Source organism: Pararhodobacter sp. (assembly GCF_034676545.1).
Lineage (GTDB): Bacteria > Pseudomonadota > Alphaproteobacteria > Rhodobacterales > Rhodobacteraceae > Pararhodobacter.
Window position 1 is genome coordinate 3812926 of record NZ_JAUCBZ010000015.1, and the last position, 54902, is coordinate 3867827.

57 protein-coding genes and 2 pseudogenes (2 of these 59 only partly in view) are annotated in these 54902 nt (G+C 62.8%); 28 read left to right on the top strand and 31 right to left on the bottom strand.

Annotated elements, in window-relative coordinates; translation table 11 throughout:
* The 3 genes in view from mrdA to VDQ28_RS22195 are tightly spaced (each overlapping or abutting the next) and all read left to right on the top strand, a layout consistent with a single transcriptional unit that may run on beyond the window.
* A protein-coding gene (gene mrdA, locus VDQ28_RS22185; protein ID WP_323038000.1) for a penicillin-binding protein 2 crosses the window boundary here: on the top strand, positions 1-416 show its end. It extends 1534 nt beyond the left edge of the window; the window shows 416 of its 1950 coding nt (coding positions 1535-1950); its start codon lies beyond the left edge, outside the window; it ends in the stop codon at positions 414-416.
* Positions 413-1561, top strand: coding sequence for a rod shape-determining protein RodA (rodA, locus tag VDQ28_RS22190; protein WP_323038001.1), 1149 nt, complete (start codon positions 413-415; stop codon positions 1559-1561). The genes mrdA and rodA overlap by 4 nt, the downstream gene beginning before the upstream one ends.
* The gene (locus tag VDQ28_RS22195) at positions 1558-2490 is read left to right on the top strand and encodes a glyoxylate/hydroxypyruvate reductase A (protein ID WP_323038002.1); all 933 of its coding nucleotides are present in this window, start codon (positions 1558-1560) and stop codon (positions 2488-2490) included. The genes rodA and VDQ28_RS22195 overlap by 4 nt, the downstream gene beginning before the upstream one ends.
* On the opposite strand, the gene VDQ28_RS22200 is transcribed toward VDQ28_RS22195, so the two are convergent.
* From VDQ28_RS22200 to VDQ28_RS22210, 3 genes and pseudogenes are all read right to left on the bottom strand, one after another.
* Positions 2487-3293 carry a metal ABC transporter permease gene (locus tag VDQ28_RS22200; RefSeq protein WP_323038183.1) on the bottom strand — a complete coding sequence of 269 codons (807 nt, stop codon included), beginning with the start codon at positions 3291-3293 and terminating at the stop codon, positions 2487-2489. The genes VDQ28_RS22195 and VDQ28_RS22200 overlap by 4 nt on opposite strands.
* Positions 3283-4047, bottom strand: a complete 765-nt coding sequence (locus VDQ28_RS22205; protein WP_323038003.1) for a metal ABC transporter ATP-binding protein — start codon at positions 4045-4047, stop codon at positions 3283-3285. The genes VDQ28_RS22200 and VDQ28_RS22205 overlap by 11 nt, the downstream gene beginning before the upstream one ends.
* A pseudogene (locus tag VDQ28_RS22210) lies at positions 4044-4560 on the bottom strand (Fur family transcriptional regulator). Before VDQ28_RS22210 ends, VDQ28_RS22205 begins: the two are co-directional and overlap by 4 nt.
* Positions 4561-4654: 94 nt before the next feature.
* On the opposite strand from VDQ28_RS22210, the gene VDQ28_RS22215 reads away from it, so the two are divergent.
* The 3 genes from VDQ28_RS22215 (at position 4655) to VDQ28_RS22225 (ending at position 6888) form a co-directional block, all read left to right on the top strand.
* Entirely contained in the window at positions 4655-5557 is a 903-nt protein-coding gene (locus VDQ28_RS22215) for a zinc ABC transporter substrate-binding protein (protein ID WP_323038004.1), read from the top strand.
* A gap of 31 nt (positions 5558-5588) precedes the next feature.
* Positions 5589-6257, top strand: a complete 669-nt coding sequence (locus VDQ28_RS22220) for an SOS response-associated peptidase (RefSeq protein WP_323038005.1) — start codon at positions 5589-5591, stop codon at positions 6255-6257.
* Positions 6258-6690: 433 nt separating this feature from the next.
* A complete protein-coding gene (locus VDQ28_RS22225) occupies positions 6691-6888 on the top strand; it encodes a hypothetical protein (protein ID WP_323038006.1) in 198 nt (65 codons plus the stop codon).
* Between the two features lie 167 nt (positions 6889-7055).
* Here VDQ28_RS22225 and VDQ28_RS22230 read toward each other — a convergent pair whose 3' ends face one another.
* The 5 genes from VDQ28_RS22230 to puuE form a co-directional block, all read right to left on the bottom strand.
* Positions 7056-8396, bottom strand: a complete 1341-nt coding sequence (locus VDQ28_RS22230; protein WP_323038007.1) for an 8-oxoguanine deaminase — start codon at positions 8394-8396, stop codon at positions 7056-7058.
* Between the two features lie 96 nt (positions 8397-8492).
* A complete protein-coding gene (locus VDQ28_RS22235) occupies positions 8493-9917 on the bottom strand; it encodes a nucleobase:cation symporter-2 family protein (protein ID WP_323038008.1) in 1425 nt (474 codons plus the stop codon).
* A 108-nt stretch (positions 9918-10025) separates the two neighbouring features.
* A complete protein-coding gene (locus tag VDQ28_RS22240) occupies positions 10026-10541 on the bottom strand; it encodes an ureidoglycolate lyase (RefSeq protein ID WP_323038009.1) in 516 nt (171 codons plus the stop codon).
* 97 nt (positions 10542-10638) lie between these two features.
* Positions 10639-11496: a bifunctional allantoicase/(S)-ureidoglycine aminohydrolase gene (locus tag VDQ28_RS22245; protein WP_323038010.1), complete on the bottom strand. Its 858-nt coding sequence runs from the start codon at positions 11494-11496 to the stop codon at positions 10639-10641.
* Positions 11493-12875: an allantoinase PuuE gene (gene puuE, locus VDQ28_RS22250; protein WP_323038184.1), complete on the bottom strand. Its 1383-nt coding sequence runs from the start codon at positions 12873-12875 to the stop codon at positions 11493-11495. Before puuE ends, VDQ28_RS22245 begins: the two co-directional genes overlap by 4 nt.
* Positions 12876-13087: 212 nt before the next feature.
* Between puuE and uraH the strand changes: the two genes are divergently transcribed.
* The gene (gene uraH / locus VDQ28_RS22255; RefSeq protein WP_323038011.1) at positions 13088-13444 is read left to right on the top strand and encodes a hydroxyisourate hydrolase; all 357 of its coding nucleotides are present in this window, start codon (positions 13088-13090) and stop codon (positions 13442-13444) included.
* A gap of 309 nt (positions 13445-13753) precedes the next feature.
* Here uraH and VDQ28_RS22260 read toward each other — a convergent pair whose 3' ends face one another.
* The gene (locus tag VDQ28_RS22260) at positions 13754-15370 is read right to left on the bottom strand and encodes a bifunctional metallophosphatase/5'-nucleotidase (protein WP_323038012.1); all 1617 of its coding nucleotides are present in this window, start codon (positions 15368-15370) and stop codon (positions 13754-13756) included.
* Positions 15371-15531: 161 nt separating this feature from the next.
* On the opposite strand from VDQ28_RS22260, the gene VDQ28_RS22265 reads away from it, so the two are divergent.
* The 3 genes from VDQ28_RS22265 to VDQ28_RS22275 are packed head-to-tail and all read left to right on the top strand — an operon-like array spanning position 15532 to position 17239.
* Entirely contained in the window at positions 15532-15870 is a 339-nt protein-coding gene (locus tag VDQ28_RS22265; RefSeq protein ID WP_323038185.1) for a DUF952 domain-containing protein, read from the top strand.
* Positions 15870-16922: a quinone-dependent dihydroorotate dehydrogenase gene (locus VDQ28_RS22270; protein WP_323038013.1), complete on the top strand. Its 1053-nt coding sequence runs from the start codon at positions 15870-15872 to the stop codon at positions 16920-16922. Before VDQ28_RS22265 ends, VDQ28_RS22270 begins: the two co-directional genes overlap by 1 nt.
* Positions 16913-17239 carry an arsenate reductase family protein gene (locus VDQ28_RS22275; RefSeq protein WP_323038014.1) on the top strand — a complete coding sequence of 109 codons (327 nt, stop codon included), beginning with the start codon at positions 16913-16915 and terminating at the stop codon, positions 17237-17239. The genes VDQ28_RS22270 and VDQ28_RS22275 overlap by 10 nt, the downstream gene beginning before the upstream one ends.
* Here VDQ28_RS22275 and VDQ28_RS22280 read toward each other — a convergent pair.
* The gene (locus VDQ28_RS22280; protein ID WP_416349414.1) at positions 17236-18120 is read right to left on the bottom strand and encodes a lytic transglycosylase domain-containing protein; all 885 of its coding nucleotides are present in this window, start codon (positions 18118-18120) and stop codon (positions 17236-17238) included. The two genes, VDQ28_RS22275 and VDQ28_RS22280, sit on opposite strands and share 4 nt — an antisense overlap.
* Positions 18121-18422: 302 nt before the next feature.
* On the opposite strand from VDQ28_RS22280, the gene VDQ28_RS22285 reads away from it, so the two are divergent.
* The 14 genes and pseudogenes from VDQ28_RS22285 to VDQ28_RS22350 all read left to right on the top strand — a co-directional run bounded on the left by VDQ28_RS22285 (position 18423) and on the right by VDQ28_RS22350 (position 31376).
* Positions 18423-18629, top strand: coding sequence for a hypothetical protein (locus VDQ28_RS22285; RefSeq protein WP_323038015.1), 207 nt, complete (start codon positions 18423-18425; stop codon positions 18627-18629).
* A gap of 416 nt (positions 18630-19045) precedes the next feature.
* Positions 19046-19258: a hypothetical protein gene (locus VDQ28_RS22290; RefSeq protein ID WP_323038016.1), complete on the top strand. Its 213-nt coding sequence runs from the start codon at positions 19046-19048 to the stop codon at positions 19256-19258.
* A 198-nt stretch (positions 19259-19456) separates the two neighbouring features.
* On the top strand, positions 19457-20287 hold the full coding sequence (gene cpaB, locus VDQ28_RS22295; RefSeq protein ID WP_323038017.1) for a Flp pilus assembly protein CpaB: 831 nt from the start codon (positions 19457-19459) through the stop codon (positions 20285-20287).
* Positions 20288-20491: 204 nt separating this feature from the next.
* Positions 20492-21898, top strand: coding sequence for a type II and III secretion system protein family protein (locus tag VDQ28_RS22300; RefSeq protein ID WP_416349415.1), 1407 nt, complete (start codon positions 20492-20494; stop codon positions 21896-21898).
* A 15-nt stretch (positions 21899-21913) separates the two neighbouring features.
* Entirely contained in the window at positions 21914-22531 is a 618-nt protein-coding gene (locus tag VDQ28_RS22305) for an OmpA family protein (protein WP_323038018.1), read from the top strand.
* Positions 22532-22764: 233 nt separating this feature from the next.
* Positions 22765-24006: an AAA family ATPase gene (locus VDQ28_RS22310; protein WP_323038019.1), complete on the top strand. Its 1242-nt coding sequence runs from the start codon at positions 22765-22767 to the stop codon at positions 24004-24006.
* A gap of 11 nt (positions 24007-24017) precedes the next feature.
* Entirely contained in the window at positions 24018-25520 is a 1503-nt protein-coding gene (locus VDQ28_RS22315; protein ID WP_323038020.1) for a CpaF family protein, read from the top strand.
* A gap of 3 nt (positions 25521-25523) precedes the next feature.
* Complete coding sequence (locus VDQ28_RS22320) at positions 25524-26492, top strand: type II secretion system F family protein (RefSeq protein WP_323038021.1); 969 nt, start codon at positions 25524-25526, stop codon at positions 26490-26492.
* A 10-nt stretch (positions 26493-26502) separates the two neighbouring features.
* Positions 26503-27477: a type II secretion system F family protein gene (locus VDQ28_RS22325; protein WP_323038022.1), complete on the top strand. Its 975-nt coding sequence runs from the start codon at positions 26503-26505 to the stop codon at positions 27475-27477.
* Positions 27474-28025, top strand: a complete 552-nt coding sequence (locus tag VDQ28_RS22330; RefSeq protein ID WP_323038023.1) for a tetratricopeptide repeat protein — start codon at positions 27474-27476, stop codon at positions 28023-28025. Before VDQ28_RS22325 ends, VDQ28_RS22330 begins: the two co-directional genes overlap by 4 nt.
* A gap of 24 nt (positions 28026-28049) precedes the next feature.
* Positions 28050-28893, top strand: a pseudogene (locus VDQ28_RS22335) (tetratricopeptide repeat protein).
* Between the two features lie 9 nt (positions 28894-28902).
* The gene (locus tag VDQ28_RS22340) at positions 28903-29400 is read left to right on the top strand and encodes an A24 family peptidase (protein ID WP_323038024.1); all 498 of its coding nucleotides are present in this window, start codon (positions 28903-28905) and stop codon (positions 29398-29400) included.
* 30 nt (positions 29401-29430) lie between these two features.
* Positions 29431-30756 (top strand): ATPase, encoded by a 1326-nt coding sequence (locus VDQ28_RS22345; protein WP_323038025.1) that lies wholly within the window; start codon positions 29431-29433, stop codon positions 30754-30756.
* Between the two features lie 185 nt (positions 30757-30941).
* Complete coding sequence (locus tag VDQ28_RS22350; protein ID WP_323038026.1) at positions 30942-31376, top strand: PaaI family thioesterase; 435 nt, start codon at positions 30942-30944, stop codon at positions 31374-31376.
* A gap of 53 nt (positions 31377-31429) precedes the next feature.
* On the opposite strand, the gene folD is transcribed toward VDQ28_RS22350, so the two are convergent.
* The 14 genes from folD to VDQ28_RS22420 all read right to left on the bottom strand — a co-directional run bounded on the left by folD (position 31430) and on the right by VDQ28_RS22420 (position 44207).
* Positions 31430-32320, bottom strand: a complete 891-nt coding sequence (folD, locus tag VDQ28_RS22355) for a bifunctional methylenetetrahydrofolate dehydrogenase/methenyltetrahydrofolate cyclohydrolase FolD (protein WP_323038027.1) — start codon at positions 32318-32320, stop codon at positions 31430-31432.
* Between the two features lie 91 nt (positions 32321-32411).
* Positions 32412-34088 (bottom strand): formate--tetrahydrofolate ligase, encoded by a 1677-nt coding sequence (locus tag VDQ28_RS22360; RefSeq protein WP_323038028.1) that lies wholly within the window; start codon positions 34086-34088, stop codon positions 32412-32414.
* Between the two features lie 155 nt (positions 34089-34243).
* The gene (locus tag VDQ28_RS22365) at positions 34244-34831 is read right to left on the bottom strand and encodes an MOSC domain-containing protein (protein WP_323038029.1); all 588 of its coding nucleotides are present in this window, start codon (positions 34829-34831) and stop codon (positions 34244-34246) included.
* Positions 34832-34922: 91 nt separating this feature from the next.
* Positions 34923-36836, bottom strand: a complete 1914-nt coding sequence (gene ftsH / locus VDQ28_RS22370; protein ID WP_323038030.1) for an ATP-dependent zinc metalloprotease FtsH — start codon at positions 36834-36836, stop codon at positions 34923-34925.
* A gap of 66 nt (positions 36837-36902) precedes the next feature.
* Positions 36903-38141, bottom strand: coding sequence for a tRNA lysidine(34) synthetase TilS (gene tilS, locus VDQ28_RS22375; RefSeq protein WP_323038031.1), 1239 nt, complete (start codon positions 38139-38141; stop codon positions 36903-36905).
* Positions 38142-38255: 114 nt separating this feature from the next.
* Positions 38256-38759, bottom strand: a complete 504-nt coding sequence (pal, locus tag VDQ28_RS22380; protein ID WP_323038032.1) for a peptidoglycan-associated lipoprotein Pal — start codon at positions 38757-38759, stop codon at positions 38256-38258.
* A 93-nt stretch (positions 38760-38852) separates the two neighbouring features.
* Positions 38853-40175 carry a Tol-Pal system beta propeller repeat protein TolB gene (tolB, locus tag VDQ28_RS22385; protein ID WP_323038033.1) on the bottom strand — a complete coding sequence of 441 codons (1323 nt, stop codon included), beginning with the start codon at positions 40173-40175 and terminating at the stop codon, positions 38853-38855.
* The gene (locus VDQ28_RS22390) at positions 40172-40996 is read right to left on the bottom strand and encodes a hypothetical protein (RefSeq protein WP_323038034.1); all 825 of its coding nucleotides are present in this window, start codon (positions 40994-40996) and stop codon (positions 40172-40174) included. The genes tolB and VDQ28_RS22390 overlap by 4 nt, the downstream gene beginning before the upstream one ends.
* Before the next feature lie 79 nt (positions 40997-41075).
* Positions 41076-41312: a hypothetical protein gene (locus tag VDQ28_RS22395; RefSeq protein ID WP_323038035.1), complete on the bottom strand. Its 237-nt coding sequence runs from the start codon at positions 41310-41312 to the stop codon at positions 41076-41078.
* Between the two features lie 6 nt (positions 41313-41318).
* Positions 41319-41795, bottom strand: a complete 477-nt coding sequence (tolR, locus tag VDQ28_RS22400; RefSeq protein ID WP_323038036.1) for a protein TolR — start codon at positions 41793-41795, stop codon at positions 41319-41321.
* A 3-nt stretch (positions 41796-41798) separates the two neighbouring features.
* The gene (gene tolQ, locus VDQ28_RS22405) at positions 41799-42494 is read right to left on the bottom strand and encodes a protein TolQ (protein WP_323038037.1); all 696 of its coding nucleotides are present in this window, start codon (positions 42492-42494) and stop codon (positions 41799-41801) included.
* Positions 42495-42599: 105 nt separating this feature from the next.
* Complete coding sequence (gene ybgC / locus VDQ28_RS22410) at positions 42600-43004, bottom strand: tol-pal system-associated acyl-CoA thioesterase (protein WP_323038038.1); 405 nt, start codon at positions 43002-43004, stop codon at positions 42600-42602.
* 175 nt (positions 43005-43179) lie between these two features.
* Positions 43180-43773, bottom strand: coding sequence for an NAD(P)H:quinone oxidoreductase (wrbA, locus tag VDQ28_RS22415; RefSeq protein WP_323038039.1), 594 nt, complete (start codon positions 43771-43773; stop codon positions 43180-43182).
* Between the two features lie 104 nt (positions 43774-43877).
* Complete coding sequence (locus VDQ28_RS22420; RefSeq protein ID WP_323038040.1) at positions 43878-44207, bottom strand: hypothetical protein; 330 nt, start codon at positions 44205-44207, stop codon at positions 43878-43880.
* A 391-nt stretch (positions 44208-44598) separates the two neighbouring features.
* Here VDQ28_RS22420 and VDQ28_RS22425 point away from each other — a divergent pair, with 391 nt between their 5' ends.
* Positions 44599-45627, top strand: a complete 1029-nt coding sequence (locus VDQ28_RS22425) for a hypothetical protein (protein WP_323038041.1) — start codon at positions 44599-44601, stop codon at positions 45625-45627.
* 132 nt (positions 45628-45759) lie between these two features.
* Here the strand turns inward: VDQ28_RS22425 and VDQ28_RS22430 are convergent, their stop codons facing one another.
* The 7 genes from VDQ28_RS22430 to VDQ28_RS22460 all read right to left on the bottom strand — a co-directional run bounded on the left by VDQ28_RS22430 (position 45760) and on the right by VDQ28_RS22460 (position 52235).
* A complete protein-coding gene (locus tag VDQ28_RS22430; protein ID WP_323038042.1) occupies positions 45760-48051 on the bottom strand; it encodes an arginine/lysine/ornithine decarboxylase in 2292 nt (763 codons plus the stop codon).
* A gap of 147 nt (positions 48052-48198) precedes the next feature.
* The gene (locus tag VDQ28_RS22435; protein ID WP_323038043.1) at positions 48199-48633 is read right to left on the bottom strand and encodes a VOC family protein; all 435 of its coding nucleotides are present in this window, start codon (positions 48631-48633) and stop codon (positions 48199-48201) included.
* A 144-nt stretch (positions 48634-48777) separates the two neighbouring features.
* Entirely contained in the window at positions 48778-49101 is a 324-nt protein-coding gene (locus VDQ28_RS22440; RefSeq protein WP_323038044.1) for a 5-aminolevulinate synthase, read from the bottom strand.
* Positions 49102-49355: 254 nt separating this feature from the next.
* Positions 49356-49979, bottom strand: coding sequence for a hypothetical protein (locus VDQ28_RS22445; protein WP_323038045.1), 624 nt, complete (start codon positions 49977-49979; stop codon positions 49356-49358).
* Positions 49976-51286 carry an MATE family efflux transporter gene (locus VDQ28_RS22450; protein WP_323038046.1) on the bottom strand — a complete coding sequence of 437 codons (1311 nt, stop codon included), beginning with the start codon at positions 51284-51286 and terminating at the stop codon, positions 49976-49978. Before VDQ28_RS22450 ends, VDQ28_RS22445 begins: the two co-directional genes overlap by 4 nt.
* Complete coding sequence (locus VDQ28_RS22455) at positions 51283-51795, bottom strand: PaaI family thioesterase (protein WP_323038047.1); 513 nt, start codon at positions 51793-51795, stop codon at positions 51283-51285. Before VDQ28_RS22455 ends, VDQ28_RS22450 begins: the two co-directional genes overlap by 4 nt.
* Positions 51792-52235: a PaaI family thioesterase gene (locus VDQ28_RS22460; protein WP_323038048.1), complete on the bottom strand. Its 444-nt coding sequence runs from the start codon at positions 52233-52235 to the stop codon at positions 51792-51794. Before VDQ28_RS22460 ends, VDQ28_RS22455 begins: the two co-directional genes overlap by 4 nt.
* A 168-nt stretch (positions 52236-52403) precedes the next feature.
* On the opposite strand from VDQ28_RS22460, the gene VDQ28_RS22465 reads away from it, so the two are divergent.
* The 3 genes from VDQ28_RS22465 to VDQ28_RS22475 all read left to right on the top strand — a co-directional run.
* On the top strand, positions 52404-52784 hold the full coding sequence (locus VDQ28_RS22465) for a MerR family DNA-binding transcriptional regulator (protein WP_323038049.1): 381 nt from the start codon (positions 52404-52406) through the stop codon (positions 52782-52784).
* Between the two features lie 193 nt (positions 52785-52977).
* Complete coding sequence (locus VDQ28_RS22470) at positions 52978-53373, top strand: MerR family DNA-binding transcriptional regulator (RefSeq protein WP_323038188.1); 396 nt, start codon at positions 52978-52980, stop codon at positions 53371-53373.
* Positions 53374-53441: 68 nt separating this feature from the next.
* Positions 53442-54902: the 5' portion of an acyl-CoA dehydrogenase C-terminal domain-containing protein gene (locus VDQ28_RS22475; protein ID WP_323038050.1), read on the top strand. Its footprint extends 318 nt past the window's final position; only the first 1461 of its 1779 coding nucleotides appear in the window; the start codon lies at positions 53442-53444; its stop codon lies off the right edge, out of view.

The window sequence follows — 54902 nt, forward strand, 5'->3', positions numbered from 1 at the left end:
CGAACGGCAACCGCGGCACGGCCTATTCGTCGCGCATTGTCGATGCGGCGCTGCAAATGGCCGGGAAAACCGGCACCAGCCAGGTGTTTTCGATCACCACCGCCGAACGCGAGGCGGGCATCCGGCGGCAGGATCAACTGGCGTGGAACCGCCGCGATCACGCGCTGTTCGTGGCCTTTGCCCCCGCCGAAACGCCGCGTTACGCGGTGTCGGTTGTGGTGGAACATGGCGGCGGTGGTTCGTCGGTCGCCGCCCCTATCGCCCGCGATATCATCCTTGCCGCGCAGAATGGCGGGCTGCCCCCGCTGGAGGCCTATCCGCAGTCGCAGCGCAATCGCATTAAATCGATGATCCGCGAGATCACCGACCGTATCGGCCCTGCCGCCGATCCGCACGCCAGGCGGAGCCGCGCATGAGCTATCTTGAATACAACGTCAAACACACGCCGACCGGCCTGTCCAAGGTGCTTTATATCAACTGGGCGCTGGTGGTGCTGCTGACGGCGGTGGCCTGCGTCGGTTTCCTGCAGCTGTATTCGGTGGCGGGCGGTGATTTCGACCGCTGGGCCGAGCCACAGATGGAACGCTACGGCTTGGCGCTGGCGGCGATGTTCGTCGTCGGGTTCGTGCCGCTCTGGTTCTGGCGCAGCATGGCCGCGATTGGCTATACGGTGTCGGTGGTGCTGCTGCTGGGCGTCGAGTTCTTCGGCTCGGTCGGCATGGGCGCGCAACGCTGGCTGGAACTCGGGCCGATCCGCCTGCAACCCTCGGAAATGACCAAGATCACCGTGATCATGGCGATGGCGGCCTATTACGACTGGCTTGACACGCGCCGGGTCTCGAACCCGATCTGGGTCGCGGTGGCGGTTCTCCTGATCGCCGTTCCCGCATTCCTGGTGCTCAAGCAGCCGGATCTTGGCACCGCGCTGTTGATCCTGGGTGGCGGCGGCATGGTGATGTTTTTCGCCGGCGTCAGCCTGTGGTATTTCGGCGGGGTGATCGGGGCGGGCGCGGCGTTGATTGCGCTGGTCTTCACCTCGCGCGGGACGTCCTGGCAACTGCTGCGCGACTATCAGTTCCGCCGGATCGACGCGTTTCTGGACCCGACGCTGGACCCGCTGGGCAGCTCGTATCACATCAATCAGGCGATGATCGCGCTGGGCTCGGGCGGCTGGTCGGGGCGTGGCTTCATGCAGGGCACGCAATCGCGGCTGAACTTCCTGCCCGAGAAACACACCGACTTCATCTTCAACACCCTGGCCGAGGAATTCGGCTTTATCGGCTCGGTGTTCCTGCTGGTCCTGTATATCGCGATTCTGGCGACCTGCGTGATTGCCGCGATGAAAAGCAAGAACCGCTTTGCCTCGCTGCTGATCCTGGGCATCGCGGGCAACTTTTTCCTGTATTTCGCGGTGAATATGGCGATGGTGATGGGGCTTGCCCCGGTGGTCGGGGTGCCGCTGCCGCTGGTGTCCTATGGAGGGTCGGCGATGCTGATGATCCTGATCGGCTTTGGACTGGTGCAAAGCGCCTGCGTGCATCGCCCAAGGGAGCGCGCATGACGACGATCCTGTTTGCTGCCGGGCAACGGCTTTGGCCGACATGGGAGGCACCGTTGCGCAAGGCTCTGGCCGAGGCCGGGGTGGAGGCCACGCTGACGCTGAACGCCGCGCCCGCCGATGTCGATGTGATGATCTACGCTCCCGGCGGCGATACGCCCGCTGATTTCACGCCCTTTGTTACCTGCAAACTGGTGCAGAGCCTGTGGGCCGGGGTCGAGCGGATCGTGACCATCCCGACGTTGACGCAACCCCTGTGCCGCATGGTTGATCCCGGCTTGACACAGGGCATGGTGGAATATGTCGTCGGCCATGTGCTGCGCGCCCATCTGGGGATTGACGCGGTGCTGGCGGCGCAAAACGGGCAATGGCGGCCGGTGATCCCGCCGCTGGCCTCGGATCGGCCGGTGGCGATGCTGGGGCTTGGGGCCTTGGGCACGGCTTGTGGGCAGGCGTTGGCGGCGCTGGGGTTCGAGGTTCTGGGCTGGAGCCGCACCGCGAAAGCCCATGATGCGATCGCCTGTCACCACGGCGACGCGGGTCTGCGCGCGGTGCTGGAGCGGGCGCAGATCGTGGTCACTTTGCTGCCTGCGACCAAAGCCACGGACTGCATTCTGAACGAGCAAACGCTGGCCTGGTTGCCGCGTGGCGCGTCGCTTATCAACCCCGGGCGCGGCAGTTTGATTGACGATGACGCCTTGCTGGTGGCGCTGGACTCGGGGCAGGTCGCGCAGGCCACGCTGGACGTGTTTCGCACCGAACCCCTGCCGCAAGCGCACCCCTATTGGGCGCACCCGCGTGTCACGGTCACACCCCATATTGCCGCCGACACGCGCCCCGCAACGGCCGCGCGGCTGGTCGCCGAGAATGTGCGGCGGATGCTGGCGGGCGAGGAATTGTTGCACCGGGTTGATCGGCGCGCCGGATATTAGGCCACGCGGCGTAACCCGCGCAGCGCCGCCCCACCGCCCAGCACCCCGGCAAAAAACGCCGCGGCGGCGGTGACGATGCTGGGCCCGGTCGGCGTGTCGTAGGTCAACGAGGCGGAGAGCCCCGCCAGAACCGCGACAACCGCCAGCGCAACCGAGGCCACGGCCATCACCTCGGGCGAGCGGGCGAAAACGCGGGCGGTGGCGGGCGGAATGATCAGCATCGCGGCGATCAGCAACGCCCCGACCACCTTGAGCCCCACGGCCACGGTGATCGCCAGCGCCAGCGTCAGGATCAACCGCTCGCGGGCCGGGTTCAGGCCAAGGCTGCGCGCCAGATCCTCGCTGATGGTGGTGGCCAGCAGCGCCTCCCAGCGCCAGACCAGCAGACTGACAACCAACGCCGCCCCCGCCGCCATGACCCACAGATCGGCGGTCGTCACGGTCAGGATATCGCCGAACAGATAGACCGACAGATCGACGCGCACACCGGGCAGGAACGACACCGCCACCAACCCCAACGCCAGCGCGGAATGCGCCAGAACGCCCAAAGTGGTGTCCATCGCCCAGCCGCGCCCGGCCAGTGCGGCGACGATCACCGCCATCGCCAAGGCCGTGGTCAGGGTTCCGGCAAAGATCGACACGTCAAAGGCCAGCGCCAGGGCCACGCCAAGGATCGCCGCGTGCGAGGTGGCATCACCGAAATAGGCCATGCGCCGCCAGACGACAAAGCAGCCCAGCGGCCCGGCGGCAAAGGCCACCAACAGCCCGGCGATCAGCGCGCGCAGCATGAAATCATCCATGATCATGGTCGCAAGCCTCGCCGTGCGTGTGTTCAGGGTGGTCCGCGCCGTGGTCGTGGTGGTGCTGATAAAGCGCCAGCGCACCGCCCGTACCAAGGCCAAACAGCGCGCGATATTCCGGCGCGTTCGACACCACCGAGGGCGCGCCCTCGCAGCAAATATGGCCGTTGAGGCAGATCACCCGGTCCGAGGCGCTCATCACCACATGCAGATCATGGCTGACCGAGAGCACCGCGCAGCCGATCTCGCGGCGCACGTCCTCGATCAGCCGATAAAAGGCGGCGGTGCCGGGTTGGTCCAGGCCCTGCGTCGGCTCATCCAGCACCAGAATTTGCGGCGCGCCCGCCAGCGCGCGGGCCAGCAGAACCCGCTGGAATTGGCCGCCCGACAGGGTGCCAAGTTCGCGCTTTGCCAGATCCGGCACCCCGGTGCGCGCCAGAAGATCGGCGACTTGGGCATCCGTCAGTTTGCGATCCAGCCGCAGGAACCGCGCCACCGACAAGGGCAGGCTGGGGTCCAGATGCAGTTTTTGCGGGACATAGCCGATGCGCAGCCCGCGCGCGCGCCGAACGGTGCCCTTGGCTGGGGCGATCATGCCCAGAAGCGCGCGCACCAAGGTTGATTTGCCCGAGCCATTGGGGCCGACAATGGTGACGATCTCGCCGGGTTTCAGGGTGAAATTGATGTTGCGCAACACGGGTGCGGCGCGGCCATAGGCGACGCTCAGTCCCTCGGCCCGGATCAATTCGTCGGTCATGCGCGACCCTCTGACTGGCCCTCTGACTGGCCCTCTGTGCGGCAGTTGGGACACAGGCCCAGCGCCTCGATATTCACCCGCTCGACGGTGAACCCCGAGGTGCCGGCACTGGCTTCAAGGGTTTCGCGCAGCGGTTCGGCCCGCGATTTCCGCCACGCGTGAGCACGCCCTGCAGATCAGGAACGCGGCGTGATGATCCTCGCCGGGATGAGCGCAGGCGGTGAAGGCATTGAGCCGCCGAATGCGATGCGCCAGACCGTTATCCACCAGAAAATCGAGCGCCCGGTACGCGACCGGGGGTTGATGCCCGAAACCGTCGGCCACCAGCCGCTCCAGCACGTCATAGGCCCCCATCGCCCGGTGACGCTCCAACAGAATCTCCAGCGTGCGCCGGCGCACCGGGGTCAGGCGCAACCCGCGATCCGCAACCACCGCCTCGGCGCGGGTTATGGCGCCCGCGATGCAATGATGGTGGTCATGCGGCACGAAGGCAGCGGTTTCTGGCTTTGACATGGGGTCCGTTCAAACCTCGGTTCTTGTCGTCGGTTATGTGATACTATAACAATGTGATGATATTACATTCCACCCCCAACTCCAAGGCTCTCCGATGCGCGCTGTCCCTCTTTTTTCGCTGGCCGTGGCCCTGTGCGGCATGGCTCTGGTCGGCAACGCCCAAGTGCCGCAAGTGGTTGCCGATACACCGATTGCGCAATCCCTGACGGCGCAGGTCATGGGCGATCTGGCCACCCCAAGCCTGCTGCTGGCGCAAGGCAGCGACCCGCATCACGCGCAGTTGCGCCCCAGTCAGGCGCGCGCCCTGAGCCGGGCCGATCTGGTGATCTGGACCTCTGCCGACCTCAGCCCGTGGCTGGCCGAGGTTCTTGGCACTCTGGCCCCCGAGACGGTGATGGAACTGGCCGCGGTGGCGGGCACGCATCACCAACCGTTCCAGGAGAACGCGTTGGTACGCCATGACCACGACCATGTAGGCCGTGACCCGCATCTGTGGTTGAACCCGGAGAATGCGCGACTCTGGCTGGGCGCGATTGCTGCGCAACTGGCGGTGATGGACCCGGATAACGCCGCGACCTATGCCGAGAATGCCAGCGCCGCACAGGCGCAGATATCGGTCTTGAGCCAAGACATCGCCGCCCTTCTGACACCCGCCCAAGGCGTCGGGCTGGTCATGCATCACGATGCCTACGGGTATTTTGCCGACGCCTTTGATCTGACGGTCCTGGGCAGCATTGCCTCGGGCGACGCGGTTGATCCGGGCGCGGCGCGGATCGCCGCCCTGCGCGCGGCCCTGGCCGAGGTGGGCGCGGTGTGCCTCTTTCCCGAGGTCAACCACGCCGACGCCTATGTGGCGCTGGTCGCCGAGGGGCAAGGGCTGCGGATGGGGGCACCGCTGGACCCGGCGGGCGTGATGCTGGAACCCGGGCCGGGCCTGTATGCCGAGGTTTTGCGCGGGCTGGCGCAGGCAATCGCCGATTGCGCGCAGGGGGATTGACCGCTGGCGCGCGACGTGGATCAATCAGGCCATGTGTGGACGTTTCGCGATAACCTTGCCCGACGAGGCGATGGTCAACCTGTTTGACGCGGCCCCGGCGAATGATCTGCCGCCGGTGCCACGATACAACATTTGCCCGACCGACCCGGTGGCAACGGTGGTCAGCCATGAGGGCGCGCGGCGCTACGGGCCGATGCGCTGGGGGTTCTTGCCGCGCTGGTACAAGCACCCGACAGATGGGCCGCTTCTGTTCAATGCCCGGTCCGAAACCATTGCCGAAAAGCCCGCCTTTGCCGAGGCGGCGCGGCGGCGGCGGTGTCTGATCCCGGCATCGGGGTTCTATGAATGGACCAAAGAGGGCGACGCGCGACTGCCGTGGTTCATCACCCGGACGGATGGCGCGCCGATGGTTTTTGCCGGGGTCTGGCAGGCGTGGAACGGGCCGGGGGGCGCGCGCGTGGCGTCCTGTGCGATTGTCACGGCGGCGGCGACCGGCGGAATGGCGGCGCTGCATGATCGCGTCCCGGTGATTCTGGAGCCCGATGACTGGCCGCTCTGGCTGGGCGAAGCCGGGCACGGGGCGGCGCGCTTGATGCGGCCGTTGGACGATGGATTGCTGACGTTCAAAAGGGTCTCGACACAGGTGAACTCCAACCGCGCCGAGGGGCCGGAGTTGATCGAGCCGATTGAAGCGAACTGAGCGCGGGTCAGGGGATCGCCATCGGTGACGGGTTTTTCACGTCGCGATTCCAAGGGCTTCACCTGTTGCGCCAATATTCTGGCAAGGAAGCGCCCGGCCCGTGATCAGGGGTGCCGCGGGCGGCGGCGGGTTGGCGGCCTGGTTCCGATTGCAAAACATGATGCCTGGCTGACGGGCGAGCGCCGACCGTGACCCTCGAATCAGCGCATTTCCGCGCATGGCACATCACATTCTGCACAGGTTGATTCAGATTAAGGATCGACGCGGCTTTTATGCTATCGTTCAGGTTGCGCTGTGTGTTTCCGGGGGGAGAGCAAGACGCGCAGTGGTGATGTTTGCCCGGTGCGCGCCTGTTGCGGACCGTCACATCACCAGGTGCCCCCCGCAGTTGAGACGCCTGTAAACGCCACGTCCTGTCATCTTGGGGGCTGCTATGAAAATGAGCGTGTTCGAATTCATGATGAACGAACTTGATCGAAAGGTTCTTGAAGCCAGTGCCGCAAACCACAATCTGGTCATGCAGCGGATGCGCCGGCTGAGCGAACCCAAGGACCGGCTTCCCGGGCCAGAGCACAAGACCATCGAGACCTATGGCGATGACGACCTGCTGTTCGACAACGTTCCGATCTGAGGCCTTGCCGACCCTGCACCACCCGCGGTAGCGGCTTTGGTCATGCCGGGCGGTCGCGCCCGAAAGGCGGGGTTCACGGGTCGACCTGACGCGGCCTTGTGCCGCGGCCGATGAGGCGCGCGGCGGCTCGTAGGGTGTGTGCTTGCACGCACCGTCCGTCGCGCGCCTCAACCCATCAAGCGAGCGGTGGCGCGGCGGGCGTCGGCGGCGAGGGTCTTTGTGTCGAGGCCGGTCAACTGGCCATCGCGCACGACTTGGCGACCCTCGACCAGCAGGTGTTTCACGCGGTGCGGCCCGCAGAGCACGAGGGCGGCGACCGGGTCCCACGACCCCGCCGTTTGCAGCCTGGTCACGTCCCAGATGGCGATATCGGCGCGTTTTCCCGCCTCCAACGAGCCCAAGACATCGGCGCGGCCCAGCACCGTGGCACCGCCCAGCGTGGCGATTTCCAGCGCTTCGCGGGCGGACATGGCGTCGGCGCCGCGGGCGACGCGCTGCATCAGCAGCGCCATGCGGGCCTCGTTCATCAGGTCTCCCGCGTCATTGCTGGCCGAGCCATCGACGCCCAGCCCAACCCGCACGCCCGCGTCGCGCATCGGGCGCACGGGCGCGATGCCCGAGCCAAGGCGACAGTTGGAACACGGGCAATGCGCCACGCCGGTCAGGGATTTGGCGAACAGGTGAATTTCGCTGTCGTCGAGTTTCACGCAATGCGCGTGCCAGACATCGGCACCGGTCCAGCCCAGATCCTCGGCGTATTGGCCGGGGCGGCAGCCGAATTGCGCCAGGGAATAGGCGATATCCTCGTCGTTCTCGGCCAGATGGGTGTGCAGCATGACGCCCTTGTCGCGGGCCAGCAGGGCGGCGTCGCGCATCAACTCGCGGCTGACGGAAAACGGCGAACAGGGGGCGAGGCCCACGCGGATCATGGCGTTGGGGCGGGCGTCGTGGAAGGTATCCACCACGCGGATGCAGTCGTCGAGAATGGCGGATTCGTCCTCGACAAGGCGATCGGGCGGCAATCCGCCGTTCGATTCGCCGATGCTCATCGCGCCGCGGGTGGCGTGAAAACGGATGCCGACGTCTTTGGCGGCATGGATCGTGTCGTCGAGTCTTGCGCCGTTGGGATAAAGATACAGGTGGTCGGACGACATCGTGCAGCCCGACAGCGCCAATTCCGCGAGGCCCAGTTGCGTCGAGATGTGGAAATCCTGCGGCGTGTAGCGCGCCCAGATCGGATACAGCGTGCGCAACCAGCCAAACAGCAGCGCGTCCTGCCCGCCGGGCACCGCGCGCGTCAGCGTCTGATAGAGGTGGTGATGGGTGTTCACGAGGCCCGGCGTGACGACGCAGCCGGTGGCGTCGATGATCTCGGCCTCGGGGGCGCGCAGGTCGGGGCCGAGGGCGGTGATCGCGCCGTCGTCGATCAGGATCGAGGCGCCGTGGAGTTCGCGCCGGGTGGCATCCAGGGTGACGATGACATCGGCATTGCGGATCAGCGTTTGCATTGAAGCCTCCTTGGTCACGCGCATCGGGTTTTGAAAAATGGCGCGCGGGCCAGAAGGACACGCGCGCCAAGAGTTTTCGTCAGGACGCTTTGAGCGTCAGTCTCTGGGCGGCAAGCTGCCCTGCCCGTGACCGGACATCCCGCCCGAGACTTCTTCGGTCGCCTCATCGCTGAGGTGTTCGGGCAAGAGCAGGTTCAGGATCACCGCCAGCGCCGCCGCAGGCAGCAGACCCGAGGTCAGCAGGATCTGCAGCGTGGTCGGCAGGTGTTGCAGCGCCGAGGGTTCAAGCTGCAGGCCCAGACCGATCGACAGCGACACGGCAAAGATCACCATGTTGCGCTTGTTCCAGTTTACGTCCGAGAGCATCGAGATACCCGAGGCACAGACCATGCCGAACATCACGATCACGCCGCCGCCGAGCACGTTGATCGGCACGGTGTTGATGATCGCGCCCACTTTGGGAACCAGACCACAGGCGATCAGGAAGAGGGCACCGATGGTCACCACATGGCGGCTCATCACGCCGGTCATGGCGACCAGACCGACGTTCTGGCTGAACGAGGTGTTTGGCAGCGCGCCGAAGATGCCCGAGATCGCCGTGCCCAGACCGTCGGCAAAGGTCGCGCCGGTAATTTCCTTGTCGGTCGCTTCACGACCGGCACCACCTTTGGTAATCCCCGAGGTATCGCCCACGGTTTCAATCGCCGACACGATCGCCATGAAACACATGCCGATGACGATCGCCCAGTTCAGCTCGAATCCCCAGTGGAACGGGGTTGGAATGTTGAACCAGCCCGCGCGGCCGAGGTTGGCAAAGCTGACCTGTCCCATCAGATAGGCCACGATGTAGCCCGCGATGATGCCCAGCAGCACCGCCGCCACGGCGGTAAAGCCGCGGGTGAAGAACTTGATGGCCAGCGTGACAACAACCACGACCAGCGCCGGGAACCATTTTTCCAGGCTGCCAAAGGCATCGGTGCCCATCAAGGGTACACCCCCTGCCGAGTACTGGATGCCGACCCTGACCAGCGCCAGACCGATCATCAGCACGATCAGGCCGGTGACCAGCGGCGGCAGGGCAAAGCGGATTTTCCCGATGAAGAAGCCAAGGCAGAAGTGGAACACGCCGCCCAGCATGACACCGACCATCAGGCCCGGAAGCCCGGCTGTGCCCATCCCGGCAACGGCCGGAATCATGATCGGGATGAAGGCAAAGGACGTACCCTGAACGATCGGCAGGCGCGCACCAACCGGGCCGAAGCCGATGGTTTGAAACAATGTGGCGACGCCGGCAAAGAGGATCGACATCTGGATCATGTAGGTCATGTCCGGGAAGCCGAGGGCCCCCTGATCCGAGCCGAAGCCGATGCCGGCCGCGCCACAGATGATGATCGCCGGTGTCACGTTCGAGACGAACATCGCCAGCACATGTTGAATACCCAGCGGAATTGCGGTGCCGATGGGGGGTGTATAATTCGGGTCGCGCAGCTGTTCTGGCGTCCCGATGCTTGAATTGGCCATTCTTGTTTTCCTTCCCAGGGGGAGTTCAGTTTTTTCGCGCCGTCTTCGCCTCCCTCCCCTGAGGATGCGTTCCGGTTAATCGAGCGCCCGGTTGACCCGGGTCTGACGTCAAGCGCCCGGTTGACCCGGGTCTTTGGGGTCTGCGACTGTCCAGACAGCCTCAAACCAGTATTCTTCGAGGTTCGGCGTGGCGCCGATGCGGTCCACGCAGGCAAACAGCCCGGGGGCTGCCAAAGGCGTCAGCACGCCATGCCAGGTGTTGCGCAGAAGATTGATCGCTTGCATCCCGTTGGTCACGAATGCGCGCGGGGTGCCGGGCGTGCCGCCCTCATCGGGTGCGACGATCACCAGAAACGGGTGACCGTGCAGCGGGATGAAGGCTTGCGAGCCGTCCGGGTGGCGCTCGACCATATCAAGCACATAGGGCAGCGCGCGCGGTTCGGCGTTGAACATCGAGATCCCGCCACGGGCATCGGGGCCGAAATCGAGCCGCGCGCGGTCGTGGTGGCGCGCGCACAGGCCCTGATTGATCATTTTGTCGGGCGTGCCGGTGCACTCGAGGACATCGCCAAAGGGCGCAAAGGCCGCGGCGGTCAAGGGCTCGGTGTTGAGGAGGCGCGTCATGGTGATCCTTGTTCTGGGAGGACAGACCGGGGGATTTCACATCCCCCGGACCCCCGGTGGAGTATTTTTGGCAAGATGAAAGGGCGGATCAAGATGCTCAGCGTTCGATACCCGGGTTGGACCACGGGCCGCGCAGGCGGGCGTGGCGGTTGACGTCCTTGTAGAGCAGATAGCGGAACGGCTCTGGGCCGCCGGCGTAACAGGCCTGCGGGCAATAGGCGCGCAGCCACATGAAATCACCGGCTTCGACCTCGACCCAGTCCCGGTTGAGTTTGTAGGTCGCCTTGCCTTGCAGCACATAAAGCCCGTGTTCCATGACATGCGTTTCCTCGAACGGGATCAGCCCGCCGGGTTGGAAGGTGACGATGGTGACGTGCATGTCGTGGCGCAGATCGTTGGGGTCGACAAAGCGGGTCGTGGCCCAGCGCCCCTGGGTATCGGGCATCTCGGTCGGTTTTACATCGCGGTCATTGGTGACAAAGGCGGTCGGCTTTTCGACGCCCGCGGCGGGTTCCCAGATCTTGCGGATCCAGTGGAAGCGCGCGGGGTCCTTGCCCTCGGCCAGCACCGACCATTTTGCACCCGCCGGGATATAGGCGTAGCCACCGGTATCAAGCTCATAGCCGGTGCCGTCGATGGTCAGGGTGATCAGCCCGTGGGTGACAAAGAGCACCGATTGCGCTTGCGGGTCGTTGTCGGGCGTGTCCGAGCCGCCACCGGGTTGGACCTCGACGACATATTGGCTGAAGGTCTCGGCGAAGCCCGACATGGGCCGCGCGATCAGCCACAGCCGGGTCTTGCGCCAGCCGGGCAGCAGGCTGGTGACGATATCCGAAAAGCAGCCGCGCGGGATGACGGCATAAGCCTCGGTGAACACGGCGCGCTGGGTCATCAGCGCGGTTTGCGGTGGCAGGCCGCCGGTGGGGGCGTAGTAGTCGGCAGGTTTCTTGGTCATGGCAACAGGTCCATCAGGCGAATTTCGGCGATCCGTTCAACCTGACGGCAGGCGGTGGCGAACTCGGTTTCGGTGTCATTGGCGATGCGGGTTTCAAACGCGGCCAGAATGCTGGCCTTGGTGTTGTCGCGCACCGCGATGATGAACGGAAACCCATGTTTGGCGACATAGTCGGTGTTGAGCCGCTGGAAGGTTGCGCGCTCATCATCGGTCAGCGCATCGAGCCCGGCGGCGGATTGTTCATGCGTGGATTCGGCGGTCAGGCGTTTGGCCTGTGCGAGTTTCCCGGCAAGGTCAGGGTGCGCGACCAGAACGCCCAGCCGTTCGGCATGACTGGCCGAGCGGAACATGCGCGCCAGGGCGTTGTGCAGGCCGGCGGCGGTGTCATGGGCGGGGCCGAGTTCAAGCCCAAAGGCGCGTTCGGCGATCCAGGGCGAATGCTCGAAAATCGAGCCGTATCTGGCGACGAAGGTGGCCCGGTCCATCTGGCTGGGGCGCTCAGAGCGCCTGTGCGGGTGGTTTTCGGCCCAGAAATCAGCGATCTGGCTGCGGGTAGCGAACCAGGCGCCGCCCTTGGCCGCGACGTGATCGAGGAACCGCAGAAGGCCCGCGATCTTGCCGGGGCGGCCGATCAGGCGGCAGTGCAGACCGACCGAGAACATCTTGCCGCCCTCGGCGTGCAGCGTGTCGAAGGCGTCGATCAGATATTGACCGAAATCCTGCCCCGTCACCCAGCCCGGCGACACGGCAAAACGCATGTCATTGGCCTCAAGCGTATAGGGGATCACCAGTTGATCGCGCGCGCCCGTCTCGCGCCAATAGGGCAGATCGTCGTCGTACGTGTCTGAAATCCAGTCGAGTTGCCCGGTTTCCGCCGTCAGCCGCACGGTGTTGGCGCTGCAACGCCCGGTGTACCAGCCGCGCGGCGGCGTGCCGGTGACTTCGGTGTGCAGGCGAAACGCCTCGGCGATCTGGGCGCGTTCCTCGGCCTCGGGCATGTCCTTGTGCTCGACCCATTTCAACCCGTGCGAGGCGATGTCCCAGCCGGCGCGGATCATCGCCGTGGTTTGCTCGGGGTTGCGGGCCAGGGCGGTGGCGACGCCGTAAATGGTGATCGGCAAATTGCGTTCGGTGAAATGGCGGTGCAGACGCCAGAACCCGGCGCGCGCGCCGTAATCATAGATCGATTCCATATTCCAGTGCCGCTGCCCCGGCCAGGCGGCAGCCCCGGCGATATCAGAGAGGAACGCCTCGGACCCGGCATCGCCGTGCAGGATATTGTTCTCGCCGCCCTCCTCATAGTTCAGCACCAGAGAGATCGCGACGCGGGCACCACCGGGCCATTGGACATCCGGGGTGCGCGGCCCGTAGCCGATCATGTCGCGGGGGTATCTGGTCTTTGTGCTCACGGTCAGGTGTCCTCACAGCAGGCGGAAAAACCCCGAAGGTTCGGGGGGCTTGCCAACAGTAGCCGATAAATCGCCGAACACTTTCAAGTTTTGCCTGAAAGACCTTTTTGAAACACACTGGCTGGCATTTGCCGGGTGGACAGGCACAGTATACGGACAAGACCCAACCGAAGGAGAGCCCCATGGCCGGATATCTGACGACACATGTATTGGATACGGCGCGGGGCTGTCCGGCGGCGGGTCTGAAGATCGTCCTCTATGCGGTCAGTGGCAATTCGCACCGCAAGCTGGTGGAGATGGTCACGAATGACGACGGGCGCACGGATGCGCCGATCCTGCCGCAAGAGACGTTCAAGACCGGGACCTATGAACTGGTGTTCTTTGCCGGGGACTACTTGCGCGCCACCGGGCAAGAGGGGGCCGAGCCGCTGTTTCTGGACGAGGTGCCCATTCGCTTCGGCATGAGCGACGCCGAGGCGCATTATCATGTGCCGCTGCTGCTGTCGCCGTTTGCCTATTCGACCTATCGCGGCAGCTAGAGTCTGTCGCGCCTCGCGGGAGTCGGGTCTCCGCCTGATGCGGTGAGGCCACGTTTGCCGCGCGACGGTGTTCACACCAACGGCTGCATGCACAAGAACGCGACTTGTCCCAAGGATATACGCCGCCAAGGGGTGTATGGAAAAACGGCCCGCCACAGCACAATGTGACGGGCCGTTTCCCTTGGCATCGCGCACGGGTTTTGATCACCGCTTCCAGGCCTGAACCCCGGGGCCATTCGTGGCGTCAGCCGCGTTTTTTCGGCAGGGGCGGTGGGGGGCCAGCGGCCTCCCGCCGCCCCTGCATTTTCGTCAGCGGATGGTGATACGCCCGTCGACAATCGGCGTGTAGGGGGTGTGCTCGGCCAGGTATTCGGCCAACACATCCGCCACGTCGGGACCATAGTCATAGGCGTTCACCGCCTCATCGCGGAACATGCCATAGCCGTCACCGCCCGAGCGCATGAAGTTGTTGGACACAACGCCGTAGGTTGCCGCGGGGTCAATCGGCACCCAGGCCCCCTCGACCTGCACCAGGACATCGCTGACCCGGCTGCCCGCCGGGGCCGCGGTATCAACCGTGTAGCGCAGGCCCGAGACCTGCGCAAAGCGGCCCGCGACTTCTTCGATCTGGCTGGCGCCGTTTTCCAGCGCCGCGACCACCGCCGCCCCGGACAACTGGAACGTCGCCAGCGTGTTCTGGAACGGCAGCACCATCAGCACCTCGCCCAGCGTGATCGTGCCCGCGTCAATCGAGGCGCGCAAACCGCCGCCGTTCTGGATGGCGATAGTGATCCCCTGCCCCGCAACCCGCGAGATCATCGCGTCAGTCACAAGGTTGCCCATCTCGCATTCCATCACCCGGCAGACCGAGCGGTCGCCTTCGATGGGTGCGGTGGATTCCGAGACCACCAGATTGCGCGTGGCTTCGATCGGCGCGGCCATTTCCGCAACCCAGGCGGCGATTTCCGGGTCCGGGGTCACTTCGGCATTGATCTCGATGGTGTCGCCGCCTGCATAGATCAGCTTGCCGTCGTCATCGAGATCGAGGATCAGGTGGCCCAGATAGCGGCTATAGGCCCCGGCCTGCACCACCGGCACGATGCCGCCGCCGACGTTATCCACCCAGGTCGGATACGGCCCTTCGCGGCGCGGATCGCTGGCCGACAGGTAGGTGTGGCTGTGGCCGCCGACCACCGCTGTCAGCCCCTCGATCTGCGCGGCCATTTCCTGTTCGGGGATATAGCCCACATGGGTCAGCGCGATGATCGTGGTGATGCCTTGCGCTTGCAGGTCGGCGACCGAGGCGCGCACCGAGTCCAGCGCGTCGTTGATCACCACAGTCGGCCCCGGCGACGAGATCTCGGGCGTGTCATTGGTCACGGCACCGACGATCCCGACCCGCAGATCGCCCGCGTTCAGGATCGCATAGGGCACCACCTGCCCGGCCAGAAGATTGTTGCCCGACACGTCGATATTGGCACCCAGAATCGGATATTCCGCCGATTGCGTGAAGATCAGCAGCCCCTCGGGGCCATTGTCGAATTCGTGGTTGCCCACCGCCATCGCATCAAGGCCGATCAGGTTGTTCAGCTCGGCCTCGGCCTCGCCGCCATAGGTGGTGTAGAACAGCGAGCCTTGCGAGCTGTCGCCCGCGCTGAGCACCAGCACCGGGTCGCCCTGCGCCGTGATCGCGTCGCGCATCTGGTTGATCAAGGTGAACAGTCGCGCCGCGCCGCCAAAGCAATTGCCCTGGCTTTCATCCTCGGCGGAGCAGGTCGAGTTGAACCGGTTGATCGATTCAATGCGGCTGTGAAAATCGTTGAAGTGCAAGATATGCAATTGCGTGTCGGCAATGCCGGGCGCGGTGCCCAGCGCCATGAGTGCCGTGCTGCCCAATAACAGGCGAAGCTTTGGAATGAAGGACATGGTCGAATCCCCTGTTGTTTGATCGTCGATGCCTCAAGGTGCGCGGCTTTCCCGCGCAAGTCAAAGCTTGCGTGCGGTTTGCGGGTCTGAGCGGCGGTTCGCTGCGCGCCACAATCACGCGGGGCATTGACCCACGCGCCCGCTTTGGGCATGACCACGGCATGCAGATTTACAAGATCTTCCGCCGTCCGGAATGGGACGCTTTTGCCGCCGCGGGCCGCACCGACGGTGCGCCGATCGACCTTGCCGACGGCTATATTCATATCTCGACCTCGGCGCAGGTCGCGGAAACCGCCGCCAAGCATTTCGCCGGGCAACGCGATCTGGTGCTGGTGGCGCTCGATACCGAGGCGTTGGGCGACGCTCTGCGCTGGGAGACGTCGCGCGGAGGGGCCTTGTTTCCGCATCTCTATCGCCCGCTGGTGATCGCCGATGTGGTCTGGGACAAATCGCTGCCCTTGGGCGCAGCGGGGCATATTTTCCCCGAGGGCGTGGTCTGATGCTGGAGCGGTTGGGTCTGGCGGCGCTGCACCGGATCGACCCCGAGCGCGCGCATGGACTGGCGCTGAAGGCGCTGCGCATGGGGCTGGGGCCGCAGGATGGTCCGGTCACCTCGCCGCGCCTCGCCACCTCGGTTGCGGGCCTTTCCTTGAAAAACCCCCTCGGCCTGGCAGCGGGCTTTGACAAGAACGCCACCGCCGTGGGGCCTTTGTCGCGCGTCGGATTCGGGTTTCTGGAGGTCGGCGCGGCAACCCCGCGCCCGCAGCCCGGCAATCCGAAGCCACGCATGTTCCGGCTGTCCGAAGACCGGGCGGTGATCAACCGCTTTGGCTTCAACAACGACGGGATGGAGGCAATCGGTACGCGGTTGGCACAGGCCACGCGCGACGTTCCCCTTGGCCTGAACCTTGGCGCGAACAAGGACAGCGCGGATCGCGCCGCTGATTTCGCCGCCGTTCTGGCGCACTGCGGGCCGCAGGTGGATTTCGCGACGATCAATGTCTCGTCGCCCAACACCGAGCGCTTGCGCGACTTGCAAGGCAAAGAGGCGTTGGCGGCGCTGCTGGAAACGGTGACCGCAACGCGTTTGGCGCAAGGCTTGGACCTGCCGCTGTTTCTGAAGATCGCGCCGGATTTGACCGAGGCAGAGCTTGCGGACATCGTGGAGGTGGTGCGCGGCACGACAATCAACGGGATCATTGCCACCAATACGACCCTCTCGCGGGAGGGGTTGAGGTCCGAACATGCGGCGGAAAAGGGCGGTTTGTCGGGCGCGCCGGTGTTCGCGCGTTCGACCCGCGTGCTGGCGCGTTTGTCGGCGCTGACCGACGGGACGCTCGCCCTGATCGGCGTCGGCGGCGTCAGCAGTGCCGAGCAAGCCTATGCCAAGATCCTTGCCGGGGCGAGTGCGGTGCAGTTGTATACCGCCTTGGGCTATGCTGGCATGAGTCTGGTCACCGAGATCACGCGCGGGCTCGATGCCTTGCTGGAACGCGACGGCTTCGCCACAGTCGCCGATGCTGTTGGAAAAGGACGTGAGGCATGGTTGTAACCGTTTGGCACAATCCGCGCTGCTCGAAATCGCGGGCGGCTTTGGAATTCCTCGACGCGCGGGGCATCACGCCCGAGGTGCAGTTGTATCTGAAAGACGCCCCGACCAAGGCGCAGATCCGGGATATGCTGGGCGCGCTGGGTCTGCCAGCCGCGGATCTGTTGCGCAAGGATGGCGCAGCGCTGCGCAGCTTGCCCGACGAGGACATCATCGCCGCAATGGCTGCGGACCCCAGCCTGATCGAGCGCCCGGTGATTCGCAACGGCGACAAGGCGGTGATCGGCCGCCCGACCGAGGCCATCGCGGCGCTGCTCTAGCCGCGCGACGCCCGCCCGCCAACCGCCTGAATCGCAAACACGCACCCATCGCTGGGCAATAGCGGCGGCGTTGCGCACAGGCCGCGCGCGACGGTCCAGGCGGCCAGAACGCGCGGCACATAATCGCGGGTTTCGGCATAGGGCGGTACGCCATTGTTGCGCCGCACCGCGCCCTCGCCCGCGTTGTACCCCGCCAGGGCCAGCACGACATCACGGTCAAACTCGGTCAGCAGCCAATCGAGATAGGCCACGCCGCCACGAATATTCTGCGTCGGATCGTTGGAATCAGTGACACCAAAGCGCGCCGCGGTCGCCGGGATCAATTGCATCAATCCTTGCGCACCCGCGTGGCTGATCGCCGTGGGGCGCCCGGCCGATTCGACGGAAATCACCGCCAGCGCCAGGGCGGGCGAGACATTGGTGCCAATCGTGGCCCGCAGAATGCGGGCGCCTTGGGCAGCGGCGATGTCTTGCAGGTGCTGCACGCTGGGCGTGGGCACGCGTGCCTCCTCGGGCATATCACGCAGCGCTTCGATGGCGGCCAGAAAACGCCCCTCGCCTTGATCAAGGCCGGGGCGCACGCGGGTCCAGAACCAACCAAAGCGCGCCGAATCGGGTGTGGGCGATCCGGCTGCGGCCTCATCGGGGCGGCGCGGCGTCAGCGCCACGGGCGTGGCAACCGGCGGCGCAATGCGGCGGGCTTGTTCCTCGGGGTCGATCTGCACGGTGATGCGCGCCGCGCCGGTTTGCGGTGCCACGCCGATGCGCCGAAAGGTGAAATCCTCGGCCCGAGGCGCTTGCGAGGATACCGCAATCGCCATCACCACCGCCCCGCAGGCCAGCGCGAATCGCATCACAGGTTTGGGCAAGCTGCTCGGCATGGCCCCGTTTCTTGTTTGTTTTCCCGACTGTGCCAGAGATTCGGACATTTCGCAAACCACATCACGCCAATCGTTTCGTCAGCGTGAACAATCCGCCCATTAAGCTTGTTCTGGAAACAATGCCCCAGCATCCCCTCGCAAAGACCGCGAAACGGCCCTGATTGCCCAGCGCCACGCCGCAAAGCCGCCTTGGTTCCACAGGATAAAGAGCCATGCCCGAGCGGCGAGTTGGCCCCCTGAAAACCAACCGCCAACAATAACTCGGGCAATGTTGAGTGCAATTAACCTGGAGAGACATGCACATGAAAACGATGATCAAAGCCTTTATCGCCAACGAATCCGGTGCCGTGACCGTTGACTGGGTCGTTCTGACCGCCGCCATCGTCGGCCTCGGCCTGGCCGTGATCTCGTCGGTCCGCAGCGGCACCAGCGCGCTGGCCACCGATATCTCGACCTCGCTGACGAGCGCCTCGGTCGCGTCGCTGGGCACGCTGGGCGTGAGCCAGTAAGCCACACCCCGCTATGAACAAAGGGCTGCACGAAAGTGCGGCCCTTTTTATTTCGCAGCCCTTTTACTTCGCCGCCCCGGCCCGGTGATCGATGGCGTTTCCGTTAAACTGTAGGGAACAGAATCAGGCCTGTTACGACTCGGTTAATCCTTGGTCGATACACCCGACATCAACCGATTGCCCGCAAATCATTGACAGTTTCGCCTTGGCACGACTGCTGTTTCCAGACGCTCAACAGATCACAACAAAGCCCCTGGTCTGCCGCAATAAGACCGCAATTCGCCCCTTTTAGCGCCCTGATGCGGGCCGAAAAAGAAGATGTCGAACCGAGAGCGGTTAACCCCCCTCAACACTCCGGTCTCTGGTTGGGCGACGTGAAGATCTATCTGAAACACTAGAAGCCCTGGAGAAAACACATGACTTTCACTTCGATGATCAAATCCTTCGTTGCCAACGAGTCCGGTGCCGTGACCGTTGACTGGGTTGTTCTGACCGCCGCCATCGTCGGCCTCGGCCTGGCCGTGATCACCTCGGTCCGCAGCGGCACCAGCGCGCTGGCCACCGATATCTCGAACTCGCTGACGAGCGCTTCGGTCGCGACTTTGGGCACGCTGGGCGTGAGCCAGTAAATCCACGACCGACGCCACGAAAAAACAGATAAACGACCGCACTCCGCGTGCGGTCGTTCCAATTTTAGAGAGTAAGCGCCCAAATAGATGCATCTGCCATGTTGTTGACAGAATTGCGGGCAATATTGGGCACGAGACATAAGGCGAGCAATTGGTTCCAGCTCTGTGTGGAACCGCAAGTTTTCAGGAGTCGGCACCATGCGTGGAGTACAGATCGGAATTCTCGGGATCGGGTTGGCCTTGGCCGGCTTCGGCGTCTATATGGCCCAGGATTATGTAAGCAAAACCCAGGCAGCGATGGCCGCAGCACAAGCAAACAACGTCGGCCGCCCGTCTCACGAGGTTGTTCAGGTCCTGGTTGCCGGTCGCCCCTTGCGTTACGGTGAGCCGATCCAGGTGACCGACGTCCGTACGATCGACTGGCCTGCGAATGCTGTTCCTCCGGGGGCATTTCTTGATACGGAATCCCTGATTCCGGACCCCACTCGCCCGCGGGTCGCGCTGCGCGCAATGGAGCCGATGGAGCCTTTGCTGGCCGTCAAGGTCAGTGAGCCGGGTCAACCCGCTGGCATCGCGGCGATGCTGACACCCGGCAGCCGTGCCTTCACGATTCGCGTGGACCAGAACAGCGGCATCTCGGGCACGCTGCGCCCTTCGGATACGATTGATATTTATTGGACCGGTCGCAGTGAAAACGGCGAGGTGACGCGCCTGCTGTCAAGCAGTGTCCGAATCATCGCGCTGGATGAAAACGCCGACCAGGACCGCAGCTTCAACGGTGTGCCGCGCTCGATCACCATCGAGGCCGAGCCGGAAATGATCGCCTCGCTGGCGCAAGGACAATCCACCGGGCGGCTCTCGCTGTCCTTGGTTGGATTGGATGACGCGGCCGAAACGGGCTCCATTCAGGTTGATGCGCGCAGCCTGCTGGGAATCGAAGCCCGCGTCGAACAGGTGACCGAGCGTTGCACGGTACGCACGCGCCGCGGGTCCGAAGTGGTGATGATCGAGATTCCCTGCACCAACTGATGCGTTTTTCCTGCAACACCGCCGCCCCTATATGTGGGGCGGTGTTTGTCGTTCACCGCGAAACCTCGCAGCAAACCCACGAATCCACACGAAAAACGCGCTGCAAACATTTGATTCTTGCAATAAAATGCGGTTTCAAGCATCTTGACCTGTAACCGACGCGTTAGACAGTCGGCATTTTTCGTGATCGAGAGGCAGGATCACATGGCAGTCAAGACTATCCTTGCGTCCGCAATGACGCTGGCGCTGATCGGGTTTGGACCAACGGTTCTGGCCCCGACGATGGCGCATTCTCAAACCCTTCGCATCATGCCGGGCAGCACCCGCGACACGCTGGCGGTGGCGATGAACCGCGCCGTTGTGGTGGAAACCGAGTTGCCGTTTGCAGAATTGTCGATTGCCAATCCGGGCATCGCCGATATCTCGACGCTCTCGGATCGCTCGATTTATGTGCTGGGCAAGGCCCCGGGGCGGACCACGCTGACGATTCTGGGCACCAATGGCGATCTGATCGCCAACGTCGAAGTTCAGGTGACACCGGATGTGGCGGAATTCCGCGAACGGTTGCGGCAGATCCTGCCCAGCGAAAACATCGAGGTGCGGACCGCCAATGACGGCATCGTCATGTCGGGCACCGTGTCGTCGATCGCGCGCCTGGACGCGGCGCTGCAACTGGCCGAACGCTATGCCCCGGGGCGCGTGTCGAACCTGATGGGCGTCGGTGGAACGCAGCAGGTCATGCTGCAAGTGCGATTCTCTGAAGTGCAACGCGGCGTGGCGCAAAACCTGGCCGCCAGCTTCGCGATGGGGGGCTCATCCGGCGTCGTCGGCACCGGTGGCTTCAACACGCCGGCGCTGGCCACGTCGGCGCTGGCGGGTTCGCCCACACCATCGGGCGCGAGTGCGGCGGGTGTGTTGTCAGGCGGATTCTCGATTGGCAGCGTGCAATTTCAGGTCATGCTGGAGGCGATGGAATCCAACGGCCTGTCGCGCACCCTGTCCGAACCCAACCTGACCGCCTTGTCCGGCCAAGAGGCGTATTTCCTGGCGGGCGGCGAATTCCCGGTTCCGGTTCTGGGCGAAAGCGGATCGGTCAGCATTGATTACCGCCCGTTCGGCGTGGAACTGACCTTCACGCCCCGCGTTCTGGACAGCGATGTCATCAACTTGCAACTTGACGCCTCGGTCAGCAGCATCGACGCCTCGACGACCGTCACCACGGGCGGCGTTTCGGTGCCTGGTTTCCGCCGCCGTCAAACCTCGACCACGGTCGAGTTGCGCGACGGCGAGAGTTTTGCCATCGCCGGCCTGTTGCAAGACGACTTTCAGGGCAGCGTCGCGCAGGTGCCGTGGCTGGGCGACATCCCGATCCTGGGGGCCTTGTTCCGCAGCACCGAATATCAGCGCGACCAAAGCGAATTGGTGATTTTTGTCACCGCGCATCTGGTCTCGCCAACACGCGGTGAGGCGTTGCTGTTGCCCACCGACCGCATCCGGCTGCCAAACGAGGCGCAATTGTTCCTCAATGGACAGTTGACCGGTGGAACCAGCGGCGCAGCCGAAGTCTCGCGGCAGGATTTCCGCGGCGGCTACGGCTATGTGATGGATTAAGGTAGGAGAGCACCGATGCAGATTTCCCGCCGCGCACTGATGCTCGGCCTGGCCGCAGCACCCCTGACTGGTTGCGCAGAAGCCTATTTGGGCCCCGAAGTGGGTATCCATATCGACGAAGGCAACTTCGGCAACCCCAGCGCGCATAACCTGCTGGTTCAAACCGGACAGTTGCCCTTCGCCATTGACCTGGCGCAGCGATTTGCCGCCGAGGTTCCGACAACGATCACCTTCGCGTTTGATTCGGCGCGGCTGGATGGCACCGCGATCGCGGTCCTGCGGCGCCAGGCCCATTGGATCAACCAGTTCCCCGAAGTGACGTTCCGCGTCTTTGGCCATACCGATCTGGTGGGCTCGGCCGCGTATAACCAACGGCTGGGCATGCGCCGCGCTCGGGCCGTTGTGGCCTATCTGATTCGGCGTGGCGTAAGCCGCTCACGGTTGGAAGCGGTTGTTTCCCATGGACAAACGCAGCCCCTGATCCAGACCACTGATCGCGAGCGGCAAAACCGCCGTACCGTGACCGAAGTGTCCGGCTTCCTGCAAAGCCACCCGATGATCCTGAACGGTCAATACGCCGCCGTGGTTCATCGCGAATATATTGCCAGCGCGACGCGGAATCCGAACGGCTGACCCGCCGCCTTACCTTCGCCGCTTTTGCAGTGTCAAACCGCCCCGTTGTCTGAAAAGACGGCGGGGCTTCTCAATTTTATACACTCTTGGCCCGACAATTAAGGTTTTTTAGCCCAATTATCGCCAAGATTACCCCTGATGTTGGTCTCGTATCCCCCCGCCGGATTCGCGTGCGGTGTGTGACGTCAACAAGTGCCATTGGCCTGCAGAATGCAGTCCCGGAGGATGAGAAAATGTCGAGCTCTAACGCAAACAGCAAACTGGCCGCCCCAATCCGGGCCTGCACGGTGACGCGCGATGTGCAAAACTTTGATCTGCTGATCGAGGACATGGAGCTTGAGCTCGGCGAAGGCTGGGGTGATCTGACATTCCACAGTGCGCTGAAATATCTCGACCAGCCCGACGCCAGAACGCTGGAGTTCATCGCCATCGCGATTGACGATGAGGACGACTCGAACATGGCGATGATCGAAGCCGTGATCCAGCGCGCCAATTCGCTGAAGGTCAGCGTGTTGTTGATTGCCGAGGAACTGAGCCCGATCATCCTGCACCGGCTGCTGCGCCTGGGGGCCAGCGATTTCGTGCCCTATCCGTTGCCCGAAGGCGCGCTGCACGATGCGATCCTGCGCCTGCGCCAATCGACAATCGAACCCATGCCCGGGGCGACCCAGCATCAACGCAACACCACCGCCACCCAGTCTCAGGGCGCGGTCTATGCCATTCATCCGCTGGCGGGCGGGTCCGGGGCAACGACCTTCGCGGTCAATCTGGCCTGGGAAATCGCCAATTCCGGCAAAAAGGCGCCAACCGTCTGCCTGCTTGATTTCGACCTGCAAACCGGGTCGGTTTCGACCTATCTGGACCTCGCGCGGACGGAAAAAGTCTATGAATTGTTGTCAAACACCGCCGTGCTGGAACGCGATTTCTTTTTGAACACCCTGCAAACGTTCAACGAAAAGCTGCGGGTCCTGACCTCTGCCGCCGATATGCTGCCGCTGGACCTGATCACGCCCGACGATATTGAACGCGTGATCCAGATGGCGCGCGCCGAGTTTGACATCGTGATCATCGACATGCCCGGCACCGTCGTGCAATGGACCGAAACCGTTCTGAACGAGGCCGATGTCTATTATGCCATGATGGAAATGGACATGCGGTCCGCGCAGAACGCGCTGCGCCTGATCCGCGCCCTGAAGGCCGAGGATCTGCCGCTGGAGAAGATCCAGTATGTGCTGAACCGATCCCCGAAATTCACCGATCTGTCCGGCAAGGCGCGGGCGAAACGCATGGCCGAGAGCCTCGATATCGAATTTGCGCTGATGCTGCCCGATGGCACGTCACAGGTGACTCACGCCAATGATCACGGTCTGCCGCTTGCGGAGATTGCGCCGAAGAACCCGTTGCTGAAAGAAATTCGCAAACTGGCCCATTCCTTCGCCACTTCGGTGCGCGACGACAACCGTGCTGCGGCTTAAGGAGAGACCCCATGTTTTCGCGATACAAGAGAGACGCACCGACCGCGCAGAAACCGCGCGAATCGCGGGCGGTTCCAACGCTCGACACACCTCCGGGCACACAAGCGCCCAAGGCCCACACCCATGCCGTGGCGCCGACTCATCACCAGCCCGCCGCCAAGCCCAAGCCAAGCTTCAAGGCAATGCCCAAAACGGCGGCCATTACCACGGACACCCCGGCAAACGACAAGGACCGTCGCCGCAAACAGCGCATCCTTGAGCTGAAATCCGAACTGCACACCAGACTTCTGGACAACTTGAACCTGGCCGCGCTTGATAACGCCTCCGAGGCGGAATTGCGGGCCGAAATCGCCTCGATCGCCGCCGAAGCGTTGAGCGACATCAGTTTCGCACTGACCAGCGAAGAACGGATGGTGTTGAACCAGGATCTGTATCACGAAGTCCGCGGGCTTGGCCCGCTGGAGCCGCTGCTGAAAGACGATACCGTCAACGATATTCTGGTGAACGGCCCGAATCGCGTGTTTATCGAACGCAATGGCAAGCTGCTCCTGACAGACGTGACCTTCAAGGATGAACGCCACCTGCTGCGGATCATCGACAAGATCGTCTCGGCGGTTGGTCGCCGGGTTGATGAATCGAACCCCTATGTTGACGCCCGTCTGGCCGATGGCTCGCGCTTCAACGCGATGGTGCCGCCGGTGGCCGTTGATGGATCGCTGGTCTCCATCCGGAAATTCAAGAAGGAAAAGCTGAGTATCAATGATCTGGTGGCGTTCGGCGCCTTCTCGGAAGAGATGGCGATGTATATCGAGGCCGCGGTCGCAACACGCCTGAACATCATCGTCTCGGGCGGTACCGGTTCGGGCAAGACCACAACGCTGAACGCGCTGTCGTCTTTCATCGCCCATGACGAACGCATCCTGACCATCGAGGACACCGCCGAATTGCAGTTGCAACAGACGCATGTCGGCCGGATGGAAAGCCGCCCGGCCAACGTTGAGGGCAAGGGCGCGGTCACCCAGCGCGACTGTCTGCGCAACGCACTGCGGATGCGCCCCGACCGGATCATCGTCGGCGAGACGCGCGGCGAGGAGGTCATCGACATGTTGCAGGCCATGAACACGGGCCACGACGGCTCCATGACCACGATCCACGCCAACTCGTCGCGCGATGCCGTGTCGCGGTTGGAAAACATGGTCGCGATGGCCGGGATCGAGATGCCGCTGAAAGCCGTGCGCAGTCAGGTGGCCAGCGCCGTGAACCTGATTGTTCAGGTCAGCCGCCTGCAAGACGGCTCGCGCCGGATGGTGTCGATCACCGAAGTGACCGGCATGGAGGGCGAGATCATCACCATGCAAGAAGTCTTCCGCTTTGAGCGCACCGGGATGGAGCCAGACGGCAAAATCCTGGGCCATTACACCGGGGCCGGGATTCGCTCGCATTATTCCGACCGATTCCGCCGCTGGGGCTATGACCTGCCGAACAGCATCTACGACGTCAATGAGAGGGCGTAAATCATGTCCATTTCTCCTGTATTGCTCATGTATGCCTTGATTTTCGGCGGCATTCTGCTGCTCGTCGAGGCGATCTATTTATTGACCTTCGGGCGCTCGGTCCGGCTGGGAAGCCGCCTGAACCGGCGCATGGAAATGCTCGAGTCCGGCGGCAAACGTTCGGATGTCATCGAGCGGTTGCGCAAGGAAACCAACCAGCACAGCGGCGGCGCGGCGATCCCGTTCTATTCGCTGCTCGCGGAAAAGGCCGAAAAGGGCAAAATCGCCTTCTCGCCGGTCATGCTGATGTTGATGATGATCATTCTGGGATGCGTGGGCTTCCTGGCGATGACCCTGTTTACCGGCGCGCCGACCCTGTTGAAAGTCGGCGTGAGCGCGGCAATGGGCATTGGTGGCATCTGGGTCTGGGTCTCGGGCAAAGCCAAAAAGCGCCGGGATATGATCGAAGAGCAACTGCCGGACGCGATTGACCTTTTGGTGCGCGGTTTGCGTGTGGGCCATCCGTTCACCCATGCCCTGGCCAGCGCCGCCAAGGAAATTCCGGACCCATTGGGCACTGAATTGGGCCTGATCGCCGATGAGGCCGCCTATGGGCGCGACGTCGGTGAGGCGTTGATGGCCTTCGCCGAACGGATGGACATGCAGGACATTCGCTTTCTGGCCGTCTCGGTGACAATTCAGGCGCAGTCTGGCGGCAACCTGGCCGAGATTCTGGACGGTCTGTCCAAGGTGGTTCGCGCCCGTTTCAAGCTGTTCCGCCGGGTGCGTGCGATCACCGCCGAGGCGAAATGGTCCGGCATGTTCCTGTCGGCGTTTCCCATCGTGGCCATGCTGACGATCAGCATGATCAAGCCGGATTATTACGACGAAGTGAAAGAAACCGCGCTGTTTATCCCGGTGGCCCTGGTGGTCGTCGCGTTCCTCATCGTGAACGTGATCTACATGCGCAAAATGGTGAATATTCAGGTTTAGGATCAGGACAATGTTTGACTCTGTCATCACGCTACTGTCGTCACCCCCTGTGCTGATCGCAATCTTTCTGGCGATCGGGGTCACCTTGGTCCTGTTCACCTTGCTGGGGCGCAAAGACACCATCGACCCGCTGCAAAAGCTGCGGGAACAGTCTCGCGACATCAACAAACCGGGGATCGAGCTGGGTCGTCGCACCGATAGCACGGCCCTGACCAAACGGCTGGACAAGTTCAAGTCGTTTCTGGAACCCGCCACCGGCGACGAAATGGACGAGGCGCGCTTGCAGATGATCCAGGCCGGGTATCATGGCCGCTCGGCAGTGCGCGACTACCACGCCATCAAATTCATCATGGGTGTCAGCGGCTTGCTGCTGGGGTTGGGCTATATGTTTGCCTTCCCTGCCAATGAGGGCGCGTCGATCGTGGCAACGATAATCCCGGTCATGGTGCCGACATTGGTTGGCTACTATTTGCCGATCTATTGGGTCTCCAAACGCCGCGCCGAACGGCAGAAACAGATCACCGGCGGCTTTCCCGATTCGCTGGATATGCTGTTGATCTGCACCGAAGCCGGGCAGTCGATGGACCAGTCGATCAACCGCGTCGCCAAGGAATTGAAAGCCGGCTACCCGGCCTTGGCCGAAGAATTCGAAACCGTATCGCATCAGGTCAAAGCCGGCAGCGACCGGTTGAAAGTGCTCAAGGACATGGGCGAACGCTGCGGCAACCCGGATATCCGCTCGTTTGTCACGGTGCTGATCCAATCCGCGACTTATGGCACCTCGGTCGCCGACGCATTGCGGGTCTATGCCGCAGAAATGCGTGACAAACGCGTGATGCTGGCCGAAGAAAAGGCGAACGTCTTGCCGACCAAGCTGACTCTGGGCACAATGATGTTTACCGTACCCCCCTTGCTGATCATCCTGATCGGCCCCTCGGTACACGGAGTGATCACCATGCTTGCGACGGCTGACTTCAGTCTATGATCAAGATCGTCTGCGTCGCCGCGCTACTGGCGCTGGCGGCGTGCCAACCGACGAGCTCGAACTTCACCCCCGACGGCCTTGCAGGTCGTGCGGTCGATCCCGGCGATGATGTCGACGGGTTGCTGGTGGGCCACCGCCTGATGGCAGCCGGGGAGTTTGAGCTGGCGCTGCGGGCCTATTACCGTTCAATGGCACAACAAGGCCCCTCGGTCGATGCCTTGTCGGCGATTGGCTCGGCCAACCTACGGTTGGGGCGCTTGGGGCAGGCCGAACAAATGTTAAGCCGAGCACTAGATCTAGATGCAGAATTTGTCCCTGCCCTCAACAACTTGGGGGTCGTCAAGGTCGAGCACGGCGATTGGGGACAGGCCGCGCATCTGTTCCGAAACGCCTTTGCACTCGATAGTGGCAGATCGGAAGAAATCCGGCAAAATTTGCGCCTGGCACTCGCAAACTTGCATGATTCAGGCTATACTGAAGAAAATAATAATAATTTCGCTCTAGTGCGGCGCGGAAACGGTCGTTTCCTTCTCCTCGCCACACCTTGAGCGTCGAGCAGTGAAGGACAGTATATGCGCCAGGTGTGGATTGCACCGATGTGCCTTGTGGGGCTTGTCGTTCTGTCTGGGTGTACCCAGGGAATGCATGCGCAAACCGCACGGGCCATCGACAGCGTTGCGGAAATCGATCAGGAAAACATGGCGGAGATGATGCTGGCCGTCGCGGACCCCCGCGAAGCGGTGGAGTATTTCACCACCGCCTCGCAGGCCCAGCCGGATCGGATCATCTTTCGCCGGGGTCTGGCGCAATCCCTGATGCGCGCCGGTCGCGCCGACGAAGCCGTGCCGATCTGGCGCGAGGTCGTCGCCCACTCCGAGATGGTCGAGGATGATCGAATTCGGGTTGGCCGAGGCTTATATCCGCGCGAATGACTGGCCACAGGCCGAGGCGACGCTGAATATGGTGCCGCCAACCTATGAAACCTTCAACCGCTATCGGCTGGAGGCAATGGTCGCGGATTCGCGTCAGCAATGGGACCGGGCCGACAGCTTCTATGAAATCGCCGCCGGCCTGACCGCGACCCCCGCCAGCGTGTTGAACAACTGGGGATATTCCAAACTGACCCGTGGCGACCACCGCGGCGCGGAACGGTTGTTCACCGAGGCCCTGCGCCACGATCCGACGATGTTCACCGCCAAGAACAACCTGGTCCTGGCACGGGCCGCGCAGCGCCGTTACGAACTGCCGCTGGTCGCCATGACGCAGATCGAGCGCGCCGAGTTGCTGCACACGATGGCCCTGGCGGCGATCCGTCAAGGCGATGTGGCCACCGGACGCGCCCTGCTTCAAGACGCCATCGCAACCCACCCGCAGCATTTCGACGCGGCGGTGACGGCCCTCGCCGCATTGCAATAAGGCCGCTCCATGTTGACCCAATCCGCGCATGCCGCCCTGTGGTTGCTGATTTTCGCGACACCGATCGCGCTCTATGTCGCCTGGAGCGATCTGCGCGCCATGCGTATCCCCAACAAGTCGGTGCTGGCGCTGCTGATCGTCTATGCGATTGTCGGCGTTCTGACCTTGCCGATCTCGGTTTGGGCATGGTCCTGGCTGCATTTCGTCGTGGTGCTGGTCGTCGGCTTTGCCTTGAGCCTGACCGGCGGTTTCGGCGCCGGCGACGCAAAATTCGCCGCCGCGATGGCCCCGTTCATTGCCTTGGGCGACCTGCGTTTGTTCCTAGTCTTGTTCAGCGCCGTGGTGCTGGCCGCCTTTGTCGCGCATCGCATCTTGCGGGCGATCCCGGCGATCCGCCGCGCCACCCCCGATTGGGCAAGCTGGGAGCGTCGTGAGTTCCCGTTCGGCCTGGCGCTCGGTCCGGCGTTAATCTTTTATCTTGGTTTGGCATGTCTTTATGGCGGTTGAACCCGTGATTCCCTTGCGTGAGGTTGGCCGATGAACGATCAGACCCCGGCGGGGCACACCCGCATTCAACCGCCCCCCCTGCCCGCCAGCCTTGCCGAGACCGGGCTGTCGATGACGATGATGCGTGACATCCTGCTCAAGACGATGTTCCGCATGTCGATGAACCATATCTCAGAGTTGTCGCGCGTTCTGTGCCTGTCCTTTGCGCAGGTTCAGCTGCTGATTGACGATGCGCGCGGCGAGCATCTGATCGAGGCGATGGGCACGATGCAGGCCACGGCGACCTCGTCTGAGATGGGCTTCCAACTGACCGATGGCGGCCGCACCCGCGCACAACAAGCCCTTGCAATTTCAGAATATTACGGCGCGATGCCGGTCCCGCTGGACATTTACGCCGAACAGGTCCGCCGCCAATCCATCCGCAAGTTGAAGGTCACGCGCGAACAGTTGGTATCCGCGATGGGCGACCTGATCCTGCCCGAAGGGTTGCTGGCCGATCTGGGCCCGGCGGTGACCTCGGGGCGCTCGATCCTGATGTATGGCCCGCCCGGAAACGGCAAATCCTCGATCTCCAACGGGATCCGCGACGCCTTGGGGGATTTCATCTACGTCCCGCGCGCGATCGTGCATTCGGGGCAGATTTTGGCGGTCTACGACCCCATCGTTCACCGACTTGTGCCGGTCGAACAGAGCAGCAGCACCGCGCTCCGGGTGACCGGGCTGCGGTTTGATCCGCGCTATGTGCTGTGTGAGCGTCCAACCGTTATCACCGGCGGCGAATTGAAGCTTGAAATGCTGGAGCTGAAATACAACCCGGTTTCGAAAACCTATCAGGCTCCGCTGCAATTCAAGGCGATGGGCGGCGTGTTCATCGTGGACGACCTCGGCCGCCAGGAAGAACCGCCGCAAGCGCTGGTCAACCGCTGGATCGTGCCGCTGGAGATGAATTATGACATCCTGACTCTGGTGTCGGGCGAAAAATTCGTGGTGCCCTTCGATACGCTGGTGATCTTTTCCACCAACTTCCACCCAAACGAGATCTTTGACCAAGCCGCCCTGCGCCGGATCTTTTTCAAGATCAAGATCGACGGCCCCAATCAGGCGGATTTCCTCAAGATTTTCGCGCTCGTGGCCCGCAAACGCCGCATTCCGTTGAACGAAGATGCCCTCATCCACCTGTTGCAGGTCAAATACCCGACCATCAACAATATCTACTCGAACTATCAGCCGGTGTTCCTGATTGATCAGATGATCGCCATGTGTGAGTTCGAGGGGAAGCCCTATCACATGTCGCCGGCGTTGATTGATCGTGCGTGGTCCAACATGTTCGTCGAAGACGCGGTTATCGTGCGATAGTCGTATCAAGCGGCGCGCCCCACTGGCCTGACGCATGATGCGCGTCGGTCCGGCGGGTCGGCAGCACGTCGCCCATGCGCCGCATATTCTTGCGTCTTGCGCCGATTCCCGGATGGTCGATACCATCGACATTTCAACCTCGTCTTAGAACGGACTGCCTGCCCCAAGGCAGCCTCGGAGCGCCCATGACAAACTCGCAATCCCCTGATCCCGACGCGCGCCTTCGCGACAGTTTCAACCGCCAAACCATGATGTCGACCCTGGGCGCGACGATGGTGCAAGGGGGCGGCGGGCGCTGCGTCCTCACCGCACCCATTGCGCCCCATGTCTTGCAACAACACGGTGCCGCACATGCCGGGCTGGCCTTCACGCTGGGGGATTCAGCGGCGGGCTATGCGGCCTTGTCGCAGATGCCCGATGGGGTTGAGGTTATGACGGTCGAGATGAAGATCAACCTTCTGGCACCCGCCGTCGGCGAGGCGCTGGAGGCGGTCGGTGAGGTGGTCCGCAGCGGTCGGCGTCTGACGGTGGTGCGCGCCGAGGTGTTCGCATTGAAGAACGGCACCCGGAAATCCGTGGCGCTGTTGCAAGGCACGATGATCCCGGTCGATCCGGCCTGACAAAAAACCCGGGCGCCCGGCTCTTTCGTTCCCCGGCCCCTTCGTTCACCGTCTCAGGCCGTCAGCCCCTGCGGTTCAGCCAGCCCATGCGCGCGGCACGTCGCCGTCAATGTGTTGGCCAGCAGGCAGGCGATGGTCATCGGCCCCACGCCGCCCGGCACCGGCGTAATCGCCCCCGCCACGGCCGAGGCGCTGGCGAAATCCACATCGCCGACCAGCGTGTTCTTGCCATCGCGCGCGATGCGGTTGATGCCCACATCAATCACCGTGGCCCCCGGTTTCACCCAGTCACCCTGGATCATCTCGGGTCGGCCAACCGCCGCCACCAGAATATCGGCACGCCGGCAGACCTCGGCCAGATCCTTGGTGCGCGAATGCGCAATGGTCACCGTGCAGCTGTCGCCCAGCAGCAATTGCGCCATCGGCTTGCCGACGATGTTCGAGCGTCCGACAATCACCGCGTTCAACCCTGACAGACTGCCCAGATGATCGCGCAGCATCATCAGCGAGCCCAGCGGCGTGCAGGGCACCATGGATTTCTGCCCGGTCCCCAACAACCCGACGTTCGAGATATGGAACCCGTCGACATCCTTGGCCGGGTCAATCGCGTTGATCACCAGATCGCTGTTCATATGCGGCGGCAACGGCAATTGCACCAGAATGCCATGCACCTTGGGGTCGGCGTTCAGCTGCTGGATCAAACTCAGCAACGCGGCCTCTGTGGTCGCCACGTCCAGCTTGTGCTCATACGAGTTCATGCCGACTTCAACCGTCTGCTTGCCCTTGGATCTCACATAGACCTGGCTGGCCGGATCTTCCCCCACAAGCACCACGGCCAACCCCGGCACCAGACCATGCTCATCCTTCAAGCGTTGAACATGCTCGGCCACTTGCGCGCGCACTTTGGCGGCAAACGCCTTGCCGTCGATGATTGTCGCAGCCATGTCTTGCCCCTTCATCTTGCCTTAAATACTCATCTTGGCCGAAGGCCTACGGGCGGCGGAACCCAGCGCCCCGCCGCCGAAATTTTGTGCCTCAGAACAACCCTTCGACGTGACCTTCCTCGCCGATGCGGATGGTTTCCGCCGCCGGGGTGCGCGGCAGGCCCGGCATGGTCATGATCTCGCCGCAGATCGCGACGATGAACCCGGCGCCCGCCGACAGACGCACTTCGCGCACCGGCACCGAATGGCCAGTTGGCGCGCCGCGCAGATTCGGGTCGGTCGAGAACGAGTATTGGGTTTTCGCCATGCACACCGGGAAGTGGCCGTAGCCTGCCTCCTCCCAGGCCTTCAGTTGCGCGCGCACCGATTTGTCGGCAATCGCGGCATCGGCGTGATAGATGCGCTTGGCGATGGTGTCGATCTTGTCGAACAGGCCCATCTCGTCGGGGTAAAGCGGCGCAAAATTGGCACTGCCGGATTCGGCCATCTGCACAACTTTATGGGCCAATTCCTCGATCCCCGCCGAGCCGTGGGCCCAGTGTTTGCAAACGATCGCCTCGGCTCCTTGCGCCGCGACATAGGCTTGCACGGCAGCGATTTCGGCGTCAGTATCCGAGTGGAAATGGTTGATCGCCACCACCACCGGCACGCCGAAGCTTTTGACGTTGCCGATGTGGCGGCCCAGGTTCGGGCAGCCCTTCTTGACGGCCTCCACGTTCTCGGGCCCCAGATCGGCCTTGGCCACGCCGCCGTTCATCTTCATGGCGCGCACCGTGGCGACGATGACCGCCGCCGAGGGTTTCAACCCGGCCTTGCGGCATTTGATGTCAAAGAACTTTTCCGCGCCAAGGTCCGCGCCAAAACCGGCCTCGGTCACCACATATTCGCCCAGTTTCAACGCCGTGCGGGTGGCGATAACCGAGTTGCAGCCATGCGCGATATTGGCGAACGGGCCGCCATGCACAAAGGCCGGGTTGTTTTCCAGCGTCTGCACCAGGTTCGGTTGCATCGCGTCGCGCAGCAGAACCGTCATCGCGCCATCGGCCTTGATGTCGCGGCAATAGATCGGGCGACGGTCGCGGGTGTAGGCGACAACGATATTGCCCAGACGCTTTTGCAGATCGTCCAGATCCTTGGACAGACACAGGATCGCCATGACCTCGGAGGCCACCGTGATGTCAAAGCCGGTCTGGCGCGGGAACCCGTTGGACACACCGCCCAGCGAGGTCACCACATCGCGCAGCGCGCGGTCGTTCATGTCCATCACCCGGCGCCAGACCACGCGGCGGTCGTCGATTTCCAGCCCGTTGCCCCAGTAGATGTGGTTGTCGATCATCGCCGACAGCAGGTTGTGCGCGCTGGTGATCGCGTGGAAGTCGCCGGTGAAATGGAGGTTCATTTCCTCCATCGGCACGACCTGCGCATAACCGCCACCCGCGGCGCCGCCCTTCATGCCGAAGTTCGGGCCCAGGCTGGCCTCGCGGATGCAGATCACGGCCTTCTTGCCGATGCGGTTCAGGCCATCGCCCAGGCCGACGGTGGTGGTGGTCTTGCCCTCGCCCGCAGGCGTCGGGTTGATTGCCGTCACCAGGATCAGCTTGCCGTCCTTGCGGCTCTCAAGCGAATTGATGAAATCCTGGCTGACCTTGGCCTTGTCGTGGCCATAGGGCAGCAGGTGTTCGGACGGAATGCCAAGCGCAGCGCCGATCTCCATGATCGGTTTTTTCTTGGCTTCGCGGGCAATCTGGATATCGGACTTAAAGGACATGAACGGCGGTCTCCCTCGCGGTGATGGGCTTGCCTCGTGCATACCGGGTCTGTGCGCGTTGTCGCCCCCCTTTTGCGACAGGTTGGCGGCATTTTCCGTCCTGTCAGGTTTCCAATGCGAACGCAACGACCCGCGCCGGACACGTCAGGCGCACTTCAGGTCCAGGTTGGCTGCCAGGGCGGTTGATCCGGCACGAACAGCCGCAACCGGTCACCCAGCGCGACACGCCCTTCGGCCTCGACCCAGGCAGTGACCCCGCGACGCCCTTTCGCCGCGGGCTTGAACCTTGCGCCAAAGCCCGCGTGCAGGTCCTCGATGGGCCGGGCGGGCAAGGTGCAGGGGCGGTTGACCATATCCACGGTCAGGCAAGCGCCCGAGGCCGCCAACAGCCGCGACGACGGCGGGATATGCGTGAAATCCGGGATCCCGCGCAGAACCATGCTGGCCCCCAACAGCGCCGGGTCAAGCGCCTCAAGCCCCATGGCTTGCGCGATCTCGTCAAGCTCTTCGGCCGAAAGCACCGACAGTTGCCGCGTGTTCCGAATCGGCGTGTTGCGCGGATAGAGCCCGGTCACGCGCGAGCACGACAGGCGCGTCATCCCGCCGTGGCTTTCGCCGTCAGGCCCGTCAAAGCCAAGCTCCATTGCGTCAAGCGGCGTTGACGGCAGGCGGACGTCCCGGTTCTCAACCCGCCCCAGCCAGAGGATCGTGGCCTCGAACTCTGTGGCTTTCAACGCGGGCATCGCAACCTCCGACTGGCCCGAGGGTATCGGGCAAAGAAAAACCCCGGCACCGTGAACCGGCACCGGGATGATTTCAAGCCTCAAGCGCGGATCAGGCGCTTGGGTTCGGCTCCATGCCGCTGTCATCCGACGGGCGGCGCGGCTTGGTTTTGGGGATCGAGGCCACCGAGGGAACATTGCCCGATGGCGTGGAATCATCCTCGTCACGGCCCGGCCCTTGGCCTGCCATCACGCGCTTGATTTCCTTGCCGGTCAGGGTTTCGTATTCCAACAGCCCCAACGCGAGGTTCTCCAGCTCGTCCGCATGTTCCGTCAGGATCCGCTTGGCGGTCTGATAACCCTCATCGACAATTTTACGCACTTCGTCGTCGATCAGCTTTTGCGTGTTGCCGGAAATCTTGGCGCCGCCCTGATAGTTGCCCAGATAGCTTTCCTGCTCGTTGGCATAGTCGATGTTGCCCAACTCCTCGGAAAAACCGAACTGCGTGACCATTGCCCGCGCGATCCGGCTGACCTGCTGGATATCGCTTGCTGCGCCCGAGGTGACGTTCTCTTTGCCAAAGATCAGTTCCTCGGCCACCTTGCCGCCCATCGCCATGGCGATTTTCGACTTGTATTTGGTGTAGGTGACGCTGAGCTGATCGCGCTCTGGCAGCGACAGCACCAGCCCCAGCGCACGCCCGCGCGGGATGATCGTCGCCTTGTGGATCGGGTCATGCTGCGGCACATGCAGGCCGACAACCGCGTGCCCGGCCTCGTGATAGGCGGTCAGCTTTTTCTCGTCCTCGGACATCACCATGCTGCGACGCTCGGCGCCCATCATGACCTTGTCCTTGGCGCTCTCAAAGTCGTCCATCGTCACAAAACGGCGGTTCTTGCGGGCGGCGGTCAGCGCGGCCTCGTTCACCAGGTTCGCCAGATCCGCCCCCGAGAACCCCGGCGTGCCGCGCGCAATGATGCGCAGATCGACATCCGGCCCCAGCGGCACCTTGCGCGCGTGAACGCCCAGGATCTTGTCGCGGCCCTTGATATCCGGGTTCGGCACCTGCACCTGACGGTCAAAGCGACCCGGACGCAGCAAGGCCGGATCCAGAACGTCTGGCCGGTTGGTCGCGGCGATGATGATGATGCCTTCGTTGGCCTCAAAACCGTCCATCTCGACCAGCAACTGGTTCAGGGTTTGCTCACGCTCATCGTTGCCACCGCCATAGCCGACACCGCGCGAGCGGCCGACGGCGTCGATCTCGTCGATGAACACGATGCAGGGCGCATTTTTCTTGGCTTGCTCGAACATGTCGCGCACACGGGATGCACCGACACCAACGAACATTTCCACGAAATCCGAGCCCGAGATGGTGAAGAACGGCACACCGGCCTCACCGGCAATGGCGCGGGCCAGCAGCGTCTTACCGGTGCCCGGAGGGCCGACCAGCAGCGCGCCTTTGGGGATCTTGCCGCCCAGACGGCTGAATTTCTGCGGCGTGCGCAGGAATTCGACGATCTCTTCCAGCTCTTCCTTGGCCTCGTCGATGCCCGCCACGTCGTCAAACGTCACGCGGCCCGATTTTTCGGTCAACAGCTTGGCCTTGGATTTGCCAAAGCCCATCGCCCCGCCTTTGCCGCCGCCCTGCATGCGGTTCATGAAGAAGATCCACACACCGATCAGCAACAGGAACGGCAGCCACACCGACAGCGCCGACATCAAGCCCGAGCGTTCCTGCGCCCGCGCCTCGACCGAGACGTTGGCGTCGATCAGGCGGTCGGTCGGGTTCTCGCCCGAGGGGCGGATGGTCGAATAGACCTGCCCTGCCCGGTCGGTGACGCGCAGCGTCTCGCCGTCAATGACCACGCGGCTGACATCCCCCGCCTCGACACGCTGCAGGAAGTCGGAATATCCGACGGTCCGTCCTGTTGTCGTGCTGCTGCCGTTGTTGAACAGCGTAAACAGAACGATCATCAAAAAGAACAGGACGATCCAAAAGGCGAAATTTCTCGCGTTGCCCACGGGGCTCTCCAATCACAGGGCCGATTGTGGCCAGTTGGGGTTAAAATAGTGATGCAACGGCCAACTTCAATGCGATAGTGCCAAACCATTGTCCGACGCGGCGACAGGTCGCGCAGAAAGATGCCATTTTTGCGGCCAAAACGCCAATGGAGCCGCGATTAACGCGTCCTCTTGCCAAATCGCCGGCGTTGCCAAAAGAATTGCCCGCGACAATCCGGTGTCGCGCCAATGGGCATGAATCCCGGCTTTGGCCTGCACGCCGAGCTGCCTGAGCCCCGTTTCACCCAGCGCGCGAATCACCCCGACACCCGGCCCCCGCGCCGTCCAGCGCCCATCCCACAGGCCCGTGGTCGGCGCTTCACGCCCGGCAACCGCGCGCGCCTCGCGGTACATCCGCAGGTGCGCCCCCTCATCCACCAACACGCAGCCCATCAAGGTGCCGTGTTGCGCGAGCAGCCGGTGCAGGGCGTCCAACCTCGGGCGATGCTCCGCGCCAGACAGCGCCATCAGCAAATGCGCAAACAGCCGGTCACGGAGTTCCGGGTCAAGGGTCAGGGCCGATTTCGCGACAACCACGGTGCCCGCCTCGTCACGGGCAAGAGCGTGCAACGCCTCACGGGTCCGCCGCTCCAACGCCACGCGGGCGCGCTGCATATGCCGCGCGGTCTCGGCCAGGCGGCGCGCCTCGAGGCCCAGCGGCTTGAGCGCCGCCAGAACCGCGCGCGCGCGGACCCGTTGAAACCGGTGATCGCTGTTTGACGGGTCCTCGACCCACGCGACGCCGCGCGCCCGCAACAGCGCGCGCATAGCCTCGCGCGGCGTGTCCAGAAACGGTCGAAGCCACAGCGTGCCATTCGCGCTGCGTGCCTCGACCATTGCCGACAACCCATCCACGCCCGACCCTCGCGCCAAGCGCATCAGCACGGTTTCCGCTTGATCATCAAGCGTATGCCCCAGAATCACCGCCTCGACGCGCCCCTGCGCCCAGCCGCCGATCAAGCCCAACCGGGCCTGACGCGCCGCCTCTTGCAAATTGCCGCCCGCCGGACCCGCCCAGCGCAAAACGCTGTGCGCGACCCCCAGATCGCCACACAACGCGGCAACCTGTTGCGCCTCGGCCGCAGATTCTGCGCGCAAACCGTGATCCACGGTGACCGCGGCCACCCGCGCGGCGCCCAAAACCTCGACCGCCAGCACCAGCGCCGCCACGGAATCGCCGCCGCCCGACACCGCCACGCCCAGCATTTCAAACGGCCCGTGCCGCATCAACGCCGCCCGCAAGGCGTCCTGAGGATCACGCGCCACCGCACCCGCCCCCGCTCTTGGTTCTATAAATATCCACGGGGGGTGAATGGCGCAGAGCGCCAGAGGGGGGCCGTGAGCCCCCCTTTTCGCCGTTCAAACCGGGTGCAATGCCGATCAGTTCGAAACCACCACAACAGCGCGGCGGTTCAGATCCCAGCAACGCTGCTCGGCGCAAACCTCGACCGGGCGCTCCTTGCCATAGCTGACGGTGCGCAGACGGCTTGCCGAGACACCCTCGCTGATCAGGAATTGCTGTGCGCGGGCGGCACGTTGCGCGCCCAGGGCAATGTTGTACTCGCGGGTGCCGCGCTCATCGGCATGGCCTTCGACCAGGACCATGTATTGCGGGTTGCGGTTCAGCCAGACCGCTTGCGTGCGCAGAATGATCTGGCCCTGATCCGACAGGTTGCTGCTATCGACGGTAAAATACACCGTGTCGCCAATCGTCTGGTTGAAATAGGCGATCGACGTCGGATCGTTCGGGTCACCCAGCGCGGTCGAGCTGATCCCGCCAGCGCCGGCCCCGTATTCATAGTCATCGCCACCGCCGCGCGGGTTGTTGCAGGCCGCGAGTGCAATCGCGGCAGCCACCAAAATGGCTTTGTTCAGGAAAGTCATTGATCTTGATCCTTATGGTTCATCCTGCCCTTGCGCTCACTATACCAGAGGCCACGCGCGGGGGGAATCGATGTGCGTTCACGTTCAGTTTTTTTATGGCAACAACGGTGACCATGACGGGTCCGACGCCGGGCCGGGTGTTGGTATGGTGCGCAGATTGCGCCCGGTGATATCGACCGACATCAGCATCGGATCGCCGCCCGCCTGTTCACGGGTGAACATGATCACCCGGCCATTGGGCGACCATGTCGGGCCCTCATCGAGGAAACTCGCGGTCAGCAACCGCTCGTTCGAGCCATCGACCCGCATCACGCCGATATGAAAGCGGCCGTTGTGTTGTTTGGTAAACGCCACCAGATCGCCACGCGGCGACCAGACCGGTGTCGAATAGCGCCCCTGTCCCTGACTGATCCGCTGCGGCTCACCGCCGGAAAGCGGCATGACATACAGTTGCGAATTGCCCGTGCGGTCGCTTTCGAACACCACGCGCGTGCCATCCGGCGAAAAGCTGGGAGCGGTGTCGATCGAGGTGGTCTGCGTCAATTGCCAGCGCTGCCCGCTGGACAGGTTGAGCAAATACAGGTCCGTGGTGCCATTGACCGACATCGAATAGATCACCGTTTGCCCATCGGGCGCGAAGCGGGGCGCAAAGGTCATCTCGCCGGGTTGATCGCCGATGATCTGGCGGCGACGGCTGGCGACGTCCATCACATAGATGCGCGGAAAGCCGGTTTCGTAGCTGGTGAACAGGATCCGGTCGCCGGTGGGCGAAAAGCGCGGCGCAAAGGCCAGCGATGTGCCGTCGGTCAGGTACTGCGTATTCTCGCCGTCCTGATCCATGATCGCCACCTGCTTGCGCCGCGCGGTCCTGGAGCCTGATTCGGCGATGAACACCACCTGGCTGTCGAAATAGCCGCTTTCACCGGTCAGGCGTTGATAGACCTGATCCGAGACGCGGTGCGCCATGCGTCGCCAGGTGTCGGTGCTGCCGTCCAGTTGCAGACCGTCGCCCAATTGCTGACCCGACACGACATCGAACAGCCGGAATTTCACGGTGATCTGCCGCCCGTTGACCCGCACCGCGCCGGTGATCAGCGCGCGGGCATTGATCGCGCGCCAATCGGCAAACTGCACCGGGCTGTCAAAGCTGGTGATGCGCCCGACATGCGCGGTTGGCGGGATTTCCCGCAGCAGGCCGGTGCCCGACAGGTTGTTGGCGATCACCCGTGCCAGGGATTGCGTGTATTGCCCGCCCGCGCCATTTTCCGGCACAAAATCCGGGATCGCGAAGGGCACGGGTTCGATCACGCCCTCGGTAATCTCGATGCGCAGCGGGGTCTGGGCCAAGGCGACCTTGGGCGCGACGATCAGACCGGCCAAAAGGCCAAGCACGGGGCGGCGGGAAAATTGGGTCATCGTGTACTCATCCGTGCTGGGTTGAAGGTGATTTCGACCAGTCGCCACTGATCATACAAGTCCTGCGGCAATCCATACCCCTGTGTACCACATTGCACGATGGCCTGTCGCCCCGCGTCAAAAGCGGCTTGCTGCGCGGCGAACGATCCGCCATCGGCCGAAACCTGCCGGATCGTCGATTCTATGGGTCGCGAGTCGGACGTCATCTCGAAAGCAATGGTGATCACCACATTCAGGGCCTCACTCGACAGGATACCAACGTTCCAGCAGCTTTCAATATTGAGGCGCAGACCATCGACGACCGACGCCGACAGCGCGGCCGGTTCGTCCAGCGCCCCGGCCAAGGCCTCGGCCAAGGCGTTTTCGACGGCGCTGGCGGACGGGCCGGTGTTCGCCTCGGGGGCGGGCGTCGGCTGCAGCGCGGGCTGGGCCGCCGCCACGGGTTGCGGCGCGGGCGTTGGGGCCGGCGCGACGTCGGGTGTGGCGACGGGCGCCGCCGGGCGGCTGCGCGGGCGCAGGCTGACCTCGGGCGCGGTGGCGGTGCGCTGCGCGGGTTCGGTCTCGGACAGACGAGTCGCCTCGGTCACCGTTTCGGTGGCGGCCGCCTCGCGCTGGGTGGCCTCTTGTGCCTCGGGGGCTTCGACAATCGCGGTGCTGTCAGGGGCTGCGGCGGCTTGATCGACCGGGGCAATGGCAACGTCGGGCTCTGGCGTTGGTGCGGCTTGTGGGGCGACACGCTCTGCCGGGCGCTGCACGGGCGTCAAGCTGGCCTGCGGCGTGGTTTGCGGCGCGACAACCGCAGCCTGCGGCGGCTCTGGCACAGGGGCAGGCGCAACCGGCTCGGGCGGCGTGATCGGGGCCGGGGGGGTAACGGGCGCAGGCGGCGTGATCGGCGCGGGCTCAGGCGGCGTTACCGGTGCCGGTGCGGGTTCTGGTGCGGGGCCGGCGCGGGGCCGGCTGCGTCAACTCTGCGAAATCCTGCGCCGAAATCAGCGCCACCTCGGTCACCTCCGGGATCATCGGATTTTCCGGCGACGAGAACAGGTCAAACAGCATCACCCACAGGATCAGCGCAATGTGCAGCCCCGCAGAGACCTTCTGTCCCGTATTCCACTGAAGTTGCGCAATCGCCGCCATGTTCTGTTACCGACCCGTGTCGGCTCCAAACGCCGGGCCACCCGTATCCGTCACCAGACCGATATTGCGGAACCCTCCGGCGTTCAGCGCCCCCATGATTTGAACCACACGCTCATAGGGAATCGCCCCGTCGGCACGCAGGAACACGCGGTCATCCTGCCGCTCGGCGGCGATGGCTTGCAAGCGGGGCAGCAAGTCATCGGCGGTGATCTCGGTGGTTTGCAGCATGATCAAGCCATCCGCCGTCAGGGTAATCGCCAGCGGTTCCTCTTGCTCGGACGGCAAGGCGCCGGCGGCGGTGCGCGGCAGTTCCACCGGAACCCCCACGGTCAGCATTGGCGCGGCCACCATGAAGATGATCAAGAGCACCAGCATCACGTCGACAAACGGCGTGACGTTGATGTCGGACATGCGCGCCGCATGGCCCCGTCTGCGACGCCGGGTGCCAGAGCTTGACTGTCTGCGGATTGCCTGCGCGCCCATGATCTAGGCGTCCAGATTGCGCGACAACAGGGTGCCGAACTCATCGGCGAATTGCTCGTATCCGCTGGCAATCGTGTCGCTGTCATCCGAGAGCTTGTTGTAGAAAATCGTCGCCGGGATCGCGGCCAGCAGGCCCAAGCCGGTGGCCATCAGCGCCTCGGCAATGCCCGGTGCCACGACGGCGAGGTTGGTGGACTGTGCCAGGGCGATTTCCTCAAAGGCGTTCTTGATGCCCCAGACCGTGCCGAACAGGCCGATGAACGGGCTGGCCGAACCGACCGACGCAAGGAAGGTCAGGCCGCCATTCAACTCGCGCGCCTCGCGGTCGATCGCCACATCCATCGACCGATCAATGCGCTGCGGCGTGCCGGGGATCAGCGCCCCGTCCTGACGGTGCGAGCGTTGCCACTCGCCCATCCCGGCGGCGAAAATCCGCTCGGGCCCGCTGGCGGGATTGGCACCGATGCGGGCGTATAGCTCATCCAGCGGCTCCCCGGACCAGAACGCCGTGTCAAACGCTGTCGCCTGAGCGGTGGCGCGACGGAAGGTGAGATGCTTCTGGATGATGATCGCCCAAGACCAGAACGACGCCGCAATCAGCAGCAACATCACCAGCTTGACGGTAAAGGTGGCGCGCAGAAACAGCGCGAGAAGCGAGAAATCAATATCGCTGGCGTTCGCCAGGGTGGCGGTGTCCATGGGTCTTATGTCCTGCTCGTGGTCGGGGCGGCGTTTTCTGGCCGCCCTCATTTGCCCGGATTCTAACCGCTTTCCAAGACAAAGACTAACAGAACCACGCGATTGTTACGGTTTTCCGCTGATCATGTCGGGAAAGTGAGCCAATTCCGGTGGCAAACGGCGCGGACGGCCCTGAAGTGACATGGCAATCAGGGTCGCGCGGGCCTTGAAGACCAGAATTTCACCGCGCCAGACCTCTTGGTTCAACGTCACGCGGGCTTTGGTGGCGTGACTCGGGGTGGTGCGGATCTCGAGGCGATCATCGAGGCGGGCAGGCGCGAGGAAATCGGCCTCGATCCGGTGGACGGCAAAAACGGTGCCGTGTTCGCGCAGATCATTCTGATCGACGCCCAGCTTTCTCACCCAATCCGACCGGGCGCGCTCGATGAATTTCAGGTAGTTGGCGTGATAGACAATCCCGCCCATATCGGTGTCTTCGTAATAGACGGTGACCGGGAAATGATGCGTCATGGCGGGCCTGTGGACTGCGAGAGGCCAGCATAAGAGACGCGACGGGCGGTGTCGTCCAGAAAATTTGAAACCCACAGCCCCTTTTCTGAAGCTGTGGGCAAACAGGGTGGTGTTGCGCACGGGGTCGCCTCTGATCACAGCCAGAGGGAACCCGTTCTGTGGCACGCCGGCGAAATCAGCCCGCGATCTTGCCCGCCATGTCAACCAGACGCGCGGCCTGATGGCCGATCACCTTGCGGACGCTCTCGTCAAACGGCGCGCCCTGCGTGTGGCTGTAGCCATAGGGGTTGCCGGTCTTGAAGATTTCCGCATCAGTATAGCCCGGCGCCACGATCACCGCACCCCAGTGCATGAAGGTGGTATAGAGGCCAAGGATGGTTGCTTCTTGTCCGCCGTGCGCGGTTGATGCGCTGGTCATGGCGCTGACTGCCTTGTTGGCAAGCTTGCCCTGGCTCCAGAGCCCGCCCAGCGTGTCGATGAAGGCGCGCAACTGCGACGGGGCCGAGCCGTAGCGGGTCGGGGCCGAGAACAGATAGGCGTCTGCCCACAGAAGATCATCGTGGCTGACCTCGGGGATATCGCTGGTTTTCTCAGCCTGCGCCTTCCAGGCGTCCTGCCCGTCAACCACGGCTTGCGGCGCGGTTTCGGTGACGCGCAGCAAGCGGACTTCGGCTCCGGCAGCGCGGGCAGCCTCGGCGGCGATTTCGGCCATCTGATGGTTGGTGCCGTAGGTTGAATAGAAGATGACGGCGAGTTTGGTTTTGGACATGGGATGCTCCTGTGAATGTTTGGCTCGTCGTATCAGGTTCCGCCCCGCTTGGCATCACGCACCCGCGCAAGGTTGGTGTGCGCTGGTGCGCATTGACGAGCGATTCAGGGGACTTGCCAGGCGTCGACGATCCACGCGCGAAGTGCGGCGTCATCGAGGGACGCCACGAATCTGGCGTCGGCGGGGTCTTCGAGGTGGTAGAAAAAGACGATGCGGGCGTTGTTGGCGTATGGGGCCCGGATATATTCGCCGTCCTCGGAGCCGGCGCCGCCGATGGTGGGGTGGAAACCGAGATCTCGAAGGGTGACGATCAGCCGTTCGAGTTGGGATTCGTAGGCCGGGGAGAATCGCTCCCAGAGTTCGACGGGTTCGGGGCCGGACAATCCCCAGGCAAAGGGTTCGCGATCGCGTGGGCGGGGGAATGTGATGTCCATGAAAAGTGATCCCGGTGGCATTGATTTTCTGTGCCGCAGATGGATTGCCGCGCTGGAAAGCTCAAGCTGTTTCGGGGCGGGCGGTGGTTGAAAGGGCCAATGTCCCACGGGGGGACAGGGTGTGAGACAAGGAAAATCAAGGGGTTGGCGTGCAGGATTCAGGGTTTGTTAAGGGTTTGGGGGGTGTGCGACGGTTGGGCGGTGGCGCACCTCAGGTCTAGACCGGAAAAACGATCAATGTAGAACTAGCGGTGTGCGGGCGCCTCACAGCAATTCACAAAGAACTAGATTTCGATGGGTATGCGGTTTGGTTAAGCGTCAAGTGAAACGCGAGTATTGACCTTACAGGCCGACCATGTTGCGGTCGAATAGCATTAACGTTGGTGAACAGATGTCCGGTCGAAATCAACATCATTTTTGGCAAGTCCTGCAACGAGGCTTCGGCACTGAGCGAAAACCCAAATACACGACAGTGTTTGTGTATCATGAGAACACACCGCCTTTCCAAGTTGGCACACGGAACTTTGGGGCAGAACGGGATTTTTTCGACTTTTCGCCAGGGTCCGGTGCGGATTCACTGATTACGAGCGTCGAAAACAGGCTTCAGGGTCTAGTGAAGTATTTTCAGAATGGAGGTCAGGTGACCGCCGGCCACACTATTGAGATTTCTGAGCTTATTACCCACCTAGAAACAAGAACAAAATTTCTTCGACAACATCTGGCAGAGACTGTTTCGGATCTTTTGGGGGATCTCAAATTCTGGTTTTCAGATCCAAGATTGATAAAGAAGTTCATGAAAAAGTACGCAACAGACAATCCTGATGAAATCAACACCCTACTTGCGCCACACATCCAAGATATAGGCACACGTACAGCACTCACAGCTTTCATCATCGACAATTTCGATATGCTGGATGCCGGTTCATATCAATTTGCGGCGAATGATTCGACACAGCCAATGAATGCAATTGCAGACAGCATATTCGAATTCGCAAAACAGGGTCATATAAAGGCGATACTGAACACGAAACCAGACAGCGCACGACAGAATCGGTATTTGAGTTTGAAATACCGTTTGCAAACTGGCTTCAGTGGAAATCTAATTTGCCCCGATACTATGGTCGCATTCCTGACAGACCGAAAACCAAAGCCATTCTTAGATAAGGCTGATCGGCTCGAAGCAGTGTGGGTTCCACTCTCAGCTGATCTGATGCTGATCGGCGAACCCAGTACGAAAGTGGACCGAACCTCCCGTGAAATTCTGCGCATTTTGGCTAGTACTTCTTATCAAGCCTTTATCGCAAATTCAGATACTCCCGACTTCCGCAAGCTGTCGTCGCGCATTGGGAAGAATGCCCATGTTGTCACGAATACAGAAATAGCGGCACTTAAGCGAGATATTCTTGCAGGATTGTCTTGATCTGGGACTTTGTTCTAGAATATGCGCCATTTAGCGAGCTGGCCGGAATCCGGTTAGCCCTTCATCGCGCCCTTGAGAAAAGAGCGAGCGTAACCGGCTGGCGCGCCGATTATCCCGGCGCGCCATGGTTCATCAAACCTTCACGCAATCTGCATAGTGTCGGATCACGCCGTTTTCATCCGGTTCTTGCACGAGGCCGTGGATGTCGGTCTCGAAGCCGGGGCATTCGCGGGCGAAGTCGCGGTTGAATTTGAGGTATTCGACAATCTTCTTGTTGAACACCTCGCCGGGGATCAGCAGCGGGATGCCGGGCGGGTACGGCGTCACGAGGCTGGTGGTGATGCGGCCCTCCAGCTCGTCAATCGGCACGCGCTGGGTGGTGCGGTGGGCGATATGCGCATAGGCGTCGGCGGGTTTCATCGCCGGGGTCAGGTCGCTGAGGTACATATCGGTGGACAGGATCGCCACGTCATATTTGGCGTACATCGTGTGCACATGCTCGCACAGATCGCGCAGGCCCATCTGCTCGTAGCGGGGTTGTTTCGCGCAGAATTCGGGCATGACGCGCCACATCGGCTGGTTCTTGTCGTAATCGTCCTTGAACTGCTGCAAGGCCGTGAGCAGCGAGTTCCAGCGGCCCTTGGTGATGCCGATGGTGAACAGGATGAAGAAACTGTAAAGGCCGGTTTTCTCGACCACGACACCGTTTTCGGCCAGATATTTGGTGACGATTGACGCCGGAATGCCGGTGCCCTCGAAGCGGCCATCGAGGTTGAGGCCCGGCGTGATGATCGTCGCCTTGATCGGATCGAGCATGTTGAAGCCGGGCGCCATGTCGCCAAAGCCGTGCCACGAATCCTCGCCGTCGGCCTTTTGCACGCCGTCCGCGTCGGTGCGCCGCAGCACCCAGTCCTTGGCGCGGCCGATGCCTTCGTCCTCCAGCGCCTCGGGCCCCCAGACCTGGAACCACCAGTCGTCCTGGCCGTATTCGTCATCGACCTTGCGCATGGCACGGCGAAAATCGAGCGCCTCGAGGATGCTTTCCTCGACCAGCGCGGTGCCGCCGGGCGGTTCCATCATCGCCGCCGCCACATCGCAACTGGCGATGATGCTGTATTGCGGGCTGGTCGAGGTGTGCATCAGGTAGGCTTCGTTGAACAGGTGGCGATCCAGCTTGGTGGTCTGGCTGTCCTGCACCAGAACGTGGCTGGCCTGGCTGATCCCGGCCAGAAGTTTGTGAATGGATTGCGTGGCGTAGGTCACCGACTGGCGCGGGCGTTCGCGTTTCAGGCCCATGCTGTGGAAGTTGCCATAGAAGGGGTGGAACGAGGCATGGGGGATCCAGGCCTCGTCGAAATGCAGGTTCTCGATATAGCCGTCGAGCGCGTCCTTGATGGTCTCGGTGTTGTAGAGCACGCCGTCATAGGTGGATTGCGTGAGCGTCAGGATGCGCGGCTGCACGGTTTCGGGGTCGACCCCGGCCAGCAGCGGGTTGGCGGCGATCTTGGCCTTGATGGATTCAATGTCGAACTCGCTGCGCGGAATTGGGCCGATGATGCCGTAGTGGTTGCGCGTCGGTTTCAGGAACACCGGGATCGCGCCGGTCATGATGATCGCGTGCAGGATGGATTTGTGACAGTTGCGGTCAACGACCACCACGTCGCCGGGGGCCACGGTGTGATGCCAGACGATCTTGTTCGAGGTCGAGGTGCCGTTGGTGACGAAAAAGCAGTGATCGGCGTTGAAGATGCGCGCGGCGTTGCGCTCGGAGGCGCCGATGGCGCCGTTGTGGTCGAGCAATTGGCCCAGTTCCTCGACCGAGTTGCAGACATCGGCGCGCAGCATGTTCTCGCCGTAGAACTGGTGGTACATCTGGCCGATCGGGCTTTTGAGGAAGGCCACACCGCCGGAATGGCCGGGGCAGTGCCAGGAATACGAGCCATCCTCGGCGTAATCCAGGAGCGCCTTGAAGAACGGCGGCTGGATGCCTTCGAGATAGCGGTTGGCCTCGCGCAGGATGTGGCGGGCGACAAATTCGGGCGTATCCTCGAACATGTGGATGAAGCCGTGCAGCTCGCGCAGGATGTCGTTGGGCAGGTGGCGGCTGGTCTTGGTCTCGCCGTAGATGTAGATCGGCACGTCGGCGTTCTTCCAGCGCACTTCCTCGATGAAATTGCGCAGGTTGATGACGGCCTGCGGCGTATCGGGGCCGGTGCCGAATTCCTCGTCGTCGATGGACAGCACAAAGGCACTGGCGCGCGATTGCTGCTGGGCGAATTGCGACAGGTCGCCGTAGCTGGTGACGCCCAGAACCTCGCAGCCGGCGGCCTCGATGGCGTCTGCCAGGGCGCGGATGCCCAGACCGGACGAATTGTCAGAGCGGAAATCTTCGTCGATGATGACGATGGGGAAACGGAACTTCATGAAGTTCTCCTTTCAGGCATGGCCGACGCTACGCCGTCGCTTCGCAGGGGATAAGTGGCGTTGCGGGCAGAGTCGGCCGGATAAATTCTGTTGTGGTTGTTTCTGTCAGCGCCCCCATAGTCAAGGACCACCGAGGCGGCGGGGTGGCTACCCCTGCGCGCTGTGGTATCCGTCGCGCCCAGGCTCGGCCGGATCGCTGGAAAACAGCGCGATCTTGTTGCCTTGCGGGTCGCGCAGGTAGCCCCCATAAAACTGCGGCCCATAGGCGGCCCGAAATCCGGGCTGACCCTCGTCATGGCCGCCCGCGGCAAGAGCCGCGGCGTGCAGGGCCCGAACCTGACGTTGACTGCGGGCCTCGAAGGCGACCATGGCACCGTTCCCCGCCGAGGCCGGACGCCCATCAAAGGTGGGTTTGACGTAGAAATCCGGCAGCGCGACGGCTTGCCCCGGCGGCAGGGGCAAAGAATAGCTCAGACCCTCGGGCCCCTCGGTCAGCCCATAGCCAAGCGCCGGCAGGAACGCGGCATAGAACCGTTTTGCACGCGCGATATCATCAGCGCCGACCGTGACATAGGCAATCATGCCGCAAGATCCTTTCTGAAAATCCGGATTGTTCCGGCGCCTTTGCGGTCGCAGGGTGGATCAACAGGCCAAGCGCCTCAAGAACGGAGAGGGCCGGACACGAGTGCGCCTTTTGGCGATGCGCGGTCAAAGCGCCGGGTAGGCTTAATAACTCACCAAAGCGGCCCCGGTGATGACAAAGCCCGCACCCATCCATTCCCGGCTGGAGAGACCTTCGCCAACCCAATAGGCATAGGCAAAGACCAACAGGGACTCGGTTGCGATGATGGCAACATAGGCCATTCCCAGATCAACTTTGCGCAGCAAGGCGATTTCGGCAAGAACCGTGATGATCAGCACCATTGCCAGCATCACGGGCAGGATCAAATTTGACTGGTCAGAGAGGGTTTTCATCAAGACCGTGGCCAGTCCGTACCCCAATGCGGCCACGATTGTCAGCACGGTTTTATCGCCCAATATCAACTGCATAAAACAAGTCCTTGGGTTAATGTTCAGGTCTGCAATGTGTCATTCCTTGAGGAAATGCGAAAAGATCAGCGCAACGCTGTGAATTGCGTCACATGAAACCGTCGATAAAATTATCTTGTTAAGCGTGCTTTGGCAGAAAGCGGAGGTCAGGATTGCAGAATAACATGAGTCTGGCAACTATATTTTAGCCAGAGGTGGCGTGCCTGTCGAAACGCCATTCCAACGAAACGCCGTAAAAGCGGCGCGTTAGCCGGTCACACCAACCGGGCAAAAAGCCTGAGCGCATGGCTGGGATCCTGCGCCACGGCTGGTAAAACGCGGTCATACCCGGCAGCAATGAGCGCGGCGATATCCGGATCGAGGACGGCGGTCTCTTTGGCGCGCACCAGCGGCGCACGCTCTTTGAAGGCGGTGTCAGACCACAGCAGGATCACCTGCACGGCTTGAAGCAAAGCGATATCGGCGGCGGGCAAGCGTGACATCTGGTCATCCATGCGCACAAACACGAAAGCGGCCTTGATCGCGCCCTCGGTATCAAAGCGGAAGGTGCGGTATTGGTTGGCGTCGGCGGCGTGCAGGCGGGCAACGGTTGTGGGCAGACCCTCGACCAGACGATCCAGATCGGGGACCGAGAGCAGCTCATCCCAGTCGCGGAAAAAGAACACCATCAGATTGACGCCAAGTTCGGGGTCATGCTCGGCCATGTGATGCCCGGCCAGCAGGGTGACGGCCTCGATCGCGCCCTTGACGGTTTGCAGCGTGGCGTCGTCGGTGCCAAACACCACCGGCACGATCGCCCGGCCCCAGCGCGCAAACAGGTAGTCGCCGTTGGCGCGGGTGAACAGGGATTCGATCTTGGCGGGGGTCAGGTCGGTCATGGGGCCTCCAAAGCGCGGGGGATGCGGGGGTAAAGCGCGGCGAGCGTGACCGCGCGCATCCCATACAGCACAAACATAGCCGCCCAAAGCCCGTGGTTTCCAATGGGCGAGAGCAGCCAAAGCGCCACGGCATACACCGCGACCGAGACAATCATCGCGTTGCGCATCTCCTTGGTGCGGGTGGCACCGATGAAAATGCCATCGAGCAGGAAGCTGGCGACGCCGAACAGCGGCGAGAGGACCGCCCAGATCAGGAACACGCGGGCCGAGGCGCGGACATCGGGCGCGGTGGTCAGCAGGTCGATGATCGTGGTGCCGAACAGCGCAAAGCCCAGCGCCATGAGCAGCGCCCCGCCCGCGCACCAGAGCGCCGACAGCCGCACCGCCTGGCGAAAGGCCGAGGCGCGGCGGGCACCGACCGCCTGGCCGACCAGCGTTTCGGCGGCAAAGGCAAAGCCATCGAGCAAGAAGGCCATCAGCGTCAGGAATTGCAGCAGGATCTGATTGGCGGCCAGTTGCGTGTCGCCCTGCCCCGCCGATACGAACAGGAAGGTGGTGAAACTGCCGGTCAACAGCACCGAGCGGACCATGATATCGCCATTGACCGAGGCCATGTGGCGCAGGCGCAGAGCATCAAACACGCGGGTGCTGGTGGTGGCCAGCCCGTCGCGGCAGAGCCACAGGCCAAAGGCGACGCCCGACCATTCGGCAATGACGGTGGCCGAGGCGACCCCGGCGATGCCCCAGCCCAGGCCGATGACAAAGGCGATATCCAGCGCGATATTGGTGCCGTTCATCACCAGTTGCAGGGCAAGCACGGCGCGGGTGCGCTCCAACGCGATCAGCCAGCCGCTGAGGGCATAGGTGGCAATGATCGCCGGGGCGCCCCAGATGCGGACGGCAAGGTAGGTGCGGGTGAAGGATTCGACCTCGGCGCTGGCGGGAGCGATGCGGAAGGCGGCCCAGAAGAACGGCAATTGCACGGCGATCAGCAGCAGCCCGCCGGCCGCCGCGATCAAGAGGCCACGTTTGAGGATCGCGCCGACCTCGCCCGCGTTGCCGGCACCGTGGGCCTGCGCGGTCAGGCCGGTAGTGCCCATGCGCAGAAAGCCGAAGATCCAGTAGACCGAGGACAGGATCACCGCGCCAAGGCCCACCGCGCCGATGGGCGCGGCCTGGCCCAGTTGCCCGATCACGGCGGTATCGACCAGACCCAGCAGCGGCACCGTCACATTCGCCGCCACGATCGGCAAGGCGATGCGCAACACGCGGGCGTGGGTCAGGTCCTGGATCGGGCCTGCGGTCACGGGGCCTCGCGGCTGGGGATCAGGAAATGCCCGGTGGCCTGGGCAAACAGCCGTGAGCGGTTGTCCTGCCAGGCCTCGACATGCACGCTGGCATAACGCCGCCCGGACCGGTTGATCCGCGCGCGGGCGTAGGCATCCCGCGGCAGGCCCGAGCGCAGATAATCGACGGTGAAGTCAATCGTCTTGGGCAGGCGCGGCAGGTGGGCGGCATCCAGCTTGCGCGGGTCCAGCTCGCCTTTTTCCATCTCTTCCCACAGGATCGACCAACTCAGTTCGATCATCGCGGTGATTTCCAGAAAGGCCGAGGTCACACCGCCATGCAGCGCCTGCAAGAACGGGTTGCCGACCAGTTTCTCGTCAAAGGGCAACAGCGCCGTCAGCTCGTCGCCCCGGCGATCAAACTGGATGCCCAGAAAATTGACATACGGAATGCCGCCGACCAGCGTTTTCAGCGCGCGGTCACGGCGTTCCTTGACGATCTGCACGGGCTCGGGCTTGGGACGGTTCATGCGTCTTTCCCCTTTGGTTTGGGTTTGCTGCCGCCGTCCATGGTGAACGCCCCCTGCGCGGTGGCGACGGGCAAGCCGGTATCCTCGTCATGGGCGGTGGCGCGCACGAAGGCGACCGAGCGCGTGGCGTGGTAACATTCGGCCCGCGCGGTGATCCGCTGGCGCGGGGTCGCGGCGCGCATGTAGTCGATGCGCAAATCCAGCGTCGCGGTGCTTTTGGCACCCGGATACGACATCACCGCCGCCCCGCAACAGGTATCGAGCAGCGCCGAGACCGCGCCACCCGCAATCACCCCGGTCGCCGGATCACCGACGAATTGCGCGTCCCAGGGCATCGACATCACGGCTTTGCCGTCGCCGATCTCCTCCAGTTGAATTCCCATCGCCTTGGCGTGGGGAATGGCCTCGATAAAAGTCTGCGCAAGTGTGAGATCGGTCATGGGCTGGTCCTGCAATCAGGGATCGTCTTTGGCGCGACCATCGCCCCAGAGGGCCGCGGGTGCAAGGGCAGCCGATGCCCTCCGGGTGGAAAAACCAAAGGTTGCGCCCGGTCACGGTGCGGCCTAGGTTGAACAGACTCGACACAAGTGAAGGGCCGGAGCACCGCGATGCGCGAAGAAAAATTGTCCTTCAAACAGATGTGCGCAAAATTCGACGTCACGCCCCGGACCCTGCGATATTATGAGTATATCGAGCTTTTGAAGCCCGAAAAGGACGGTCGCAACCGGCTGTATGGCGCGCGCGAATGCGCCCGGATGACGCTGATCCTGCGCGGGCGGCGGTTTGGTTTCAGCCTGGAAGAACTGCGCCAATGGTTGCTGATCTATGAGACCAAGGGCACCGCGCCGCAGATGCAGATCTTTGTCGATATGGCAGACCGGCAACTGGATGAACTGGCCCGGCAGCGCGATGAACTGGCCGTCACGATCGAAGATTTGCGGTCCCTGCGCGAGGAAGCGGCGCGACTCGCGAAACGTGAGTCTGACTGACGGGCGCGTGATTCCGGGGGCCATCCGGCGCCGGTCCCGCCGTTTTTCGCCCCTGAGGCCGCACGACATAACGTCACGACGCCTTGTGACGCAACGTCGAGCTTTACGTTAACGTCAACTTCCTTTCAATCTCTTCTGAACGTTCTTAGGTGAAGCATTGCGGCACCGCCCCGGCAATCACGAGGTTTGAATGATGGATGAGACTCTGATGACGATTCGCCAGATGTGCGATGCGTTTGACGTAACGCCGCGCACCCTGCGTTTTTACGAATCCAAAGAACTGATTTTCCCGGCCCGTGACGGGCAAAAGCGGTATTACAACCGCCGCGACCGTGGACGGCTCAAGCTGATCCTGCGCGGCAAGCGGTTCGGCTTTGCGCTGGAAGAAATGCGCCAGTTGCTGAACCTCTATGACCGCGGCGACGCGCAGGAAGAACAGCTGAAGCGCACCTATGAGGCCGCGCGCGAGCGTCTGGCGCAGATGGAACGTCAGCGCGACGAGTTGACCGAAGCCATCGAGGATCTGCGCGCCCAGCTTGAGGTCGGCGCCGAGATGAGCATGGCCTTTCGCAAGACGGCTGCCGAATAACACAATCCGGTCCGGGCAACACCGGACCCGTTTCACCCCTCTTAAAACCCTCCCGACAGGAGTCCATGATGACCCGCTATATCGCCCCCGTCAAAGACATGCAGTTCATCCTACACGACGTGCTGAAGGTCACCGAGCAGACCATTCCCGGCTATGACGAGTTGGAGCCAGAGTTCACCAACGCGATTTTCGAGGAGGCCGGCAAGCTGGCATCCGAAGTTCTGGAGCCGCTGAACGCAGTCGGTGATGTCGAGGGCTGCCGTCTGGAAAACGGCGTCGTTTACACGCCAACCGGGTTCAAGGATGCGTTTGAAAAGGTCAAGGAAGGCGGCTGGAACGGTCTGGACCTGCCCGAGGAATTCGGCGGCCAGAACCTGCCCTATGTGATGGGGATTTCGGTCGGTGAGGTGCTGATGTCGGCCAATATGGCCTTCAACATGTATCAGGGCCTGACCCACGGCGCGATCAACGCGCTGCTGGCCCACGCCACGCCCGAGCAAAAGGAACTCTATCTGCCCAAGATGACCTCGCTGGAGTGGACCGGCACGATGAACCTGACGGAGCCCCATTGCGGCACCGATCTGGGACTGATCCGCACCAAGGCCGAGCCGCAGGACGATGGCAGCTACAAGATCACCGGCCAGAAGATCTTCATCTCGGCGGGTGACCATGACCTGTCGGAAAACGTCATCCATCTGGTGCTGGCCAAGGCCCCCGGCGGCGGCGAGGGCACCAAGGGTATCAGCCTGTTCATCGTGCCCAAGATCAATGTCAACGCCGACGGCTCGCTGGGCGCGCGCAACGGTGTGTCGGTCGGCAAGGTCGAGGAAAAGATGGGCATCCACGGCAACGCCACCTGCGTGATGAACTTTGACGAGGCGAACGGCTATCTGGTCGGCGAGCTGCACAAGGGCATGAAGGCGATGTTCGTGATGATGAACGAGGCCCGCGTCGGCGTTGGCCTGCAAGGCTACGCGATGGCCGAGGCGGCGTATCAGAACGCCCTCGATTACGCCCGCGACCGCTTGCAGGGCCGCGCGGTGACCGGGGCCGAAAACCCCAAGGGCCCGGCTGACCCGCTGATCGTGCACCCCGATATTCGCCGCAACCTGATGGACCAGAAATCGTTCATCGAGGGCGCGCGGGCCTTTACCTATTGGGGTGCGCATCTGCTGGATCGCGGCCACCGTCTGGGCGACAAGGAGGCCGAGGGGCTGATCTCGTTGCTGACGCCGGTGATCAAGGGCTTCCAGACCGACAAGGGCTTTGACATGACCGTGCAGGCGCAACAGGTCTGGGGCGGCCATGGTTATATCGAGGAATCGGGCATGTCGCAGTATGTGCGCGATGCCCGGATCGCGATGATCTATGAAGGTGCCAACGGCGTGCAGGCGCTGGATCTGGTGGGCCGCAAGCTGGCCGCCGAGGGTGGCAAACCGGCAATGGCGTTCTTTGCGATGATCAAGGATTTCATCAAGGAAAACGACGGCAACGAGGCGCTGCAAAAGCCCTTCCTTGACCCGCTGAAG

Excerpts from the sequence above, each read along its gene's own strand:
- VDQ28_RS22300 (WP_416349415.1), top strand. The coding sequence starts at position 20,492 with ATGGCAGTCAAGACTATCCTTGCGTCCGCAATGACGCTGGCGCTGATC.
- VDQ28_RS22465 (WP_323038049.1), top strand. The coding sequence starts at position 52,404 with ATGCGCGAAGAAAAATTGTCCTTCAAACAGATGTGCGCAAAATTCGAC.
- VDQ28_RS22460 (WP_323038048.1), bottom strand. The coding sequence starts at position 52,235 with ATGACCGATCTCACACTTGCGCAGACTTTTATCGAGGCCATTCCCCAC.
- VDQ28_RS22470 (WP_323038188.1), top strand. The coding sequence starts at position 52,978 with ATGGATGAGACTCTGATGACGATTCGCCAGATGTGCGATGCGTTTGAC.
- VDQ28_RS22265 (WP_323038185.1), top strand. The coding sequence starts at position 15,532 with ATGCAGATTTACAAGATCTTCCGCCGTCCGGAATGGGACGCTTTTGCC.
- VDQ28_RS22315 (WP_323038020.1), top strand. The coding sequence starts at position 24,018 with ATGTTTTCGCGATACAAGAGAGACGCACCGACCGCGCAGAAACCGCGC.
- pal (WP_323038032.1), bottom strand. The coding sequence starts at position 38,759 with ATGACTTTCCTGAACAAAGCCATTTTGGTGGCTGCCGCGATTGCACTC.
- wrbA (WP_323038039.1), bottom strand. The coding sequence starts at position 43,773 with ATGTCCAAAACCAAACTCGCCGTCATCTTCTATTCAACCTACGGCACC.
- VDQ28_RS22290 (WP_323038016.1), top strand. The coding sequence starts at position 19,046 with ATGACTTTCACTTCGATGATCAAATCCTTCGTTGCCAACGAGTCCGGT.
- VDQ28_RS22245 (WP_323038010.1), bottom strand. The coding sequence starts at position 11,496 with ATGACCAAGAAACCTGCCGACTACTACGCCCCCACCGGCGGCCTGCCA.
- puuE (WP_323038184.1), bottom strand. The coding sequence starts at position 12,875 with ATGATCGGCTACGGGCCGCGCACCCCGGATGTCCAATGGCCCGGTGGT.
- VDQ28_RS22230 (WP_323038007.1), bottom strand. The coding sequence starts at position 8,396 with ATGCAAACGCTGATCCGCAATGCCGATGTCATCGTCACCCTGGATGCC.
- VDQ28_RS22330 (WP_323038023.1), top strand. The coding sequence starts at position 27,474 with ATGATCAAGATCGTCTGCGTCGCCGCGCTACTGGCGCTGGCGGCGTGC.
- VDQ28_RS22275 (WP_323038014.1), top strand. The coding sequence starts at position 16,913 with ATGGTTGTAACCGTTTGGCACAATCCGCGCTGCTCGAAATCGCGGGCG.
- VDQ28_RS22395 (WP_323038035.1), bottom strand. The coding sequence starts at position 41,312 with ATGGCGGCGATTGCGCAACTTCAGTGGAATACGGGACAGAAGGTCTCT.
- cpaB (WP_323038017.1), top strand. The coding sequence starts at position 19,457 with ATGCGTGGAGTACAGATCGGAATTCTCGGGATCGGGTTGGCCTTGGCC.
- tolB (WP_323038033.1), bottom strand. The coding sequence starts at position 40,175 with ATGACCCAATTTTCCCGCCGCCCCGTGCTTGGCCTTTTGGCCGGTCTG.
- VDQ28_RS22280 (WP_416349414.1), bottom strand. The coding sequence starts at position 18,120 with ATGCCGAGCAGCTTGCCCAAACCTGTGATGCGATTCGCGCTGGCCTGC.
- VDQ28_RS22345 (WP_323038025.1), top strand. The coding sequence starts at position 29,431 with ATGAACGATCAGACCCCGGCGGGGCACACCCGCATTCAACCGCCCCCC.
- VDQ28_RS22340 (WP_323038024.1), top strand. The coding sequence starts at position 28,903 with ATGTTGACCCAATCCGCGCATGCCGCCCTGTGGTTGCTGATTTTCGCG.
- VDQ28_RS22455 (WP_323038047.1), bottom strand. The coding sequence starts at position 51,795 with ATGAACCGTCCCAAGCCCGAGCCCGTGCAGATCGTCAAGGAACGCCGT.
- VDQ28_RS22360 (WP_323038028.1), bottom strand. The coding sequence starts at position 34,088 with ATGTCCTTTAAGTCCGATATCCAGATTGCCCGCGAAGCCAAGAAAAAA.
- ybgC (WP_323038038.1), bottom strand. The coding sequence starts at position 43,004 with ATGACGCATCATTTCCCGGTCACCGTCTATTACGAAGACACCGATATG.
- VDQ28_RS22260 (WP_323038012.1), bottom strand. The coding sequence starts at position 15,370 with ATGTCCTTCATTCCAAAGCTTCGCCTGTTATTGGGCAGCACGGCACTC.
- VDQ28_RS22420 (WP_323038040.1), bottom strand. The coding sequence starts at position 44,207 with ATGGACATCACATTCCCCCGCCCACGCGATCGCGAACCCTTTGCCTGG.
- uraH (WP_323038011.1), top strand. The coding sequence starts at position 13,088 with ATGGCCGGATATCTGACGACACATGTATTGGATACGGCGCGGGGCTGT.
- VDQ28_RS22220 (WP_323038005.1), top strand. The coding sequence starts at position 5,589 with ATGTGTGGACGTTTCGCGATAACCTTGCCCGACGAGGCGATGGTCAAC.
- VDQ28_RS22235 (WP_323038008.1), bottom strand. The coding sequence starts at position 9,917 with ATGGCCAATTCAAGCATCGGGACGCCAGAACAGCTGCGCGACCCGAAT.
- VDQ28_RS22320 (WP_323038021.1), top strand. The coding sequence starts at position 25,524 with ATGTCCATTTCTCCTGTATTGCTCATGTATGCCTTGATTTTCGGCGGC.
- VDQ28_RS22425 (WP_323038041.1), top strand. The coding sequence starts at position 44,599 with ATGTCCGGTCGAAATCAACATCATTTTTGGCAAGTCCTGCAACGAGGC.
- VDQ28_RS22215 (WP_323038004.1), top strand. The coding sequence starts at position 4,655 with ATGCGCGCTGTCCCTCTTTTTTCGCTGGCCGTGGCCCTGTGCGGCATG.
- tolR (WP_323038036.1), bottom strand. The coding sequence starts at position 41,795 with ATGGGCGCGCAGGCAATCCGCAGACAGTCAAGCTCTGGCACCCGGCGT.
- VDQ28_RS22365 (WP_323038029.1), bottom strand. The coding sequence starts at position 34,831 with ATGCCCGCGTTGAAAGCCACAGAGTTCGAGGCCACGATCCTCTGGCTG.
- VDQ28_RS22445 (WP_323038045.1), bottom strand. The coding sequence starts at position 49,979 with ATGACCGACCTGACCCCCGCCAAGATCGAATCCCTGTTCACCCGCGCC.
- VDQ28_RS22325 (WP_323038022.1), top strand. The coding sequence starts at position 26,503 with ATGTTTGACTCTGTCATCACGCTACTGTCGTCACCCCCTGTGCTGATC.
- VDQ28_RS22240 (WP_323038009.1), bottom strand. The coding sequence starts at position 10,541 with ATGACGCGCCTCCTCAACACCGAGCCCTTGACCGCCGCGGCCTTTGCG.
- VDQ28_RS22195 (WP_323038002.1), top strand. The coding sequence starts at position 1,558 with ATGACGACGATCCTGTTTGCTGCCGGGCAACGGCTTTGGCCGACATGG.
- VDQ28_RS22310 (WP_323038019.1), top strand. The coding sequence starts at position 22,765 with ATGTCGAGCTCTAACGCAAACAGCAAACTGGCCGCCCCAATCCGGGCC.
- VDQ28_RS22350 (WP_323038026.1), top strand. The coding sequence starts at position 30,942 with ATGACAAACTCGCAATCCCCTGATCCCGACGCGCGCCTTCGCGACAGT.
- VDQ28_RS22305 (WP_323038018.1), top strand. The coding sequence starts at position 21,914 with ATGCAGATTTCCCGCCGCGCACTGATGCTCGGCCTGGCCGCAGCACCC.
- VDQ28_RS22205 (WP_323038003.1), bottom strand. The coding sequence starts at position 4,047 with ATGACCGACGAATTGATCCGGGCCGAGGGACTGAGCGTCGCCTATGGC.
- folD (WP_323038027.1), bottom strand. The coding sequence starts at position 32,320 with ATGGCTGCGACAATCATCGACGGCAAGGCGTTTGCCGCCAAAGTGCGC.
- rodA (WP_323038001.1), top strand. The coding sequence starts at position 413 with ATGAGCTATCTTGAATACAACGTCAAACACACGCCGACCGGCCTGTCC.
- VDQ28_RS22285 (WP_323038015.1), top strand. The coding sequence starts at position 18,423 with ATGAAAACGATGATCAAAGCCTTTATCGCCAACGAATCCGGTGCCGTG.
- VDQ28_RS22435 (WP_323038043.1), bottom strand. The coding sequence starts at position 48,633 with ATGATTGCCTATGTCACGGTCGGCGCTGATGATATCGCGCGTGCAAAA.
- VDQ28_RS22430 (WP_323038042.1), bottom strand. The coding sequence starts at position 48,051 with ATGAAGTTCCGTTTCCCCATCGTCATCATCGACGAAGATTTCCGCTCT.
- VDQ28_RS22225 (WP_323038006.1), top strand. The coding sequence starts at position 6,691 with ATGAAAATGAGCGTGTTCGAATTCATGATGAACGAACTTGATCGAAAG.
- tolQ (WP_323038037.1), bottom strand. The coding sequence starts at position 42,494 with ATGGACACCGCCACCCTGGCGAACGCCAGCGATATTGATTTCTCGCTT.
- VDQ28_RS22440 (WP_323038044.1), bottom strand. The coding sequence starts at position 49,101 with ATGCAGTTGATATTGGGCGATAAAACCGTGCTGACAATCGTGGCCGCA.
- VDQ28_RS22270 (WP_323038013.1), top strand. The coding sequence starts at position 15,870 with ATGCTGGAGCGGTTGGGTCTGGCGGCGCTGCACCGGATCGACCCCGAG.